The organism is Methylobacterium nodulans ORS 2060, assembly GCF_000022085.1.
Taxonomy (GTDB): Bacteria; Pseudomonadota; Alphaproteobacteria; order Rhizobiales; family Beijerinckiaceae; genus Methylobacterium; species Methylobacterium nodulans.
Genome location: NC_011894.1, coordinates 6,805,001 through 6,858,499, shown reverse-complemented (window position 1 = coordinate 6,858,499; position 53,499 = coordinate 6,805,001). Strand labels below are relative to the sequence as shown.

The window sequence follows — 53,499 nt, the reverse complement described above, 5'->3', positions numbered from 1 at the left end:
GGCGAGGCTCGCCGAGGCGAAGGCGACCTTCAGCGTCGTCAGCGTCGCCTCGATGAGCGGCCCGTCCGCCGCGAGGTTGGCGTACCAGCGGGTCGAGAACCCGCCCCAGACCGTGACCAGCCGCGAATCGTTGAAGGAATAGACGATGAGCAGCAGGATCGGCCCGTACAGGAAGGCGAAGCCGAGGAGCAGCGCCGCCAGCGCCAGCGGGTGCAGGCGCGGGCTCACCGGGGCCGCTCCATCTGGCGGGCCTCCGCCTCGCGGAAGAGCACGACCGGCCCGGCGACGATCAGCAGCATCAGCACCGCTACCGCGGAGGCGAGCGGCCAGTCGCGGTTCGAGAAGAACTCGCTCCACAGGACGCGGCCGAGCATCAGGGTGTCGGGGCCGCCGAGGAGGTCGGGCACGATGAACTCGCCGATGATCGGGATGAAGCAGAGCAGCGCCCCCGCGACGATGCCGGGCGCGGAGAGCGGCAGGGTGACGGTGAGGAAGGCGCGCAGGCGCGTGGCGCCGAGGTCGCGGGCGGCCTCGATCAGGCCGCGGTCGAGCCGCTCCAGCACCGCGTAGAGCGGCAGCACCATGAAGGGCAGGTAGGCATAGACGATGCCGATCAGGATCGCCGCCGGGGTGTTCAGGATCGCGAGCGGCTGCGCGATCAGGCCGAGCCCCAGGAGTACGCTGTTGAGGAGGCCATCCCCCTTCAGGATCGCGATCCAGGCATAGACCCGGATCAGGAAGCTCGTCCAGAACGGGATCACCATCAGGGCGACGAGGAGCGGCTGCAGCCGCTTGGGCGCCCGCGCCATCCCGTAGGCGATCGGATAGCCGACGAGGGCGAGGAGCAGCGTGGCGGCGAGCGCGATGCCGAGCGAGGTGAGCGCCGCATCGAGGTAGAGTGGGTCGGCGGCGAGCGTGCGGTAGTTCTCGAAATCGAGGGCCGCCAGGAAATCGGACCAGCCGGCGACGCCCGCATCCCAGTTCAGCACCGGCGTGTAGGGCGGCAGCGCGGTCGCGGGATCCGACAGGCTGATCTTGAGGACGATCAGGAACGGCAGCCCGAAGAACAGCAGGAGCCAGCCGAAGGGCAGGGCCGGCAGGGCGAGCCGGCGCAGGCGCTCGGCGACGCGCATGCGGGCAGCCCCCATCACGCGGGCACCAGGGCGGCGGCCTCGGGCGGAAAGCCGAGCCGCACGGCGGCGCCGGGCGCGAGCGGGGCGGCGCCGGCCGGCACCGAGGCCCGCCATTCCCGCCCGTCCGCCGTCCGGGCCCGATAGAGGATCTTCTCGCCCAGATAGGCCGCATCGACGACGGTGGCGGAGAGCCCCTCCCCGTCCGTCCGCACGATCACGCGCTCGGGCCGCAGCGCGAGCACGGCCGCATCGCCCTCGGCTCCGGCGCCGTGATGGTCGGTCCCGGCGAGCGGCCCCAGCGGCGTGTCGAGGCGGCGCGCCTCCCCGGCCCCGCCGGGGCCGAGGCGGCCCTCGATCAGGTTCACGTCGCCGAGGAGGCCGGCCACGTAGCGGGTCGCCGGGCGCTCGTAGAGCGTCGGTGCGGGCCCGACCTGGATCAGGCGTCCCCGATCCATCACGCCGATCCGGTCGGCCAGCACCATCGCCTCGGCCGGGTCGTGGGTGACCACCACGAAGGTGGTGCCGAGCTGGCGCTGGATCCCCCGCAGCTCGCCCTGGGTCGCCTCCCGCAAGGTGCGGTCGAGGGCGCCGAGCGGCTCGTCGAGGAGGAGCACCCGGGGCCGCTTGGCGAGGGCCCGGGCGAGCGCCACCCGCTGGCGCTGCCCGCCCGAGAGCCGGTCGGGCCGGCGCGCCGCGAAGCCCTCGAGTTGCACGAGACGCAGCATCGCGGCGACCCGCGCGGCGATCTCCTGTTTCGGCAGCCCCTCCCGGCGCAGCCCATACGCGATGTTGTCCGCGACGCTCATGTGCGGGAAGAGCGCGTAGGACTGGAACATCATGTTCACGGGCCGGCGGTGCGGCGGCACCCCGGCGAGATCCCGTCCGTCGAGGAAGATGCGCCCGCGCGTCGGCTCCTCGAAGCCGGCCAGCATCCGCAGCAGCGTGGACTTGCCGCAGCCCGACGGGCCGAGCAGGCAGAAGAACTCCCCGGCCGCGAGATCGAGGGTCACGTCGTCGACGGCCGGAGCTGCACCGAATAGCTTCGTCACCCCCTCGAAACGCAGATGGTGGGGCGACGGCGAGGAAGCGGCTGAGGCGGGCTGCAAGATCAGAGCGAATCTATCAAAGCCGGAAGCGGGTCGCCCCCTTACAGGCAAGATCCTGCTCGTCCGTCAAGCTGTCCATGCGGACCCTCCTCCGCCGCCTCAGGCCCGCCAGCGCGGGGGCTCCTCGTAGCTGAGGGACTGCACGATCTGCCGGTAGGCGGCCTCCGGGAACGCCTTCAGGGTCTGGGAGCGTAGATTGCCCAGCATGCCGAGCTGCAGGCTGAACCGCGCCGCCACCGCGTCGTCCGGCGCTTCGTAGATCGCGATGAAGTCGTACCGGCCCATCACCAGGAAGAAATGCTGGAAATGTCCGCCCATCTCCGCGAGCATCTTCTTGGCCGCGTCGAGCCGCTGCGGCGAATTCTGGACCGAGCGCGCGCCTTGATCGGTCCAGTTTGCCAGCACGATGTAGGTGGTCATCGCAAGCCTCCGGATCAGAGGGTGACCAAAGCGCAATGGTACATCAGGCGCGCATGAAGTCGAATGCTTTCGTGCCGTCGTCGCCGGAGCTTTAGCCTCCGCTTGCATCATACCAAATACCAACGGCCCAAGATGCGGACGCATCGGGCCGTTGACCCATCTCGAATTTTCGACACCAAGCCAAAGGCTTGGCGACAATTCGAGAGCGGAACCAACGGTCATTCCCAATGATCGTTAGTATCAGTCCGCCGCCCGGCACGTCGTCCCGTTCGTTTCGCGGAGCACTCGCCTGCGGGCTATCTGCCGCCGCAATGCGCAGCGATGATCGAATCGAAGATCCCGATGTGATCGCCCGATACGTCGTAGGGCGAGAAGACGATCTGCTGCTCCGGCACCGCGGAGAAGGTCCTGAACTCCGTCCTCACGCCGAGGGCGCTTCCGACACTGATTTCGCCGCACAGGATGACCGGCGGGCCTTCGATGCGCCGCAGGTTCCGGATGCGGATGGCGGAGGGCTCGTTCGATTCGCTGTTGAGGTTTCGCAGGATCATCGCGAGTTCGTCGCGCGGGATGCGCTCGCCCGAACGGTCCACCACGGACTGGGCCCGCCCCTCTGCGGCGCCCAGGACGAGCGCAGCGCTCAGCACGAGCAGCGTAAAGGCCGGCAGGGTCCTGCGCATGGGCTTCGCCCCTTCCGCATCGCGTCTCTGTGCCGCCACGCGCAACCCCGGAGACGCCAAGTCTCGGACCAAGGTGGGGGGCGGCTCTATCTTGTCCAGTCAACCTGGACGAGCGTATTCGATGGGTGACACGCGACGATTCCGCGCCGGTTATCCTCGATCACCGCGGAGTCCGCACTCTCCTCCCGAGACGTGTCGCGACTTGGCGTCTCTCTCCCGCGCTCCCGCGCGGAGAGAGACGCCCTTCCCGACTTTGAGAGCATGTCTCCGACGACTGGAATGCCGGTTCGTCGCAGATGATGCGGCAGAACCAGAGGTCTAGTGCCCGCCGCCCCCGGCGCCCGGCCGCGGCCGGCGGATCAGCGGCGTCGCGCAGGCCATCGCCAGGAACAGCGCGGTGAGCATCAGGAAAACGTCGGAGAAGCTCATCAGCAGGCCCTGGATGCGCACCGTGCCCATCATGGCCTTGAGCGCCATCCGGTCGGGATCGCCCGCGAGCCCCGCGAAGCCGCGGGCCATGGCGTCGAGGCGCTCCAGCACCATCGGGTTCGTCCAGGTGAAGCGCTCGTGCAGACGGGCGAGATGCAGGTCCCAGCGGTCGTTCAGCGCCGTGTTGATGAGCGCGAGGCCGACCGCGCCGCCGAGATTGCGGGTCAGGTTGTACAGGCCCGAGGCGTTCTTCATCCGGGCCGGCGGCAGCGTGCCGAGGGCGATGTTGTTGATCGGGATCATGCACAGCATGAGCGAGCAGCCGCGCAGCACCTGCGGCCAGAGCAGCTCCCAGAAGTCCCAGTCCTTGGTGAGCCCGGTGACGATGAAGGTGCCGGCCGCGAAGCCCGTGAATCCGACGGCCATCAGGATGCGCGGGTCGACCCGTCCCGAGAGCCGGCCGGCGATCGGAGCGGTGGCGAACATGCAGAGGCCCGAGACGAACATCGTCTCGCCGATCTGCAGCGCCGAGTAGCCGCGCACGCGCCCGAGATAGACCGGGTAGAGGTAGGTCAGCCCGTAGAGGCCGATGCCGAGCACGAAGCTGAAGACGCAGCCGCCCGCGAAGTTGCGGTCCGCGAAGGCGCGCAGGTCCACGATCGGCTGCTCGGCCGTGAAGGCCCGCCAGAAGAAGGCGACCCCCGATACCGCGCAGACGATCGCCGCCACGAACACCGCCTCCTCCTGGAACCAGTCGTGCAGCGGTCCCTCCTCCAGCACGTATTCGAGGCAGCCCAGGAATCCCGCCATGAGGACGAGGCCGGCCCAGTCGAATCGCTTGAGCAGGGCGAGGTTCGGCTGGTCGAAATCGACCAGGGCCCAGGTCGAGACCGTGACGAACAGGCCCGGCACGATGTTGACGAGGAAGAGCCAGTGCCAGTCGAAGAGGTCGGTGAGATAGCCGCCGACGGTCGGGCCGATCGTGGGCGCGAGCGTCGCCACGAGGCCGATCATCGGCGACACGATGGTGCGCTTCGAGGGCGGGAAGATCGTGAAGGCCGAGGCGAAGACGGTCGGGATCATGCCGCCGCCGATGAAGCCCTGGAGGGCGCGCCACAGGATCATCTCGCCGATCGACGAGGAGGTGGCGCACATCAGGCTCATCAGCGTGAAGCCGCCCGCCGAGGCCACGAACATCCAGCGAGTCGAGAGCACCCGCGAGAGCATCCCCGAGAGCGGGATCGAGATCACCTCGGCGATGAGGTAGCTCGTCTGCACCCAGGGGATCTCGTCGGCGGAGGCCGAGAGGCCGGCCTGGATCTCGGCGAGCGAGGCCGAGACGATCTGGATGTCCAGGATCGCCATGAACATCCCGAACACCATGCAGACGAACGCCACCATGCGGCGGCGATCCAGGGGCGGCTCGGCGGCGGCCGGGACCGCGAGGGCGGCGGCCACGGCCCCTACTCCGCGACGCCTGCGGTCCGCACCGGGGCCGCGCCCGAGATCAGGCGCCGGTCCGGCGTCGCGTCCCCGGGTAGGCCGCGGGTGTCGACCCGCGCCACCACCGAAAGGCCGGGGCGCAGCAGGCCCTCGCGGGCGACCTCCGCGGGCACCCGCACCCGCACGGGCAGGCGCTGAACGATCTTGGTGAAGTTGCCCGTGGCATTGTCGGGCGGCAGCAGGCTGAAGACGGAGCCCGAAGCCGGCGACAGGCTCTCGACCGTGCCCAGGATGTCGCGGTCGGGCCAGGCATCGACCCGGATATGCACCGGCTGGCCGACCCGCATGCGGGCGAGCTGGGTCTCCTTGAAATTCGCATCGACCCGCACGCTCTCCAGCGGCACCAGGGCGGCGATGCGCGAGCCCGGGGCGACGTAGGCGCCCGCCTCCACGGCCTTGTTGCCGATCACCCCGTCGAAGGGCGCCCGCAGCACCGTGAAGGAGAGGTCGCGCGCGGCGCGGTCCGCGGCCGTCCCGAGCTCGGCCGCGAGGCTCTCGGCCTCCTTTGCCTGCGCCTCCAGCACCGCCACATTGGCCTTGGCGGCGAGGAGCTGGGCTTCCGCGGCCTTGACGTTGGCCTCCGAGCGGTCCCGGTCGGCCCGGGCCTGCTCCAGCCGCGCGCGGGCGGCGAATTCGGACTGGGCGAGCTGCATCTGGCGCTGGTAATCGGCCGCCGCGCGCACGCTGTCGGCGCGGGCCGCGTCGATCTGGGCCTCGCCCTGCGCCACCTGGGCCCGCGCCGCCTCGACCTGCCGGGCGATGCGGGCGATCGTGCTCCGCTGGGTGGCGAGCTTGTCCTCGGCGGCCTTGAGCGCGAGGCGATAATCCCCGTCGTCGATGCGCGCGATCACCTCGCCCGCCTTGACCGCCTGCCCGTTCACCACCGGGACGGCGTCGAGATAGCCCGAGACCTTGGCGGCGAGCGTCGCGATGTCGGCCTGCACGTAGGCGTCGTCCGTCGAGACGAAGAAGCGGCCGGTCGTGTACCAGTCGTACCCCGCATAGCCGCCTGCGCCAAGGCTCGCGAGGAGCACCAGCGGCAGCACGACCCGGCGCACCCGGCGGCGCGGCCGGGTGGGCGCGGCCTCTGCCTCGTCCGGCGCGGTGGCCCGTCCCTGCGCGTATTCGTCCCGAAAGGCCATGGCTGGAAGTCCCGTCGTCCGGGCGCGGTTGACCCGCGCCGACGGCCCCCGATATAGATTGACCGAACGGTTCGGTCAATGCAGAGCGGCGAGGGGCCCGCTTGACCGGCCCGTCGATCGACGGGATGGTTTTCGGCATGGCAAGCGGTTCCACCACCCTCGACGCGTCCGAGAGCGACAAGCGCCGGCAGATCCTCGACGGCGCCCGCGAGGTCTTCCTCGCCTGCGGCTTCGACGGGGCGAGCATGGGCGGCATCGCCAAGGCGGCCGGGGTCTCGAAGGGCACGCTCTACGTCTACTTCGACAGCAAGGAGGCGCTGTTCGAGGCGCTGACCCTGGAGGAGAAGCGGACGCTCGCCGAGAATCTCTTCCGGCTCGACCACGACGACCCGGACGTCCCGGCGGTGCTGCGGCGCCTCGGCCTCACCTTCGTCGACGAGATGTGCCGGCCGGACCACGTTGCGGCGGTGCGCATGGTGATCGGCGCGTCCGAGAAATTCCCGCGCTTCGGTCGGGCCTTCTACGAGGCCGGCCCGGTGCAGGGGGCCGAGCGGCTGCGGGTCTATCTCGACGCCCAGGTGGCGGCGGGGCGCCTGCGCCCGGCCGACACGGCGCTTGCCGCGCGCCACTTCCTCGACCTCTGCGCGGGCGGCACCCTGCGCCGCCTGCTCTTCGCGGTGGGCGATCCGCCGACCGCGGCCGAGAAGTCCTATCTGGTGGGCGAGGCGGTGCGGGTGTTCTTCGCGGCCTACGGGCCGGAAACCTGAGCGCCTGCAGCCCCGAGCCTCAGCCGTCCTCCCGCAGCGCCTCCGCGACGCGCGCCTCCAGCAGGTCCGGCCGGCGCAGGATCAGCGCGCCGCGGGTGCGATCGACGAGGCCCTCCTGGGCCATCACGGTGAATTCCCGCGTCACCTGCTCGCGGCGGCAGCCGATGCGGGCGGCGAGCACGTGGTGGTAGGGCGGCGGGGTGACGACGCGCTCGCCATCCGACCCCGCCCGCGGCGAGGAGAGGCGCAGCAGTTCCGCGTAGAGGCGGTGGCGCAGATCGAGCACCGCGTGCTCCATCAGGCGGCCGTTGAGGGCGCGGACGCGCTTGGCGAGGAGCCGCAGCAAGCGGTCGGCGATGGGCGGGGCCGCGAAGACGATCTGGCGGAAGACGGGGGCCGGCACGACGCAGAGCTCGCCGCGGGTGAGCGCCGTGACATTGGCCGAGCGGCTGACCCCGTCGATCGCCGCGAGCTCGCCGAAGAACTCGCCGCCGCGCATCTCCCCCAGGATCACCTCCTTGCCCGACTGCGTCCGGTTGAGGATGCGCACCTCGCCCGCAGCCAGGAAGTAGACGTCGGTCGAGGCGTCGTCGAAATCGACCAGCACCTCGTTCGGCTCGAAACGTCTCCAGATGCAGCGGGTCTCGTAGGGGGCGAGATCAATCCCCGCCTCCTTGAAGAACGGAAAAACCCCCAGACGACCCATGGCGACGCCCCCGCCCGCACGCGACGATCGTTCTTGCCACGATGCGGCCGGTCTTGCCAGGGTTGGGGATAACTTTGAGGGCAGGCCGGCGGGCCGCTCAGGGGGATGCGACAGTCGTGCCGGGCGCCTTCCGCAAGGGCGTGGTCCGCGATAAGAGCCGCCGGCCTTCTCGACGATGGGATGATCGGCATGGCGGCTTTTCAGGCCTTCCAGCCCGGGGCCTTCCTCGATTCCGCCCTCAGCCTGCTGGTCGCCTTCCTGCCCGGCACCTTGATCGGGGCCGAGCGGCAGTACCGGCAGCGCACGGCGGGCCTGCGCACCACGGTCCTGGTCGCCGTCGGCGCCGCCGCCTTCGTGGATCTCGGCATGCGCCTCAGCGGCCAGGATGGCGGCGTTCGCGTCACCGCCTACGTGGTCTCGGGGGTCGGCTTCCTCGGCGCCGGCGTGATCATGAAGGAGGGCATGAACGTGCGCGGCCTCAACACGGCGGCGACGCTGTGGGGCTCGGCGGCGGTCGGCGCCTTCGCGGGGGCGGATCTTGTCGGGGAGGCAGCGTTGGTGGCCCTGGCCGTGCTGGCCGGCAACACGCTGCTGCGCCCCCTGGTGAATGCGATCAACCGCATCCCGATCGACGAGCGGGCGACCGAGGCGACCTACGAGGTGCGCCTGACCACCGCCGGCGAGCAGCTCGGCCGCACGCGCGACCTGCTCACGGAGCAGCTCGAGGCCGCCAACTACCCGGTGAGCGACATCGCCGTGGAGGAGCCCGCCGAGGGCGAGATCGAGCTCGTGGCGACGCTGGTGAGCACGGCGGTCGAACCCGGCGAGCTCGACGCGGTGGTCACGGGCCTGGAGCGCGCCCCGGGCGTGCGCCACGCCACCTGGGCGGCGCGGACGGTGGATTAGAGCCGGGCGCGCTCCATCGCCGGAGGGGCTTCGCTGCGGTCCGATGTCCTCATACGGCTTCCGATCGCGATGGATGGCTTCGCCATGTGGCTGTCGGCTTCGCTCAGGCGGACGGTTCTCCGCCCCTTTCCGCTCCCTCTTTCTTTCCCGGACGAGTGCAGCGCCAGCGGAAGGAGATCCGGGAACCAGCACGGTGAGCTGCCGCGAAGCGACCGCTCTCCGCAACGGTGCTGAAAGGCGGAGCCGCTGCGCGGCAAGGTCTCGTGCTGGATCCCGGGTCGCATTCCGCTGGCGCTGCATGCGCCCGGGAAAGGGAGAGCGGGCGACAGCAGGCCGGGCGAGCCGATGGTCTGCGAACGGATCCTTCGCAGACCGGATCATCCGTCGTGCTCGCGGGCGATCCCGCCCGGTGCGGGCGCGTGCGGGGACCGGAAGCGGCCGAGGAGGCGCCCGTCGATGCAGGCGAGGCCGGCCCCGATCAGCGCCATGCCCGCAAAGTGCCGCGGTGCAAGACGCTCACCCAGGACCAGCACCCCGAGGGCGATCGCCGAGACCGGGATCAGGAAGGTGACGAGGACGAGATTCGTCGCCCCGGCACTCGCCAGGAGACGGAAGTAGAGCACGTAGGCGAGCGCGGTCGAGAGCGCCGCGATGCCGAGCACGGCCCCTGAGGCCGCCAGCCCCGGCGCCGGCAGCGTCCAGGGGTGGTCGACAACGAGCGCGAGCGGCCCGAGCATGAGCGTGGAGGCCGTCACCTGGCCCGCCGCGGTGACGAGGGGCGGCACGCCCATGTGCCCGAAGCGGCGGCCATAGATGCTCGCGAAGGCGTAGGACAAGGCCGCGGCCAGCACGGCGGCCTGCGCGAGCGCGTCGGCCCCGAGCCCGCCGAGCACCGCGGGGCCGACCATCACGGCGACGCCGGCAAGGCCGAGCAGGACCCCGGCGAGCCTGCGGCCGGTCATGGCCTCGTCGGGGGTCAGGAGATGCGCGACGACGACGGTCCAGAGCGGCGTCGTGGCGTTCAGGATCGCGGCCAGGCCGGAGGCGATCTGCGTCTGCCCCCAGACGATGAGGCAGAACGGGATGGCGTTGTTGAGGAGCCCCATGCCGAGGAAAGCGCGCCAGATCCGCCGGTCGCGGGGCATGCGCCAGCCGAGCGCGACCACGACGATGTTCAGGATGATCGCGGCGAGCCCGACCCGCAGCACCACGAGCGTGAGGGGCGGCAGCGCCTGGAGTGCGACGCCGGTGAAGAAGAAGGAGCCGCCCCAGAGCAGCGAGAGGCAGAGCAGCAGGCCCCATTCGGAGGCGGTCATGGGGCGGTTCACGGCGGGCGGCATGGCGGGGCTCCTTCGCGGCCCTCCCTCATGCGATCCACCCGGGGATCGCGCGACCCGTTTCTTGCGCCGCAATCCGAGGGACCCGCGAGCCGGAGCCCCCTACGCCTTCAGGATCCCGGGCCCGCCGAGCCCGTGCCGCGCCATGACGTTGCGGGTGTCGACGACGAGGCGCGCATGCGCGGCCACGAGCGCGTAATCGACGCCGTCGTGGTCCGTGGCGATCAGCACCGCGTCCACCCCGGCGAGCGTCTCCGCCGTCAGCGGCTCCGAGCCGCGCCCGGCGAGTTCCGGATGCTCGCGGGTCGGCGGCAGCACGGGCACCAGGGGGTCGTGGTAGAGGGCTCTGGCGCCCCGCGCCTCGATGAGCCGCATCAGGCGCAGCGACGGGCTCTCCCGGGTATCGTCGATGTTGCGCTTGTAGGCGAGGCCGAGCACGAGGATGCGGGAGCCCGAGAAGGGCCGTCCGGTCCGGTCGACGGAAGCGGCGAGCCGCTCGACCACATGGTAGGGCATGCGGGTGTTCACCTCGCCCGCGAGTTCGATGAAGCGGGCCGGCACGTCGAATTCCCGCGCCTTCCAGGCCAGGTAGAACGGGTCGATCGGGATGCAGTGCCCCCCGAGCCCCGGCCCCGGATAGAACGGCATGAAGCCGAAGGGCTTGGTGGAGGCGGCCTGGATCACCTCCCAGACGTCGATGCCCATGGCGTCGTAGACGAGCTTCAGCTCGTTCACGAGCGCGATGTTGACCGACCGAAAAATGTTCTCGGTGAGCTTGACCGCCTCCGCGGTCGCCGCGGTGGAGACCGGCACGGTGGCGATGGTCAGGGCGCCGTAGAGGGCGCTCGCGAGGCGCCGCGAGGCGGGATCGTCCGCCCCCACCACCTTCGGGATCTCAGCCGTGGAGAAGGCGGCGTTGCCCGGATCCTCGCGCTCGGGCGAGTAGGCCAGGAAGACGTCGGCGCCGACTGCGAGGCCGCCGGCCTCCAGGATCGGCCGCATCACCTCCGCAGTGGTGCCCGGATAGGTGGTGGATTCGAGCACGACGAGCTGGCCGGGCCGCAGCGCCGCCGCGATGGCCCGCGCGGTCGCCTCGACATAGGAGAGGTCGGGCTCGCGGTGGCGGGTGAGCGGCGTCGGCACGCAGATCAGCACCGCGTCGGGCTCGGCGAGGCGCGCCATGTCGCCGGTCGCCGCGAAGGTGCCCGTGCGCAGGGCCTCGGCCAGCGCCTCGCCCGGGATGTGGTGGAACGTCCCCGCCCCGCGGTTGAGCGCCGCGACCCGCTCCGGGTTGGTGTCGAAGCCGAGCACCGGAAACCCCGCCCGCAGGGCGGCGAGCGCCAGGGGAAGCCCCACATAGCCGAGGCCGACGATGCCGATCCGCGCCCGGCGCGCGGCGAGTTTTTCCGCAAGCCCGGCCTCGCAAGACTCGATCGGTGGGGTTTCGGTCCCCTGCCCCATGCCCTGCCCCATGCCGCAAGCGCTCCGCTTCCGCCGCGGTCTTGAGCGGGCACGGGGGCGGCTGTCAAACGTGAAGGCCGCCCCGCTGATCGCGACGGAGCGGCTGCGCCGCGCGCTGCGCCTCTTGCCTCCCGGGATCCGGCCCCCCACAAGACCGGCCATGCTCCGCGTCAACGACCTCACCTACCGGATCGGCGACCGCCTGATCCTCGACCGCGCCGGCTTTGCCATTCCCGACCGCGCGCGGGTCGGGCTGGTCGGGCGCAACGGGGCGGGCAAGACCACCCTGTTCCGGCTGATCCAGGGCGAGATCGCCACCGAGGGCGGCACGGTCTTCCTGCCGAAGGGCGCCCGCATCGGCGGCGTGGCCCAGGAGGCGCCGGCCGGCCCCGAGACCCTGCACGAGGTGGTGCTCGCCGCCGATACCGAGCGTAGCCGCCTGCTGAAGGAGGCCGAGACCGCCGACGGCCTGCGCCGGGCCGAGATCGAGACCCGGCTCATCGACATCGATGCCCATTCGGCCCCGGCGCGCGCCGCCGCGATCCTGCACGGCCTCGGCTTCGACGCGGCGGCGCAGGCCCGGCCCTGCTCGGCCTTCTCGGGCGGCTGGCGCATGCGCGTCGCGCTCGCGGCGGTGCTGTTCTCGCAGCCCGACCTGCTCCTCCTCGACGAGCCGACCAACTACCTCGACATCGAGGGCACCCTCTGGCTGTACGACTACCTGGAGCGCTATCCGCGCACCGCGATCATCATCAGCCACGACCGCGACCTGCTCGACACGAGCGTGGACCACATCCTCCACCTCGACCGCGGCCAGCTCACCCTCTACCGGGGCGGCTACACCTCCTTCGCGCGCCAGCTCGCCGAGAAGCGCATGCTCCAGGCCAAGGCCCGGGCCAAGCAGGAGGCGGAGCGCGCCCACCTGCAGAGCTTCATCGACCGCTTCAAGGCCAAGGCCACCAAGGCGCGGCAGGCCCAGTCGCGCATGAAGCGCCTCGCCAAGATGGAGCCGATCGCCGCCCTCATCGAGGACGAGGCGCCGGTCATCCACCTGCCGAGCCCGCCCCGGCCGCTCTCCCCGCCCCTCGTCGCCATGGAGCGCGTGACGGCGGGCTACGGCGACCGCACGATTCTGTCGGGCCTCAATCTCACCCTCGCCCCCGACGACCGCGTGGCGCTGCTCGGCGCCAACGGCAACGGCAAGTCGACCTTCTGCAAGCTGATCGGCGGGCGCCTGCCACCCCTCTCGGGCGAGCTGCGCCGCTCCACCAAGCTGGAGGTGGCCTATTTCGCCCAGCATCAGCTCGACGAGCTGCGCCCGGCCGAGAGCGCCTATGCGCATGTGCGCGACCTGATGCCGGACGCCCCCGAATCCCGGGTGCGGGCCGCCGCCGCCCGGCTCGGCTTCCCGGGGCAGAAGGCCGATACGCCGGTGGCGCAGCTCTCGGGCGGCGAGAAGGCCCGGCTGCTGATGGGGCTTTCGGCCTTCTCGGGGCCTCACCTCCTCATCCTCGACGAGCCGACCAACCACCTCGACATCGAGAGCCGGCAGGCCCTGGTGGAGGCGATCAACGACTACGAGGGCGCGGTGATCCTGGTGAGCCACGACCGCTTCCTGGTCGAAGCCTGCGCCGACCGGCTCTGGCTGGTGTCGAACGGCAGCGTGAAGCCCTTCGACGGCGACATGGACGATTACCGCCGAATCGTGCTCGCCGGTCCGGAGCCCGAGACGCCGCGAACCAGCGAGGCCACGGGTGGGGCCAAGGCGGTCGAGCGGCGCAGCAATGCCGAGCGGCGCGCCGCGCTGGCGCCGCTGCGCAAGCGGCTGGATGCGATCGAGGCGCGGATGGCCAAGCTCTCGGACGCCATCGCCAAGATCGACGCGGCGCTCGAGGACGGCACCGCCTTCCGCACCGATCCGGCCAAGGCCGGCGACCTTGCCCGGATGCGCGCCGAGGCCGCGACCGCGCTCGGCGCCGCCGAGGAGGACTGGCTCGCCCTCAGCAGCGAGATGGAGGCGGCCGAGGCGTAACAGGTCTTTCGCGCGTCGCTCGTCGGAACGCCGTTCCGACCCCGTGCGCCTGCCGGAACGGGCCGGGCGGACGGGCTTGCGCAAACGGGCGCGCCGCGGGACATCTCGGATCCCACATTCCGGTGACCGCCCGATGATCCTGCCCCGCGCCACCCTCCTGTTCCTCCTCGGGCTGACGGCCGCGCGGGCCGAGGATTGCGAGGCGCTCGCCGCCCGGATTGCAGCGACGACCGGCCTGCGCATCGCCCACCGGGAGGGGCCGGGCATCGACTTCCGGGGGCCGGGCGGCCTCTCGCTCGACGTCACCTGCCGGGCCGACCCGATCGTGGCGGCGCGCTCGGGCGAGCCCAGCCCCTCGCCGGCCTATTTCGAGGCGATCAGCCGGGCCGCGGCGCTCGCCATCGGCGAGAGCCCCGAGACGCTGAACGCCGCCTTCCGCAGCGCCTTCGCGCAGGCGCAGAATCGTCCGAACGGCGGCGTCGTCCGCCAGAACGGCTGGCAGGCGAGCTGCTACCGCGACCCGCGCGGCGCGGTCCGCACCTTGTGCTCGGCGGGACGCATCCCGCGCGGGTAGCAAGAGCCCGCCCTCACGGGCGGGAGCGCGGCGCCACTGCGGGCGACCGCTGCCCCCCGAGGCGGCGACGGCCGATCTCGACAGCGAGCGTCGACGGGCTCGCCGGATCGCCCGGCTCCGCTACTTCCGGTTGCTCAACCGGAGGAGACGCATCATGGCGACGAAGGCCCGGCAACGGCCGTCCTGGAAGAAGCCGAAATCCCGCAAGCCGAAGCCGGAGGGCAAGCCGGTCACCAAGACCCTGTCCGAGATGGCCGCCAAGGCCGCCGACACGGCCCGCGAGGCGGTCGGCAGCGTGGTCGGAAAGGTGACCGGCTGACTCCTCTCCGGCGCCCTGGGCGGGCGCCGCCCGGGTCAGAACCGGTAGGTGACCCCGGTCAGCTCCTCGGAGACGCGCCAGAGCCGGTCGGCGGCGGCCGGGTCGAGGGCCTGCGGGGCGATCCGGGCGGGGGCTGGAAAGCCCCGCGCCTCCCAAATGCCGTCCGGCCCGTAATAGGCGCCGCCCTCCGCCTCCGGCGCCGTCGCCCCGAACAGCAGGGGCAGCGCGCCCTGCGCTGCGCTCTGGCCGATCAGGGCGAAGATGGCGCGCCCGGCGAACAGCTCGATGGCGCCTGCCCGATCGCCGCGGCGGAAGATGTCCGTCCGGGCGATGCCGGGATGGACCGGGATCGCCCGGGCCGGCGAGCCGGCCGCGCGCAGGCGGCGGTCGAGGGCGAGCCCGAACATCAGCATGGCGAGCTTCGACTGCCGGTAGGCTTCTTGCGCGCCGTAGGATCCGCGCAGCTGCAGATCCTCGAAATGCAGGCGGGCCTGCCGGTGAGAGAGGCTCGCCACCGCGACGATCCGCGCGGCGGGCGCCGCCTGCAGGGACGGCAGGAGCAGCCCGGCCAGGGCGAAATGGCCGAGATAGTTGGTGGCGAGCTGCCGCTCGAACCCGTCCTCGGTCTCCTCCCGCCGCGGCACGGAGGCGATCCCGGCATTCAGGAGGAGGATGTCGATGGCGCGCCCCTCCTCCTGCCAGAGCTGGCCGAAGGCGCGGACGGAGGTGAGTCGGGCGGTGTCGAGCGGGCGGATCTCGAGGTCTGCGGCGGCATGCGCCTGCCGGATCGACGCCGCTGCGCGGCGGGCCTTGGCCTCGTCGCGCACGGCCAGCACGACCCGGGCCCCGGCCCGGGCGAGGGCGCGGGCCGCCTCGTACCCGATCCCGCTCGTGGCTCCGGTGACGATGGCGAGCCGGCCGGTCTGAGGCGGGATGTCGGATTCTGTCCAGGGAGAGCGGGGCATGACCGACCAATCATCTCGGGCGGACGGACGTTCCCGGGCGGGCTCAGGCGGACGATGTGATGAGACGCTTCGCGGCCGGTGCGCGTTGCCTGCCCGACCGCTTCGCCGACGAGGACGCCATGCCGGAGATTCCGGACGACAACATCGATCACTACGCGCTCGGCTACTACGCGCCGGGAAAGGGATTGAGCCGCGACGCCTGCCCCTACGCGCACGGCACCGCCGCCTGCGCCCAGTGGCTCGCCGGATACGATGCCGCCCAGTCGGGAACGGCGCCCGAGCCGAGCCCGCCGCACGTCCTGCGCGAGGGCCCGCCGGACGCCCCCGGGAAGGCCTGACGGGCTCCCCGTCAGGCCGCTGGCGGCTCTGGCGAGGACTTGCTTCACTGGCTCCGGGTGGCCTTGCCCTTCCGTCCGCCCATGGCGGCCCGGCATGCGGCGCTCAGGCTCTTGCGGTTCTTCCGCAGGCAGGCTTCGACGCGCTGCGGGTCGGAACCCGCCGCGCTGCACAACCGCGCGGCGTCCGGCTGGCAGGCCTGCTGCGAATCCGCCCCTTGCGCGTAGCTCCGGGTCGCCGCAAGGGTCACCAGGATTGCGAAACAGGCGACGATGATCACTCTGCCCACGGAGATCCTCCCTGTTCTTGCCGAGTCTTCGGCGCGGCAAGGATACGCGGCACGACCGGTAAATCCAGGGGTGTCCGACCCGCGGCGGCCGGCGGGGAACGGCCGACGCTCCCGCGCTTTGCCTGATCCGATGTCGGACAATCGGAAGGAGGCCGGGATGGAGGCGAAGCTCGTCAGCCTGATCCGGAGGGCGGCGGCATCCGCCCGGAGCCGGGCGCACGCCCATCCGGGCGTGCTGCAGCCCGACGAGTTGCCCTGGGCGGTGATCCGGGCCTGGGACGAGGATGTGCGCGGGCACGTGGAGCGGGATCCGCGAATCGAGGATGCGCGCGACCGGGTCCTGATCACCGCCGTGGATTTCGCCGAGACCCCGCCCGAGACCGAGCCGGAGCGGGTCGGGCCGGCCCGGGACCGCCTGCTCGACGCCATCGACGGCCTCGAACGCACGACCCTCCGGTGCGGGATCGTGAACCGCAAGGCCGCCGCGCTGGGCTACGGCGAGGCCGGACAGCGCCTCGAGGCGAGCTGACATCCGCAGTGTCCCACGGTTCGGCCGCGCCGGTTCCGTCGCATGAGACCGCCGCGCTATCCTGATTTCCGACCGCCGCAACAGGATCCCCCATGGCAACAGGCCTGATCGCCCTCATCGACGACATTGCCGGCTTGGCCAAGATGGCGGCGGCCTCCCTGGACGATGCGGCCTCGCAGGCCGCGCGCGCCAGCGCCAAGGCGGCCGGGGTGGTCATCGACGACACGGCGGTGACGCCCCGCTACGTCGTCGGGCTCTCCGCCTCCCGCGAGTTGCCGATCATCGGCAAGATCGCGCTCGGCTCCCTGAAGAACAAGCTGCTGTTCCTGCTGCCCGGAGCGCTGGCGCTCAGCTTCCTGGCGCCCTGGCTCCTCACGCCGCTCCTGATGATCGGCGGGGCCTATCTGTGCTTCGAGGGCGCCGAGAAGGTGCACGAGGCCCTGTGGCCGCATGCGGCGCATGCGGAGGAGGCCGAAGACCCCGTGCCGCGCGACCCGAAGGCCCTCGAAGACGAAAAGGTACGCAGCACCATCAAGACCGACTTCATCCTGTCCGCGGAGATCATGGCGCTCACGCTCGCGACGGTCTCGGAGGCGCGCCTCGGCACTCAGATCTTCGTCCTCGCGGCGGTCGGCATCGGGATCACCGCGCTCGTCTACGGGGTGGTCGCCCTGATCGTGAAGGCGGATGACGTCGGGCTCGCCCTGGCGCGCGAGAGCCGCCCGGCCTCCTCGCTGCTGGGCCTGCGCGTTCCGCCCAGGCCCTCCGCCACGCCGGCCGACCGGGCCCTCGCGCTCCTGACCCGGGGCCTCGGGCGCGGGATGGTGCGCGGCATGCCAGTGCTCCTGCGCGGCCTCGGGATCGTCGGGACGGCGGCGATGATCTGGGTCGGCGGGGGGATCATCGTGCACGGGCTGGAGAGCTTCGGCCTGGCGGCGATCGGCCACGCGATCGAGCATGCGGCGCAGGGAGCGGCGGACGCGGTTCCGGCCGGCAGGGCTGCGGCGGAGTGGACCGTGACGGCAGCCCTGTCGGGCCTGCTCGGGCTTCTCGTCGGCGCTCTGGTGATCCCGCTCGCGCGCCACGTGGTGACGCCGGCGCTCGCGAGCCTGCGGGCGATCTCAACCTGAAGGGTCAGCGTCCCCCGTCTCCCGGGCGGGCGCCGCCGGCTGCGACCGGGATCCTCGAAGGCGGCCTCAATGGGTGACCACGGCGACCACGAGGAGCGCCAGGATCAGCGCCGCGAGGCCCGCGAGCATCACCGCCCGATGGGCCCCGGTCGCCCAGGGGGGCGATCCGGGTGCGGCCGGTGGGGCGGGCCGTGCGGCCGCCGCGGCAGCGGGCGGTGCGGCGGCGGGCGGCTCGGCGGCCGCCCTGTTCCGCTGCGGCAGCTCGGCGGGCGGGAGCGCCGAGGGGGCGGCACGCCCCGGCGCCAGCAGGCTCTCCTCCAGCTCCACCGGGATGCCGGCCTCCTCGAGTTCGATCAGCACGAGCGCGATCGTGTCCGGGCTCATGCCGTCGATCGGCAGCTCGCGGCGCAGGTCCGCCGTGGTCAGCTGGCCCTGCGCGCGGCCCCGCGCGATCAGGCGGTCGAGGGTCGCGCGGTCGAAGGCGGGCGGCATGGCGGATCTCCCGGGCGCCCCGGCGGCGCGGAGCATCAACGCCCCGGGCGGGCCATGCGTTTCTCGGGGACGGCCACGCTGCTGCCCAGGTCCGCCGCGATCCTGCGCCCACGCTCGGGGCCGCGCGTCTTGATGCCGGCCGGTGACGTCCCGACCTTGAGGGGCGCGCCGCCGGGCGCGGAAGGACAGGCGAGAGGCATGAACGCGCATCCGACGCTCCCGCTGGAGCGACCGCCGACGGCTCGCCTGGTGCCGCCGGAGGCTCCCCTGAGCCCGCTGCGCTTCTTCCGCACCGTGCTGCGCAACCCCTTCGAGACCTGGCCTCGGGCGGTCTACCGCGACCCGGTCTACCGCTCCTCCTTCCTCGGCCGCCCCACCCTGTACGTGATGGATCCGGCCCTGGTGCGCGCGGTGCTGGTCGATCAGGCCGAATCCTTCGAGAAGTCCGAGGTGCTGCGGCGCTCGCTCTCGCCGGCGCTCGGCGACGCGATCCTGACCGCGGACGGGGCGCGCTGGCGCTGGCAGCGGCGCGCCGCCGCGCCGATCTTCCGCAACGAGCGCATCGTGAGCTTCCTGCCGGCGATGATCGCGGCGGCGGAGCGCACCCGCGATGCCCTCGCCGCCGGGCCGCCGGAAGCCGAGACCGACCTCGCGCAGATGATGATGCGCACGACCTTCGACATCATCGTCGCCACGATGCTGTCGGGCGACGGACAGATCGACGTGGCGCGGGTCGAGCAGGGCATCACCGACTATCTCGAATCCACGAGCTGGATCTTCGCGATGACGCTCCTGCGGGCGCCCGCCTGGATGCCCTATCCGGGCCGGACGCGGTCCGAGCGGGCGCGCGGCTACCTGCGCGATGAGCTCCTGCGTCTCGTGGCCGACATGCGCCGGACCGGGGTGGAGGGCCGCAACGACCTCATGAGCCTCCTCGTCGCCGCCCGCGACCCGGAGACGGGCCGGGCCATGGACGACCGCGACGTCGCGGACAACCTCCTGACCTTCGTGACGGCGGGCCACGAGACCACCGCGCTCGCCCTCGCCTGGACCCTCTACCTGCTCGCGCTCCACCCCGGAATCGAGGCCCGGGTGGTCGCCGAGATCGAGGCGGTCACCGGGGGCGGCTCCGTAGAGCCGGGCCATGTCGAGGCGCTGGCCTTCACCCGCCAGACCATCCTGGAGGCGATGCGGCTCTATCCCCCGGCCCCGGTCATCGTGCGGGCCGCCCTGGCGGATGTCGAGATCGGCGGCCACCGCGTGCCGCGCGGCACGCCCGTGACGGTGCCGATCTACGCCATCCACCGCCACGCGCGGCTGTGGGACGATCCCGACCGCTTCGACCCGGACCGCTTCGCCCCCGAGGCGGCGAAGGCCCGCGACCGCTACGCCTACCTGCCCTTCGGTGCGGGGCCGCGCATCTGCATCGGCATGAGCTTCGCGATGCTGGAGGCCGTGGCGGTCCTGGCGGTGCTGATCCGCTCACTGCACTTCCGCCTCGCCCCGGGCTTCGTGCCGACCCTCAAGCAGCGCATCACGCTGCGGCCCGCCGAGGGCATGCCGATGCGGGTGGCGAGGCGGGACGGCTGAACGCCACCTGGTGACTTAAAGGAAGACACCCGGGCCCGTGGTTTCATCCGCCTGTCATCAAACCCCGTGATGAGGGCGCCGTCGATGAATTCGGCGGAGTCCCGTGTCACACGCTCTCGAACAGATCCCGACGCTTGCCCCGCAGGCGGCCCGCCCGGCTCAGGGCAGGCTGCCCGCCCGCGCGCTGCTGCCCTTCGGGCTGCTGCTGCCGTCGCTCATCTTCCTTGCCCTCTTCACCTACTGGCCGGTGGCCGAGGTCCTGTGGGATGCCACGCACGCGGTCTCGCGGCAGGGCAGCCGGTTCGTGGGCCTCGAGAATTTCGCCGCGCTCGCCGCCGATCCGAGCTTCCGCGCCTCGCTCGTCCATACGGGCCTCTACGCGCTCATGACGGTCGGCCCGAGCCTCGTTCTGGCGCTCGGCTTCGCGCTGGCCCTCGACGGCGGGGGGCGCCTCACCACGCTCCTGCGCGCCGTCTTCTTCCTGCCGGTGCTGATCCCGCTCGTCGCCGCGGCCTCGCTGTTCCTGTTCCTGTTCCTGCCCGGGCTCGGGCTCATCGACTATCACCTCGCCAAGCTCGGGCTCGCGGGCGCGAACTGGCTCGGTGATCCGGACCTCGCGCTGATCTCGATCAGCGTGCTCACGGTCTGGAAGAATGCCGGCTACTACATGCTGTTCTTCCTGGCGGGGCTGCAGGCGATCCCCGCCGAGCTGCGCGAGGCCGCCCTCCTCGACGGGGCCGGGCCCTGGCAGCGCCTGCGCTTCATCACCCTGCCCGCCCTGCGCCCGACCCTGGCCTTCGTGCTCGTCATCGCGCTCCTCAACGTGGTGACGCAGGTCGACCACGTCTTCGTGCTCACCAAGGGCGGGCCGTCCGACGCGACGAAGCTCCTCCTGTTCTACATCTACGAACAGGCGGTGGAGCGCTACGACGCCGGCAAGGCCGCCGCCGCCACCGTGGTGACGCTGACGATGCTCATCGCGCTCACCGCCACCTCCCTGCGGCGGGTCGAGCATCGGCTGGAGGATGCCCGGTGACCCGCGAACTCTCTCCCCGGCTCGGGCGCGCGGCGACCGTGCTCCTCGGGCTGATCTGGGCCGTGCCCTTCGTCTGGATGCTCGTCGCGGCGTCGCGTCCGCCCGGCCTGCCGGTCGGCAGCATGGCCTCGCTGATCCCGAGCACGGCCCCGAGCCTCGCCAACCTGGCGGAGGCCTGGGCCTCGGCGGAGTTCCCGCTCTACGCCCTCAACACGATCCTGATCTGCGCCGGCATCCTGGCGGTGCAGCTCGTCACCGCGTCGCTTGCGGCCTATGCCTTCGCGCGGCTCGATTTCCCCGGCCGCACCCTCCTGTTCTACGCCTTCCTGATCCAGCTCATGCTGGTGCCGGTGGTGCTGCTGGTGCCGAACCTGAAGACGGTGGCGGCGCTCGGCCTCTACGACACGCTGCCGGGCGTGATGGCGCCCTATTGCGCCACCGCCTTCGGCACCTTCCTCCTGCGCCAGAGTTTTCGCGAAGTGCCGCGCGAATTGGAGGAGGCGGCGCTGATCGACGGGGCGCGCTGGTGGGAGATCATCCGCCACGTCTACCTGCCGCTGACCAAGCCTACGGTCATCGCCTTCTCGATCGTCTCGGTCACGGCGCACTGGAACGAGTTCGTCTGGCCCCTGATCGTCATCAACTCGCCCGACCGCCGTCCCCTGACCCTCGGGCTCGCCACCTTCACGCTCAGCGCCGAGGGCACCCAGGCCTGGGGCGTGATCGCGGCCGGCACGCTCATCGTGAGCACGCCGCTCCTCGTCGCCTTCCTGCTGTTCCAGCGCCGCTTCGTGAACAGCTTCCTCGCCTCCGGCCTCAAGTGAGGGGGCCGGGCCTTACCAACGGTCATTTTCATGTGACCGCTGGTTCCGCTCTCGGAGAGTCGCCAAGCCAAAGGCTTGTGTCGACCATTCGAGATGGGTCAACGACCCGATGCGCCAGCATCTCGGGTCGTTGGTATTCCATAACGAAAAGGACCTTAAGCCCATGTCCCTGTGGCGGAAGGCTGCGCGCATCGCAGCCGTCTTCCTCGCCGGCAGCCTGGCGACCAATGCCCGCGCCGCCGATCTCGACCTGTTCTTCCCGGTTCCGGTGGACGGGGCGCTCGCCCGCAGCATGACGAGCCTGATCAAGGAGTTCAACGACTCCCATCCGGGCACCAAGGTCACGCCGGTCTTCACCGGCTCCTATGACGACACGCTCCTCAAGACCCGCGCGGCCATCAAGGCCGGCAAGCCCCCGGGCGTCGTCATCATGTCGGCGAACTTCCTCACCGACCTCGCTATCGAGCGCGAGATCGCGCCGCTCGACGACCTCATCGCTGCCGAGGGCCGCACGCCCGAGGCCTTCATGAACCAGTTCTTCCCGGCGCTCCACGCCAACGCCACCGTCGACCGCAAGATCTACGGGGTGCCGTTCCACAACTCGACCCCCCTCCTCTACTACAATGCCGACCACTTCCGGGAGGCCGGCCTCGACCCGGACAAGCCGCCGCGGACCTGGGACGAGCTGGCGGCGGCCGCCCGCAAGCTGACCAGGCGCGAGGGCGAGCGCACCACGCGCTGGGGCCTGACGATGCCGTCGAACTACGATTACGGGGGCTGGATCCTCGAAGCCCTCACCCTGTCGAATGGCGGGCGCTGGTACAACGAGGAATATGGCGGCGAGGTCTATTACGACACGCCGAGCATGCTCGGCGCCCTCACCTTCTGGTCGGATCTGGTGCACAAGGCCAAGGTGCATCCGGCCGGCGAGCAGAAGGGGCCGGCGGTCACGGGCTCGTTCCTGGCCGGCCAGTCCTCGATGATGATTCTTTCCACGGGCTCGCTCACCTTCATCCGCGACAGCGTCAAGTTCCCGTTCCGGGTCGCCTTCGTGCCGATGAACGTGCGCCAGGCGGTGCCGATCGGCGGCGCCTCGCTGGTCCAGCCCACGGGCCTCGACCCGGAGGTCCGCAAGGACAGCTGGACGCTGATCAAGTGGCTGACCTCGCCCGAGATCTCGGGCCGCTGGAGCCGGATCACGGGCTATTTCGCGCCCAACCGCGCCGCCTATGACCTGCCCGACATGAAGGCCTTCCTGGAGAAGAACCCCGACGCGAAGATCGCCGTCGACCAGCTCGCCAACGCCAAGCCCTGGTTCGCCACCTACCGCACGGTGCCGGTGCGCAAGGCGATCGAGGACGAGCTGCAGGCGGTGCTGTCCGGCAAGCGCCAGCCCAAGGAGGCACTCGCCACCGCCCAGAAGGCTGCCGACGCGATCATGCGTCCCTATGTCGAGAGCACGGCGCTGCGTCTGCCGGGCGCGGAGTGAGCGCGATGCTGATCGCCCAGATCACGGACCTGCACGTGCGCCCTCGCGGGCGCCCGGCCTACCGTGTGGCCGAGACCAACATGCTGGTGGAGCGCGCGATCGACGCGCTCATCGCCCTTCAACCCCGCCCCGACGTGGTGCTGGTCACGGGCGACCTCACGGATTGCGGGCTGCCCGAGGAATATGCGCTCCTGCGCAGCCTGCTCGGGCGCCTGCCGATCCCGATCTTCGTCGTGCCCGGCAACCACGACCGGCGGGAGGCGCTGCGGGCGGGACTTCCCGCGGCCTGGCTGCCCGACGCGACGCAGGATTTCGTCCAGTACGTGGTCGATGACTGGCCGATGCGCCTGATCGGCCTCGACACCCTGGTGCCGGGGTCGAGCCACGGGGAGCTCTGCGAGCGGCGCCTCGCCTTCCTGGAGGACGCGCTGGCGGCGGGCCGCGACCGGCCGACGCTCCTGTTCATGCACCATCCGCCCTTCGCCTGCGGGATGGAGGACATGGACCGGATCCGCCTCATCGACGGCGAGGCGCGCTTCCGCGCCCTGGTCGGCGCGCATGCCAATATCGAGCGCATCGTCTGCGGCCACCATCACCGGCCGATCCAGGCGCGCTATGCGGGCACGCTCGCCCTCGTGGCGCCGAGCGTCGCCCATCAGGTCGCCCTCGACCTGATGCCGTCGCGCGACAGCGGCCTCGTGCTGGAGCCGCCGGCCTTCCAGCTCCACCGCTACACCCCCGAGACCGGCCTCGTCTCGCACATGGCCTATGTGGAGCGCTATCCGGGCCCCTTCCCCTTCGTGCTCGACCCGGACTATCCGGGCCAGGCGTGAGGCGGGAGACCGGTCTCGCGGGCTCCACACTCCGGTCTCCGTCCGGCCTTTTGAAAGGCGCTCGAGAACGAATTCCGGTCAGGTTGGAGCGGATTCCGCTCTCGATCTTTGCGTGTGACACCGTCTCCGAACGGAGCGTTCGGAGACGGTGTCATCGCGCCCGCGCGGCGCGGAGTTCCGCGGCGCATTAAGCGCAGCCGGCAAGCGGATGTCGGATGACGCACTCGGCGAATCGGCTGCCCGGAACCGGTCGAATGCTCTCATCACGCGCGGCCGGGTGCTCTGTACCTCAGGAGCAGGGTGCGCTGGCCGGGCGTATCGCGCCGGGCCCGCGTCGCAGCGCGGCCACGATGAGGCCGACGCCGATCATCGCCATCGGCAGGGAGTAGCTCTGCCCAAGCGTCAGAAGGCCGCCAAACGCCACTCCGTCCGGCTCGCGATAGAGTTCGCAGAAGGACCGTGCGCCGGCATAGCCGAAGGCACCCGCGACGAGCCCGGGCCTCCTCAAGGCACCCGCACGCACCAGGACGTCCAGCACGATGAACAATGCCGCCCCCTCCAGGGCAGCCTCGTAGAGCTGGCTGGGATGTCGCGGCAGGTCGCCGCCTGTCGGAAAGACGATCCCCCAGGGCACATCAGTGGTGCGCCCCCACAACTCGCCATTCACGAAGTTCGCCAGCCGCCCGAGAAACAATCCGATGGGCGCCGTGGCACTGGCGAGGTCGAGTGTGGGCAGGATCGGAAGGCGATTGCACCGACAGAACAGGATCAGGGCCAGCGCCGCTCCGGTCAGCCCGCCATGGAACGACATGCCGCCACGCCAGACCTGCGGAATCTCCCACACATGGGCGAGATAGTAGCCCGGTTCGTAGAGCAGAACCTGGCCGAGCCGGCCGCCCGCGACGACGCCGATGGCAGTCCAGACGAGAAGATCATCGCGTTGAGCGGGCGTGCAGGGGCGCTCCCTCCAGAGCCGCGCATCGGCGATCATCCACCGGGCCCGCCACCATGCGCCGGCCAGGCCGGCGATATAGGCCAGGGCATACCAGCGAATCGAGACGGGGCCGATCTGGACCAGCACGGGGTCGATGGTGGGGAAGTGCAAGAGCGGACCGGATATGCAATCGGGCTCCCCCATCCAGGCCCTGACCGATCAGGCGGATCGATTGACCCCCGATGTCGAGCACGGCCGACTTCTCGAACGCAATCATCCCGCAGGCGCACCGGCCTCGGCATGAGGATTGTCCGGGGCATCCAAGAGCATGTTCGGGACAGGAACGGGCGGCCATAGCACCACCCGCCGCACGACAAGCCGTTTCGATTCAGGAGCACCGCACAGGCCGGCGAGCCGTCGGCGCGCCGGTCAGTTGCTCTTCTGCTTCGCGCTGCCGGACTTGGCGGCCACGGTCTTGGCGGCCACGGTCTTGGGCTTGTCGGCCTTCGGCTTCTCGTCCTTGACGTGCTTGGCGGCGGGCTTCGCCGCGGCCTTGGCGGCACCCTTGCCCTCCGCGATCACCGGCGTGGTGCGCGGCGCCGGGGCGAAGGCCGTGGCCGAGGCCGGGGCGGCGGCGCGGCCGCGGGCGAGGAGCTTCGGCTGGGGCACGGTCGCGCCGGTCGCCGCGATGGCGCGGCTCGGGGCGGGTGCAGGCTTGGCGGGCTTGGCCCGGGCGGCCTTCACGCGCGGAGCGGGCGCGGGCTTCTCCGCGGGCTCGTCCGCCGCGGCGATCGCGCTCTCGGCCGGGTCGCGGCCGACCCAGACCAGGACGGGCTGCAGGGGCGCCCGCGGCGGCAGCGTGCGCCCTTTGAGCGCCGCGCTGCTCATGGTCGCGAAGGCGAGCGCGGCAGAAGGCGGCGCGCTTCCCCCCATCAGCTGCGCGGCGGTGGTGTCGTTATTGGAACTCGCCGTCACGGCCGAGGAATCGGAATCCGTCGGCATCGGTCGGCGCTTGTCGCAGATATAGGGCCGCATGTCGGGCGGAGCCGCCGCCGGCGAGGTTGGCAGATCGGCGAGCGAGGTCCCGCCCCAGCTGCTCTGGCCGAAGCCGTAATCGAACAGGTCGGCGGCCTTCAGGTCGCGCTCGCGGGCGGTGGGCTGGCCCATCACCACGGTGATGATCCGCCGCCCGTTGCGGGTCGCGCTCGCCACCACGTTGAAGCCGCCCGCGCAGATGAAGCCGGTCTTCATCCCGTCGACGCCCGCGTAGCGCCCGAGCAGGCCGTTGTGGTTCGGCATCACCGCCCGGCCGAACTGGATCGCCGAGATCGAGAACAGGTCGCGGTTGTCGGGAAAGTCGCGCAGGAGCGCGCGGCCGAGGATCGCCATGTCCCGGGCCGAGGTCCATTGCCGGGGATCCGGCAGGCCGTTCGGGTTGACCCAGCGGCTGTCGCGCATGCCGAGCCGCTGGGCGGTCTCGTTCATCAGCACGGCGAAGTTGTCGACGGAGCCCGCGAGCCCCTCGGCGATCGCCCAGGCGACGTCGTTGGCCGACTTCACCATGATGATCTTGAGGGCGTTGTCGAGGGTGATCTGCGTGCCGGGCTTGAAGCCCATCTTGGAGGGCGGCTCGGACGCGGCCTCGGGCGAGATGGTGAGGAGCTGGTCCATCGAGGCCCGGCCCTGGCGGACCAGGTCGAGGGCCACGTAGGTGGTCATCAGCTTGGTGATCGAGGCCGGGTACCAGGGATCCGTCGCGGCCTGGCTGTAGAGCACCTTGCCGGAATCCACGTCGACCACCAGCATCGGCTGGGTGACGGCGCCGGCGGCGCCCGCCGCCAGGAGGGCGGCGAGGCCCGCGAAACGCCCGAGCAGCCGCGCGAGCGGCGCAGGTTTGGTCATCAGTCGCATCCCCGTCGGGCCGATCCCGCCCCGTGACGCCCGCGCGGCCCCGTCGGAACCGCACCGCCCTTCAGGCACCCCATGGACGACGGACCCTCAGTGTAGGGCAAGGGCGACGCTTTTGACAGCGCCGCTCGGCTTCGCATCAACGCGTGCACCGTGGCGGCAGCATGGCAGCCTGCTGCCCAGGCGGCGTGTTCCACTCCCACTCCACAGAAAGCGGCGCGGAGGCGCGGTGCGGCCCCGCACCGCGCCTCCGCGCAGGGATGCGGTTGCACCGAACCATCCCCATCTGGCAGGGCGAGGCATGCCCGGATTTCGGCCGGGTCCGGAGTCCCGATGAGCTACGCCGTCAAGGAGATCTTCCACACCCTGCAGGGCGAGGGTGCCCAGGCCGGCCGCGCCGCCGTGTTCTGCCGCTTTGCCGGCTGCAACCTGTGGAGCGGGCGCGAGGCCGACCGGGCCGACGCGATCTGCCGCTTCTGCGACACGGATTTCGTCGGCACCGACGGCGAGGGCGGCGGCCGCTTCGCCGATGCCGAGGCGCTCGCCGCCGCGATCGCGGCCGCCTGGGGCGGCGGGCGCGACGGGCGCTACGTCGTCTTCACGGGCGGCGAGCCCCTGCTCCAGCTCGACGCGCCCCTGCTCGCGGCCGTGCACGCCCGCGGCTTCGCCACCGCGGTCGAGACCAACGGCACGCAGGATGCGCCGGAGGGGCTCGACTGGATCTGCGTCAGCCCCAAGGCCGGTGCGCCCCTGCGCATCACCCGCGGCGACGAGCTGAAGCTCGTCTATCCACAGGCGGGCCTGCGGCCCGAGGACCTGGTCGGCCTCGACTTCCGGCATTTCTGGCTCCAGCCGATGGACGGGCCGGACCGGCTCGCCAATACCGAAGCCGCGGTCGCCTATTGCCTGCGCGATGCCCGCTGGCGCCTCAGCCTCCAGACCCACAAGCTGATCGGCATTCCCTGACTCCTCGCCCCGATCCGCCCGGCGGCTCTTCCACCAAAGCGGTTCTGCCCGCCCTCGCCCGGTGCTATGGGGGCCTGACCGCGCGCAACACCCGCAATCGCATGTGCCATCGATGAAGATCACCCAGGCTTTCACGTTCGAGGCCGCCCACTGGCTGCCGAACGTACCCGAAACCCACCGTTGCCGCCGGATGCACGGGCATTCCTACCGGGTCGAGCTGACGCTCGACGGGCCGGTCGACCCGCATACCGGCTGGGTGGTGGATTTCTACGACGTGGAGCACGCCTTCGCGCCGCTCCTCGCCGAACTCGACCATCATTGCCTCAACGATTTGCCCGGCCTGGAGAATCCGACGGCCGAGCACATCGCCATCTGGATCTGGAACCGCGCCCGTCCGGCCCTGCCTGCCCTGTCGTCGGTCAAGGTGTTCGAGACGCCGCTCTCCTGGGCCGAGTATACGGGCGACTGACCGCAAGGAGGCGCCCCCGGGCGCAGCGGGCGGCTCAATCGGAACTGACCTGCGTGGCAGCCGCCCCGCTCCTCATGCTGAGGTGGCCGGCGAAAGCCGGCCAGAGACCTGATGGGTGGCGGCATCCGGCTTGCGTGAGGGCGGTCCGCGGTCCACCTGAGACCCATCGCCGGGAGACGAGACGATGGAGACGAGCGAGGGCGCGCTGGTGCTGTTCTCCGGCGGGCAGGATTCCACCACCTGCCTCGCCTGGGCGCTCGAGCGCTTCGGGCGGGTCGAGACCCTCGGCTTCGACTACGGCCAGCGCCATCGGGTCGAGCTCGACTGCCGCGACCGGCTGCGGGCGGGCCTCGCGGCGCTCGATCCCGCCTGGGCGGCGCGGCTCGGCCCGGACCACACCCTGCCGCTCGGGGTGCTGGGCGAGATCTCCGAGACGGCGCTCACCCGCGACAGCGCCATCGCCCTGGCCGAGACCGGGCTGCCCAACACCTTCGTGCCCGGCCGCAACCTCGTCTTCCTGACCTTCGCGGCGGCGCTCGCCTACCGGCGGGGCCTGCGCCACATCGTCGGCGGCATGTGCGAGACCGATTATTCGGGCTATCCGGATTGCCGCGACGACACCATCAAGGCGCTCCAGGTCGCGCTCAATCTCGGCATGGAGCGGCGCTTCGTGCTCCACACGCCGCTCATGTGGATCGACAAGGCCGCGACCTGGCGGCTCGCCGAGGCGCTCGGCGGCGAGGCGCTGGTGGATCTCATCGTCGAGGACAGCCATACCTGCTATCGCGGCGAGCGCGGCGAGCGCCACGCCTGGGGCTATGGCTGCGGCACCTGCCCGGCCTGCGAATTGCGGGCCGCGGGCTACGCGCGGTTCAGGGCAGCCTGACGCGCGCTTGTGCCGGCACGCCCGCTCGCGCACAACAGGCCTAACGGGCCGGCCCGACCGGCCACGGCCCCGGGAGGAGACCAGGACATGACCGCCTGCATCGTCGGCTGGAGCCATACGCCGTTCGGCAAGCACGACGCCGAAACCGTCGAGAGCCTCGTGGTGCGGGCGGCCGATGAGGCCCTGGCCCATGCGGGCATCGGCGCCTCGGACGTGGACGAGATCGTGCTCGGCCATTTCAACGCCGGCTTCTCGCCCCAGGACTTCACCGCCTCGCTGGTGCTGCAGGCGAATGACGGCTTCCGCTTCAAGCCCGCGACGCGGGTCGAGAATGCCTGCGCCACCGGGTCGGCGGCGGTGCACCAGGGCATCAAGAGCATCGCGGCGCGGCAGGCCCGCGTGGTGCTGGTGGTCGGCGTCGAGCAGATGACCCGCACGCCCCCCCGCGAGATCGGCGTCAACCTGCTCAAGGCCTCCTATCTGCCGGAGGAGGGCGACACCCCGGCGGGCTTCGCGGGCGTGTTCGGCGGCATCGCGGCCCGCTACTTCCAGCGCCACGGCGATCAGTCCGACGCGCTCGCGATGATCGCCGCCAAGAACCACCAGAACGGCGTCGCCAACCCCTACGCGCAGATGCGCAAGGATCTCGGCTACGAGTTCTGCCGCACCGAATCCGAGAGGAACCCGATCGTCGCCGGCCCCCTCAAGCGCACCGATTGCTCGCTCGTCTCCGACGGCGCCGCCGCGCTCGTGCTCGCCGACACCGAGACGGCTCTGCGCATGCGCCGGGCGGTGGCCTTCCGCTCGACCGCCCATGCCCAGGACTTCCTGCCGATGTCGAAGCGCGACGTGCTGCGCTTCGAGGGCTGCGCGGTGGCTTGGTCCCAGGCGCTCGCGAAGGCCGGCATCACCCTCGACGACCTCTCCTTCGTCGAGACGCACGACTGCTTCACGGTCGCCGAACTCATCGAGTACGAGGCGATGGGGCTGACCCCGGAAGGGCGCGGCGCCGAGGCGATCCGCGAGGGCTGGACCCGCAAGGACGGCCGCCTGCCCGTCAACCCGTCGGGCGGCCTCAAGGCCAAGGGCCATCCGATCGGCGCCACCGGCGTCTCGATGCACGCCCTCTCGGCCATGCAGCTCTGCGGCGAGGCCGGCGGCATGCAGATCCCGGGCGCCACGCTCGCGGGCGTGTTCAACATGGGCGGTGTCGCAGTCGCGAACTACGTGAGCGTGCTGGAGCGGATCAAGTAATCGCCGGGCCGCCTCCTGCGGCGCGAGGAACCCCTCTCCCGTTCGGGAGAGGGCTAGGGGCGAGGGTGCTACGGTTCAGCAGGAAGCTGGGACCGTCCCGCTGCCAGCTCACCGCTCTGCGCTTGATCCTGAAGCCCTGCCACCCTCACGCGCGATCTTTGATCGCCTGCCCCTCTCCCACTCGGGAGAGGGGTTCCTCGCACCCTCTTCTGTGACCGACGCGATCGTGGCGCCTCGGCTGCGATGGCGCGACCGCACGGAGCCGCCGTGACGGCCTTCCTGGTCCTCCTCCTCGCCTATACGATCAGCCAGTTCGACCGCGGCTTCCTCGCCATGGTGGCGCCGGACCTCGGACGCGACCTCGGCCTGCATGCCTCCGATCTCGCGCTCTTGTCCTCCGCCTGGTTCGCGGCCTTCGCGGCGGGCCAGGTGCCGACCGGGCTGAGCCTCGACCGGTTCGGCCCGCGCCGCACGGTCGCGGGATTCCTGCTCGCCGCTTCCCTCGGCACGGGGGCGCTCGCGGCCGCCACGGGCTTTGCCGGGGCGCTTGCCGGCATGGCCCTGATCGGCCTCGGCTGCGCGCCCGCCCTGATGGGCAGCCTCTACCTGTTCGGCCGCCTCTATCCGCCCGAGCGCTTCGCCATGCTCTCCTCGCTGATGATCGGGTTCGGCACCGCGGGCGACCTCCTCGGCTCCACGCCGCTCGCCCTCGCCGCGCAGGCGTTCGGCTGGCGGCCGATCCTGTTCGGGCTCGCCGCCGTCACGGCGGCATGCGCCCTCCTGATCCTCGCCCTCATCCGCGATCCGCCCCGCCTCGCGGATCCGGCCCGGGGCGGTCTCCTGCGGGGCTTCGCCACGGTGGCGGCGATGCGCCCGCTCTGGCTGATCTACCCCGTGGCGTTCGTGAGCTACGCGGTGGTGATCGCCACCCGGTCGCTCTGGATCGGCTCCTATCTCGGCAGCGTGCACGGCTTCGACGCGCTCGCCCGCGGCAACGGCGCGCTCGCCATGAGCGTCGCCATGGCGATCGGCGCCATCGGCTACGGGCCGCTGGAGCGGCTGCTGCGCGATCCCAAGCGCACGGCGCTCGGCGGCTGCCTCGTCACCGGGCTCGCCTTCGCGGCGCTCGGCCTCCTCGGCGGCCGCTCGGCCGGGCTGGCCGTGGCCCTGCTCGCGATCATCGGCGGGGCGGGCCTGAGCTACGCCATCCTGATGGCGCATGCCCGCCGCTTCTTCCCGGCCCACCTGCTCGGCCGGGGCGTGTCCTTCATGAACATCCTGTTCATGGGCGGGGCGAGCGCCGCGCAGGGGCTCTCGGCCACTGCGCTCTCCGCGGAGGGGGCCGATCCGGCGACGCTCTACGGCCGCCTGTTCGTCGCCTTCGGGGCCGCGCTGCTCGGCGCCACCGCGCTCTACGCCTTCGCGCCGCGGGCCCCTTCGCTCACGGCTGCGATGCCGCCTCCGCCGGGGTCCGCGCCCGCAGGGCGAGCGCGTGAAGGCCGCGCCTGAAGGCCTCGTCGAGGAGTGCGTTCACCATGCGGTGGCGCTCGACCCGGCTCTTCCCCTCGAAGGCCTCCGACACCACATCGAGGCGGAAATGGGTCTCCCCGCCTTCCCGCCATCCGGCATGGCCCTCATGCTGGTGCGACTCGTCGATGACGGTGAGCGCCGTCGGCCTTAGCCGCTCCTCCAGCGTTGTCCTGATCCACTCGCCCAAGCTCATCGGGTGCCATCCTGCGTTCGGGGTAATTCCCGGGGGCAGGGCCGTACCGCCCGTGTCAATCCGTCCCGGCGCACCTGCGGCATCAGGCCCGCAGCCCTTGTGCCCTGCCGGGGCCTCCTCATAATCGCCCTGCCATGGATCTCAACTCGCCCCTGTTCGACCGCATCCGCATCAAGCCCACCTGCGACGACGCCGCGGCGGAGGGGCCGGTCTGCGAGCGGCCGGGCTGCACCCAGCCGGGGCTCCACCGCGCCCCGAAGGGCCGCCGCCAGGAGGGCCAGTACTGGCGCTTCTGCATGGAGCACGTCCGCGAGTACAACGCCTCCTACAACTACTTCGCGGGCATGAACGACGCGGCCGTGCAGGCCTTCCAGAAGGACGCGGTGATCGGCCACCGGCCGACCTGGTCGATGGGCGTCAACCGCGCCGGCCGCGGGGCCGGGAAGCCCTCGGCGGCGACCCGCGACTGGGACTACGTCGATCCGCTCGGCATCCTGCGGGCGGGCGGCATCGGGCCCGACCGCGGCCGCGCCAAGGCGGAGCCGCAGCGCCCGCGCTTCTCCGCCCCCGTGCGCAAGGCCCTCGACGTGATGGGTCTCGACGAGGGCGCGGATGCCGCCGCCATCAAGGCGCAGTACAAGGTGCTGGTGAAGCGCTTCCATCCGGACGCGAATGGCGGCGACCGCTCCTTCGAGGACCGCCTGCGCGACATCATCCGGGCCCACGACACCCTGCGGGCCGCCGGGCTCTGCTGAGGAAGCGGGCACGGATCTCGCATCCGGCCCGCCGACGGGTCTCGCAACCGGGGGACGGCCCGCCTATATCAGGGTCGTTGGTACGTTTGCGCCGGCTCCCCCAGAACGATAAGGAAAGGCGGCGCCTGCCGGCACCCCCGCGCCGTCGCGACATCCGCAGGGCCGCCCCGAGAGGCACCCCTGCCCCGACGAGGCCCTTAATGCTCGCTGAAGACACGCTACCCGCTCTCCCGGACATGAATGTGTCCGTGCGCCAGGTGTTCGGGATCGACTCGAACCTTGAGGTGCCGGCCTTCTCCAAGACCGACGAGCACGTCCCCGATCTCGACCCGGACTACATCTTCGACCGCGAGACCACGCTCGCCATCCTGGCGGGCTTCGCGAAGAACCGCCGGGTGATGATCACGGGCTATCACGGCACCGGCAAGTCCACCCATGTCGAGCAGGTCGCCGCGCGCCTCAACTGGCCCTGCGTGCGCATCAACCTCGACAGCCACGTCTCGCGCATCGATCTCGTCGGCAAGGACGCGATCGTGCTCAAGGACGGCAAGCAGGTCACCGCCTTCCAGGACGGCATCCTGCCCTGGGCGCTGCAGAACAACGTTGCGCTCGTCTTCGACGAGTACGATGCCGGCCGCCCCGACGTGATGTTCGTGATCCAGCGCGTGCTGGAGGTCTCGGGCCGCCTGACGCTGCTCGATCAGAAGCGCGTGATCCGCCCCCACCCCGCCTTCCGGCTCTTCGCCACGGCGAACACCGTCGGGCTCGGCGACACCTCCGGCCTCTATCACGGCACGCAGCAGATCAACCAGGGCCAGATGGACCGCTGGTCGATCGTCACCACGCTGAACTACCTGCCGCACGACCGCGAGGTCGACATCGTCCTGTCGAAGGCGCCGCATTACCGCGGCGAGGGCGGGCGCGACATCGTCAACAAGATGGTCCGCGTCGCCGACCTCACCCGCAACGCCTTCATCAACGGCGACCTTTCGACCGTGATGAGCCCCCGCACGGTGATCACCTGGGCGGAGAACGCCGACATCTTCAACGACATCGGCTTCGCCTTCCGGGTCACCTTCCTCAACAAGTGCGACGAGCTGGAGCGCTCGCTGGTGGCGGAGTTCTACCAGCGCTCCTTCGGCAAGGAGCTGCCCGAGAGCGCGGTCAACGTCGCGCTGAGCTGATACTGACGGTCATTGAAAATGACCGTTGGTTCCGTTCTCGGATTTTCGCCAAGCCTCTGGCTTGATGTCGAAAATTCGAGACAGTCAACGGCCCGATGCGGCAGCACCCGCCGCCTCAGCAGCCTGGGCCGTTGGTATGATACGGAGGTGTCCCGCATGGCGGATCGGGTCCTGAGCGAGCAGCTTTCCGGCGAGACGCGGCCGGCTCAGGTCCGGACGCGCTACGCGGACGACGCTTACGCCTGGGACGACCTCCGGGGGCGCCCCTTCGACCTCGACTCCGTGAAGAAGTAGCCGGATGTCCCTCTCCAACCGCAAGCCCGGCGAGAAGCGCGAGCCGGTGGCCGAGCCGCTCAAGCGCTCGCTCGCCGGGACGCTCCGCGCCATCGCCCGCAAGCCCGAGATCGAGGTCACCTTCGCCTCGGACCGGCCGGCCCTGACCGCCGACAAGGCGCGCCTGCCCGAGCCGCCCCGCAAGCTCGCGGCGGCCGATGTGGCGATCCTGCGCGGCCATGCGGATTCGATGGCCCTGCGCCTCGCCTGCCACGACGCCGCCGTGCACCGCCGGATGGCACCCGAGGGCGCGCCCGCCCGCGCGGTGTTCGACGCCGTCGAGCAGGCCCGGGTCGAGGCGATCGGTTCGCGCCGCATGACCGGCGTCGCCGCGAACCTGACCGCCATGCTGGAGGACCGCTATCACCGCGGCGGCAAGTACGAGGAGATCACCGACCGGGCCGACGCCCCCCTGGAGGATGCCGTCGCCCTGATGGTGCGCGAGCGCTTGACCGGACAGAAGCCGCCGGAGGCCGCCGGCCGCATCGTGGAGCTCTGGCGCGACTTCATCGAGGCGCGCGCCGGGCGGAGTCTCGACGGGCTCCTCGGCAGCATCGAGAACCAGCGCGCCTTCGCGCGCTCGGTGCGCGACCTCCTCACCTCCCTCGACATGGCCGACGAGGCGCCCCTCGACCCCGAGGACGAGGAGAGCGAGGACGAGACCGAGGCGAAGGAGAACGAGCAGCAGGCCGGCGAGGGCGAGGCCGAGCAGCAGAGCCAGGGCGACCGGGCCGAGGTCGAGGTCTCGGACGAGGCGTCGGACGATCTCGACGAGGGAGCCACCGAGGCCGCCGACGCCCCGTCCGGCGAGTTGCCGGACGACGCCGAGGAGGCGGATTCCGAGGAGGCGTCCGAATCCTGGCGCCCGCCGAATCCCCGCGCGCACGAGCCCCGCGGTCCGGATTACCGGGTCTACACGGCGAAGTTCGACGAGGTGATCCACGCCGAGGAACTCTGTGATGCGGACGAGCTCGCGCGTCTGCGCTCCTACCTCGACAAGCAGCTCGCCCACCTGCAGGGCGTCGTCGGACGGCTCGCCAACCGCCTGCAGCGGCGGCTGCTCGCCCAGCAGAACCGGGCCTGGGACTTCGACCTGGAGGAGGGCCAGCTCGACCCGGCCCGCCTGCCCCGCGTCGTCATCGACCCGTTCCAGCCCCTCTCCTTCAAGCAGGAGAAGGACACCAATTTCCGCGATACGGTGGTCACGCTCCTCCTCGACAATTCGGGCTCGATGCGCGGGCGGCCGATCACCGTGGCGGCGACCTGCGCGGACATTCTCGCCCGGACCCTGGAGCGCTGCGGCGTCAAGGTCGAGATCTTGGGCTTCACCACCCGGGCCTGGAAGGGCGGCCAGTCCCGCGAGGCGTGGCTGCAATCCGGCAAGCCGCCCTCCCCTGGGCGCCTCAACGACCTGCGCCACATCGTCTACAAGGCCGCGGACGCCCCCTGGCGGCGGGCGCGCAAGAATCTCGGCCTGATGATGCGCGAGGGCCTGCTGAAGGAGAATATCGACGGCGAGGCGCTCGACTGGGCGCACAAGCGCCTGCTCGCGCGCCCCGAGCAGCGCCGCATCCTGATGGTGATCTCGGACGGCGCCCCGGTCGACGATTCGACACTCTCGGTCAATCCGGGCAATTACCTGGAGCGCCACCTGCGCTACGTCATCGAGGAGATCGAGACCCGCTCGCCGGTGGAGATTCTGGCCATCGGCATCGGCCACGACGTCACCCGCTATTACCGCCGCGCCGTCACCATCATCGACGCGGAAGAACTCGGCGGCGTGATGACCGAGAAGCTGGCCGAGCTGTTCGACGAGAGCGCCGCAGCACCGCCGCGCCGCGCCGCCGCTGGCGGACGCCGCTGAAGCGACCATCTGCGCCGTTGCCCTTCGGGCGGCGGCGCGCGAAATTGGGTTAGGCTTAAGAGAACCGGCCTCTGGGATCCTGGCGGACCGGCGGCATTTGTGCTGCGTTCAGCTTCGCTGTGCATGATCAGGACGATCGACGGCGCCGCGGCGAGGCCATTCCTCTGGGAGAGGGCTCATACTGCACTGCATGACGCGCCGGATTGCAGTGCCGGACGGGACACGGGACCGATGACGTCGCAGACCATTGACCGCAAGCCTAAATCCCGCGCCGGCTGGGCCATGGGCGGCTTCGACCCGGTCTATTACCTCGCCACTTATCCGGATGTGGCGGAGCACGGCTGCGACCCGCTGGAGCATTACCTGAAATTCGGCTGGAAGGAGGGCCGCGATCCCTCCGCGCAGTTCAGCACCTCCGGCTATCTCTCCGCCAATCCGGACGTGGCGGAGGCAGGCATCAATCCGCTGGTCCATTACCGCCTGCACGGCCTCGCGGAGGGGCGCAGCGGCTGGCAGAAGACGGTGGATCCCGCCGGCATGGCGACGATGGCCCGGCGCGCCGCCCGCAAGCCGGACTGATCTCCCGCCCACCACCGCTCCGGTGCGCGAAGCACCCGGGAGCCAGACCGAGGCTGTGATACCAACGGCCCAGGCTGCTGGCGCAGCCAGGACAATCTCGCCGACAAAGCCCGCAAGCTCGGCATCCCGGTCTATCGCTTCGGCTCGGGCGGCGCCTGAGCGCCGCCACACACCAACGCCATCCTTGATCAGTGCACGGGGCCGAGGGGCACGTTTCGCAGCTTGTCGGGATTGCGCGTCACGTAGATGGCGACGACCTTCTCGTCCTCGATCTGCAAGGCTGTCGTCTGCATGATGTTGCCGCCTTCGATGGTGACGAAGCCCGGCAATCCGTCGATCACGGCATAACGCACGAGCCGCGACGGGCTCAGTGCGAAGTCGCGAGCCATTCCGGCATGACGCGCGAGGACGGCTTCGAGACCGACCAACGGCTGCAACGTCGCGGGAACCTTGCCGCCGCCGTCAGCATGGGCAACGACATCTTCCGCCAGCAACGCCCGCAACGCGGCCATGTCGCCACTTCTTGATGCCGTGAAAAAGGCCGCCGCGAGCTTCAATCCTCGCTCCTTCGGGACGGCAAATCGCGGGCGGGCGTCGTAAATATGAGCACGCGCCCGGCTGGCGAGCTTGCGGCAGGTGGCGGGCTCCCGCCCGATCGCTTCGCCGACCGCATCGAACTCCATGCCGAAGACATCGTGAAGCAGGAACGCCGCCCGCTCCAGTGGCGACAGGCGTTCCAACGCGATCATCAGCGGCAGCGTGATGTCGTCGGGTGTGTCAGTGTCTTCAGGATCGAAGATTGGCTCGGGCAGCCACGGACCGATATAGGTCTCGCGTCGACGCCCGGTGATCTGCCGGGCAAGCCCGGGACAAGCCTCGCCGCTTACGCCTCCTTCAAGCGACACTCCTTAAGGTCAGCCGCGGAACGACCATGCGACCGTCGAGGCCATCCGGGCGGCAGGCGCCCTACGCCCGACGCAGGAGACCACGCCGTGACCTCGACCTTCGCGAGCTACCAGCTCATCACCCGCGACCCGACCACGGCCCTCAAGCGCAAGGCCGCCAATCCGACCATCGCCCGCGACACCGCCTACTACAACGCCAATATCGGCAAGGTGAAGTCGATCGACGACCTGCTCGGCGACCAGCGCCTCTACGCCTACGCCATGAAGGCCCACAGCCTGGAGGACATGACCTACGCCAAGGCGTTCATGCGCAAGGTGCTAACGGAGGGCGTGGATTCCCCGACGAGCTTCGCCAGCCGGCTCACCGACCCGCGCTAGGTCGCCTTCGCCCGCGCCTTCGACTTCGCCACCGGTGCGAGCGCGACCGGCACCGATGCCACGGTCTCGGGCACGATCCTGGCGAATTCGACGATCATCCCGGCCCGGCCCGCAGAGCTCAGCGGCTCGGTCGTCCTGCCCGACACGATGGATTTCTCCGGCACCAACGAGGCGAGCTTCTCGATCAGCTCGCAGTTCGACGCCGCCACCACCAAGTCCGCCGCCATCGTCCTCAACAGATCGACCCTGGCCTCCTCCGTCGCGAACCTCTCGCGCGTCACGCCGACCGAGCTCGTGGCGGCGATCAACGCCCAGATCGCCGCTTCGGGCGAGGCCAACCTCAAGGGCAAGGTCCGGGTCGGCCGCGGCGTGGACGGCAGCCTGTATGTCGAGACGACCGCCTTCACCTCGCTCGGGGCCGACGGGGCCGCAGGCGGGACGGGCGCCTATGCCGATACGTCCTACCCGGCGGGAGGCAGGGACCGGACGGTCGCCATCCGGAACCTGTCGCTCTCAGGCCCCGGCCAGACGGCGGTCAATGTCGGCTTCGGCACCGACCTGCCGCCCGACATGAAGGCCAAGACCGTCACGGACGCCTATCTGCGCCAATCCCTGGAAACCGATGCGTCTACGGCAAGGGCATGGCGGGCGGCTCCTGGAAGTCGATGCTCGCCGAGCAGATCGGCGGCCAGATCGCCAAGGCCGGCGGAATCGGCATCGCCCGCATGCTCGCGACTGCCCGTCCGGCCCAGACCGGCGAGGCGAAGAAGACCGAACTCTAGAGCATTGCCCGACGAGGCGGATCCATGCTGATCGCATCCCTGACCCGGCTCGAAGCCACCATCGACGCGGAGACGGAGGCGCAGCTCACGCGCGCCCCCATCGACCAGGACGAGTTCAACCGGCGCAAGAGCCAGAGCCTGCTCGAACTCACCCGCCTGTCCCGCCACCGCGAGGACGCAGGCCCGGACCCGGACCTCGCCGCCTGCCTCGCGCGGCTGCGCGACAAGCTCGCCCGCAACCAGGAGGTCGTCGCCCTGCACCTGCGGGCCGTCGAGGAGGTCTCCGAGGTGATCGCCACGGCTCTGCGCGCGGCCGAATCGGACGGCACCTACACGGCCGCCCATCGCTGAGGCCGCCATGCGCGTCGTCGTCACCGGGATCTGGATCTGCATCGTCACGCTGCTATCGTGCTACGGCGTGTTGACGTGGGGCGCCGGGCTCTTCGCCCAGAAGACCGAGCCCTATTTCGAAGGGCTCCAGTACCAGAAGCTGCGCGCCATCAACGTGCCGATCATCGCGGACGGCGCCCTCCAGGGCTACATCGTCACCACCCTGGTGTTCACGGCGGACGCCAAGCTCATGCACACGCTCGCCGTGCCGCCCAACGCCTTCGTCATCGATGAGGCCTTCCGGCAGATCTACGGCGATCCGAGCCTCGATTTCCGCCGCCTCGCCAAATACAACATCAACAAGCGCCTCACCGAAATCCGCGCCAAGGTCAACGAGCGCCTGGGCGCCGAGGTGGTCAAGGACGTGCTGGTGGAGGATTTCAACTTCGTGCCGCGCAAGGACGTGCGGTCGTGAGGATCGGCCGGCCCCCACGGGACCTGGCCGAAGGCCGGCTCAAAGCGGGTCGTATCCCGGCTTCTTGTACAGCTTGTCCGATTGGCCAAGGATGTCGGGCCTGTAGACCTTCTCGGCCCAGTCCTTCGGCTCGACATCCTCGATGACCACCGAGACGGACGACTCTGAGCAATTCGCGCTCGCCATCACGGCCCTGGTGATCTCTTCTGCGATCTTCGATTTCTGCTGCTCGGACCTTCCGGCATGGAGCTTGACGATGACGTGCGGCACTCCCCGTCTCCTTGTTCGGTCGAAAAACTACCGGTGGTACTGATCGTCGGTGACATGCTCCAGCCAGTCCACGGGGCTGCCGTCGAGCTTCTCCTGGATGGCGATGTGGCTCATGGCCGTGGTCGCGGTGGCGCCGTGCCAATGCTTCTCGCCCGGTGGAAACCAGACCACGTCCCCCGGCCGGATCTCTTCGATCGGACCGCCCTCGCGCTGGGCCCAGCCGCATCCGGCCGTGACGATCAGGGTCTGACCCAGCGGATGCGTATGCCAGGCCGTGCGCGCGCCGGGCTCGAAGGTGACGAGGGCACCGGCGACCCGGGCCGGCTCCGGCGGGCTGAACAGCGGATCGATCCGGACCGATCCGGTGAAATACTCCGCCGGCCCCGTGGCCGAAGGCCGCGATCCGCTTCTCGTGATCTCCATCGCTGCACTCCCCGGCAGTTTCGCGCTTCCGGCACGGACCTGACGGCTGCCCATGTCCGGCGTCTCATCTAGGGCGGAATCCGGTCCACCGTGAACGGATTCTACCCTAGACCTGGCGCAGCAGCCGCCCCACCGCCTCGCCCCCGAGATGCGCCGCAAGCGCCGCGGCCCTCGTCGAGGGCGATCCCGACGCCGCCGCAGACCGCGCCCTGGCCGTGGAACACATAGCGCAGGGTGCTCGACGGCTGGAGCACGCCGGCCTTCAGCGACACGTAGCCCTGCAGGCCCCCGGGCGGTCGTTGCGCCCGCTGACCAGGGCGAGGCCGCCCCGCTGCCCGGTCACGATCCGAGGCACCACCCGCAGGCGGTTGAGCTCGCGGCTCGCGAGCACGAGGCGGGGCCCCGCCAGCGCCACCAGCACGTCCGGCGGGAAATGCAACAGCCCCTCGACGGAGATGAGCCGGTCGTCGGTCTCTCGACGCCGACGAGCGCGAAGTCGACGGCGGTGGCGGCGGTCTCCGCCGCGTCCCAGGCGAGCTGGAAGGCGAGCTCGAACCCAGGTCTCGGGCGGCGCGAGATCCGCGAAGGACAGGACGACCCGCGCGAAGCGGTTGTTGGCCGTGACCGCGTGCTCGTCGGCGCGCGCGCCGGCCGCGGCGCCGCCGGCATAGCTCACCGAGACGGGCAGGAAACGTGTCGCGCCGGGCATGCTCGCGGGCGGGTGGAGGGCGGGGCATCGTGGGCGACGGAGCCCCGCACCTGCCGGCTGCCCCCGCGGCCTGTCAAGCCGTGGCGCCCGTCCCCTCCCGCCTCGCCAGCGCCGCCTCGCGGATCTGCGTCAGGGTCTGGCCCGGGGTGATCGCGTCGGTCGCGATCTTCAGGTGGATGATCGAGGGCCGGCCGGACTCGTGCGCCGCCGCGAAGGCCGCCGGAAAGTCCTCGGTCCGCTCGACGGTCCAGCCGAGGCCGCCGAAGGCCCGGGCATAGGCGGCGAAATCCGGATTATGCAGGTCGGTCGCGATCGGACGGTCGGGGAATTCGCGCTCCTGGTGCATCCGGATCGTGCCGTAGCTCGCATTGTCGCAGACGATCACCACGATCGGCAGCCGGTACTGCACGGCGGTCGCGAATTCCTGGCCGTTCATCAGGAAGTCGCCGTCGCCGTTGAGCGAGATCACGCTGCGCGCGGGCCACAGGCGCTTCATCGCCACCGCGGCCGGCAGGCCGTAGCCCATCGAGGCCGAGGTCGGGGCGATGTGGCCGGCAAAGCTGCGGAAGCGGAAGAAGCGGTGGATCCAGGCCGCGTAGTTGCCCGCCCCGTTGCACAGGATCGCGTCGCCGGGAAGAGTCTCGCGCAGGTGGATGATCACCGCGCCGAGATTGACCCCGCCCGGCTGCGGCGTCGCGGCCTCGCCCCAGGCGAGAAAGTCTTCGTGCGCGGTGCGGGTCTCGGCCCGCCACGGGATGCGGGCGGGGGCTGAGAGGCGCGCGAGCGCCGCGGCAGTGCGCGCCGGCGCCGCGTTGATGGCGAGGAAGGGCCGGTAGACGCGGCCGAGCTCCTCGGGGCCCGCATGGATGTGCACGAGCCGCGTCTGCGGCCCCGGGATGGCGAGGAGGCTGTAGCCCTGCGAGGGGATCTCGCCGAGGCGCCCGCCGAGCAGCACGACGAGGTCGGCGGCCTTCACCCGCGCGACCAGCCGGGGATTGGCGGCAAGGCCGAGATCGCCCGCATAGCAGGGGTGGAGCGCATCGAAGAGCGGGCTGCGCCGGTAGCTCGTGGCGACGGGCAGGTCGAAGGTTTTCGCGAAGCGCGCGATGTCGGCGCAGGCGGCCTCGCTCCAGCGGCTGCCGCCCAGCACCAGGATCGGGCGCTCGGCCGAGGCGATGAGGTCGGCGAGGAGCGCGACGTCGTCGGCGCCGGGCGCCGCCTCCACGGGCACGAAGGGCGGCGCGAGCGGCGCCTCGGTCGTCTCCGTCAGCATGTCCTTGGGCAGCGCCACCACCACGGGGCCGGGCCGGCCGGCGGTCGCGGTCGCGAAGGCGCGCGAGACGAGTTCCGGCACCCGGTCGGGATCGTCGATCTCCGTCGCCCACTTGGCCATCGGCCCGAACACCGCCCGGTAGTCGAGTTCCTGGAAGGCCTCGCGCTCGCGGAAGCGCCGCTCGATCTGCCCGACGAACAGGATCATCGGGGTCGAATCCTGCTGCGCCACGTGCAGCCCCGCCGAGGCGTTGGTGGCGCCCGGCCCCCGCGTGACGAAGCAGATGCCGGGCTCTCCGGTCGCCTTGCCGTGCGCCTCCGCCATCATGGCGGCGGCGCCCTCCTGACGGCAGGTCGTGACCGCGATGCCGGAATCGCGCAGGGCGTCGAGGACCGGCAGGAAGCTCTCGCCCGGCACCGTGAAGACGTGGCGCACGCCGTTCGCCACCAGCTGGTCCACCAGCACGCGGGCGGCGCTGCGCCCCGATCCGTTCGCCCTCATCGCCCTCACCTGCTCCGCTCGACCGGTTCCAAAGAAGATCACGCCGTCGGTGTTAAGAGATCTCCCTCAAGCCAGGACGGGTTCGGGCTGCGGTAATCCGTTCACCCTACGGAGGCGAATGCCTTGCCATGTCTTGATCGCTGCTGATATAGCTGATGCCGATCATAGGAGACATTCTGGAATGTCTACACGGTTAATAATTCTTGCACAGATGAAGCAGATCGCCGAGGAACAGCAGCGCAAGCTGGCACCCCTCGACGATCAGACAGCTTTGACCGAGACCGGGCTCGACTCGCTCTGCTTCGCGATCCTGGTGGCGCGACTGGAAGCGGAGTTGAACATCGATCCGTTCACGATGGCGGAGGAGATCACCTTCCCGGTCACGGTCGGCGAGTTCATCGCGCTCTACGAGAGCGCCGCCGTCGATGTCGCGGCCTGAGCCCCTGTCGCTCCGCACGGCCCTGGCGGCCGTGCCGGCCGCATCAGCCGCACCGGCCGCGGGCCGGCTCCTCGGCCGCGACGCCGCGGCGGCCTTCGCGGATCTCCCCCGGCAGAGCGCCCTCGGCGGCGCCCGCGATGCCCTCGCCGGGCGGGCCGTGCTGGTCGCGACGGCGGACCCCTTCGCCGCCGCCCTCGCCCTCATCGACCTCGACGGCCTCGCGCGGCGCCTGCTCCTCTGCCCGCCCGACCTCGACCCGGCCCATCTGCCCGTCCTCGCCGAGCGGGCCGGCATCGAGGCCGTCGTGACGGATCTCGCCCCCTCCGCACGGCCGGATTGCGGCGGGCGCCCCGTCTTCCCCCTTGTCCCCCTGGCGGAGATGCCCGCTCCGCGGGCGGAGCCCCTTGCCACCGAGTGGGTGCTGCTGACCTCCGGCACGACGGGCGTGCCGAAAATGGTCGTGCACGACCTTGAGGGCCTCACCGGGGCGATCCGCCCGCTTCCGGAGGGCGGCGCCCCGCCGGTCTGGTCCACCTTCTACGACATCCGCCGCTATGGCGGCCTGCAGATCTTCCTGCGCGGCATCCTCGGCGGGGGCTCGCTGGTGCTCTCCGCACAAGACGAGCCGGTGGCGGATTTCCTGCGCCGCCTCGGACGGCACGGCGTCACCCACCTCTCGGGCACCCCCTCCCACTGGCGCCGGGCGCTGATGAGCCCCGCCCTCGGCGCGATCCGGCCCTCCTATCTGCGGCTCTCGGGGGAGATCGCCGACCAGGCTTTGCTCGATGCCCTCAGGGCCGCCTTCCCGGAGGCCGCGATCGGCCACGCCTACGCCTCCACCGAGGCGGGCGTCGGCTTCGAGGTGACGGACGGGCGCGAGGGCTTCCCGGAGAGCTTCCTCGGCCCCCGCGACACCGGGGTGGAGTTGCGCGTCGCCGAGGGCGCGCTGCGGATCCGCTCGGGCCGCGCCGCCCGCCGCTATCTCGGCGAGGAGGCGCCGGCCCTGATGGATGCGGAGGGCTTCGTCGATACCGGCGACATGGTCGAGATCCGCGACGGCCGCTGCCGCTTCGTCGGCCGGCGCGGCGGCATCATCAATGTCGGCGGCCTCAAGGTGCATCCGGAGGAGATCGAGGCGGTGATCAACCGGCACCCGCGCGTGCTCATGGCGCTGGTCGAGGGCCGCCGCAACCCGATCACCGGGGCGCTCGTCACCGCGACCGTGGTGCTCGATCCGGGCGAGGCGGCGCCCGAAGCCGTGACGGCCGAGATTCTGGCCGCCTGCCGGGCGGCCCTGCCCGCCCACAAGGTGCCGGCCCTGGTGCGCATCGCGAAAACGCTCGCGGTGACGCAGGCCGGCAAGCTCGCCCGGAATGCCGCGCCCCGCCCGGGGATTCGTCATGCGTAACGTCCTCGTCACCGGCGGCAGCCGGGGCCTCGGGCTCGCCATCGCGGGCAAGCTCGCCGGGTCGGGCTTCCGGGTGATCGCGGTAGCGCGCCGGCCGAGCGAGGCGCTGGAGGCGGCGATGCGCGAGACCGGGCCGGGCGAGATCCGCTTCGCGCCCGCCGACCTCGCCGAGGTGGGCGCCCTGCCCGACCTCGTGCGGCGCCTGCGCGAGGCGCACGGGCCGCTCTATGGCCTCGTCAACAACGCGGGCCTCGGCACCGAGGGCCTGCTCGCGATGATGCCGCTCAACGATATCGAGGCGCTGGTGCGGCTCAACACCCTGGCGCCGATCGTGCTGACCAAGCACGCGGTGCGCGCGATGATGGCGGAGGGCGCGGGGCGGATCGTCAATGTCAGCTCGATCATCGCCGCGACGGGCTACAACGCGCTCTCGGTCTATGCCGCCACCAAGGCCGCGATGATCGGCTTCACGCGCTCGCTCGCCCGCGAGGTCGGCCCGCTCGGGATCACCGTCAACGCGGTGGCGCCGGGCTTCATCGAAACCGAGATGACGCGCGGCCTCGGCGAGGCGGAGCGCCGCAAGATCGCCGGCCGCAGCGCCCTGCGCCGCCTCGCCGAGGCGAGCGACGTGGCGAACGCAGTCGACTTCCTGATGGGCGAGACCGGCCGCAATATCACCGGCACCGTGATGACCATCGACGCGGGCAGCACCGCCTGAAGGCAACCCCGACCGCGCCGCTGGGTTAACGCGACGTGATCGGCCGCACGGCGGGAGGGGAAGTCATGGGTCTGCTCGATCAGGTGATCGGCTCGGTGCTCGGCAACGTGCTGGGCGGGGGACAGGGCCGCCAGGGCGGCGGTTCCGCGGCGATGTCGCCCCTCGTCAAGGCGCTGCTGATGCTGCTTGCCGCCAAGGCCCTCCAGGGCGGGTTCGGCGACATCTTCGGGAGCGGCAGCCGGCCCGCCCCGCATCCGCGCGGCGACGAGGGATTCGAGCCCGAGCCCGGCGCCGGACCGCGCGGCGCCGATCCGGACAACCCCTTCTCCGAATTCTCCGGCATGCTCGACGGACCGGGCGGCGCGCCGCAGCCCGGCCCCCGCGGCAGCGCGCCGAATCCCTTCGACCAGCGGGCCGACCAGTATTCGGGCCTCGACCGCGAGATCCCCGACAATGCCGGCCCGGAGGGGCTCGACGGGCTCATCGACCGCTTCCGTCGCGGCGGCCTCGGCGATGTGATCGAGTCCTGGATCGGCCCGGGCCCGAACCGGCACATCCAGCCCCAGCAGCTCGCGCAGGCGCTCGGTCCGGACACGGTCGAGACGCTGAGCCGCACGACCGGGCTGTCTCGCGACGACCTCCTGGCGCAGCTCGCGCAGGTGCTGCCGGGCGTGATCGACGGCCTCACGCCCCAGGGACGGCGGCCGACCCCGGGCGAGATGCGGGGCTGGTAGGGGAATGGCCTACGACCTCTACTACTGGCCGGGGATCCAGGGGCGCGGCGAGTTCGTCCGCCTCGCCCTGGAGGAGGCGGGCGCGGATTATGTCGACGTGGCCCGCCGGCCGGACCGGGGCGGCATCGGGGCGCTGTCCGGCCTCCTCGCCGAGGGCGGGCCCCGCCCCTCCTTCGCCTGCCCGGTCCTCAAGGACGGCGACCTTCTGATCGGTCAGACCGCCGCGATCCTGCTCTATCTCGGCCCGCGGCTCGGGCTCGTGGGCGAGAGCGAGGCCGAGCGGATCCGCACGCATCAGCTCCAGCTCACGGTGGCGGACGCGGTGAGCGAGGCGCACGACACCCACCACCCGATCGCCAGCAGCCTCTACTACGAGGACCAGAAGCCGGAGGCGGCCCGCGCCGCAAAGATCTTCCGCGAGGAGCGTCTGCCGGCCTTCCTCGGCTGGTTCGAGCACGTCCTCGCGACCAACCCGGCCGGCCCCGCCTGCCTCGTCGGCGCGCGGCTGAGCTACGCCGACCTCTCGCTGTTCCAGCTGGTCGAGGGGCTGCGCTACGCCTTCCCGCGGGCGACGGCGCGGGTGCTGGCCGCCACGCCGAAGCTCGCGGCCCTGCATGCGGCGGTGGCGCGGCGCCCGCGGATCGCCGCCTATCTGGCGAGCGACCGGCGGGAGAGGTTCAACGAGGACGGGATTTTCCGGCGCTATCCGGAGCTCGATGGGTGATGCGGCTGCCGTCGGAACCTGCCCCTCTCAGCCCATAAGCGCCGCCCGCTCCGCCTCGTAGGCCTCCCGCACCGTGTCCTTGCCGTAGCGCCGCTCCAGGCGCCGGATGGCGAAATGCGCGCGGGCGATGGTCTGGAAGTGATCCATGAAGGCCGTGTTGACGGCTGCCCCGCCGACCGCGCCGATCACCGGCACCGCCTGGGCGGCCAGCTTCTGCGAGACGACGAAGCCGAAACGGGAGGCGATCTGGGCGACGAAGCGCATCAGGACAGGCGCGCTCTCGTCGAGCAGGCCGCGGCCCGCCGCATAGCGCGTCACCTCCGACAGCGTCTTGGCGAGCGCGCCGCGCACCGCGAAATAGCCGCTGTCGGTCGGGCTCGGCTCGGGGCCGCCGCGACCGCCGAGGGCGAAGACCTGCAGGCAGGCGAGCGCCGCCTCGGGCTTGCTCAGGTCCTCGCCCTCGCGCCGGGCGATCTCGGCGATGGAGCGCAGCATCAGGGTGGTGGAGACCGGCAGCTCGACCACGAGGGTCGCGATGCCGAAGGCGCCTCCCACCGCGCCCGACATGGCCGCGAGCGCCTTGTGGCCGAAATCCCCCGGCGGATGGCGTTCCAGGAAGTCGAGGGCGCGGGCGCGCAGGCCGGGCCGCTCGGCATCCGCAGCCGCCATCACCGCGGTGCCCGCGGGATCTTTCGGCAGGGTCGCGAGTGCCACGTGCAGGGCGCCGCGCAGCGCCGTCTCGGCCGCATGCGTGACGGCCTCGGTGACGGCGGCCGGCAGGGCGCGGCCCAGGAGGTCGAGGGGCGCCCCGGCGATGGCCGAGAGGCGCGCCGCGAAGCTGGGGCGCTCCAGCACCGCCACCGCTTGGCGCAGGATCTCGCGATCGGCCTCGCTCAGGGGCTCGGGCCCGGGGACGGCGGCGGGGAGCGGCGCGGTCTCGACGGGGACGATGTCGGTCACGGCTGAACCTCGGGATGGCGGACGGAACGGACGCAGGAAAGCTGGCGATGCCGGGGCGGGCTCCGCAAGGGCGTCCGCCCTCAAGACCGGTAGCCCCGATTCGGTGAAGGTGACTATGGTGGCGCATCCGCCCCAAGCAGGTTTCGGAAAAGTGCCTTGCGGTTTTCCGTGAAAACCTGCGACACATCAAAAGCCTAAGCGGACGAAGCGGTGGCACGCCCCGCCAAGTCAGCTTAGCCGCCCGCGCGAGGTCCCTCCCCCATGTCCAGCGAACCGCCCGCCGCCGTGCCCGACTGGGGCGCCCCGGTCATCCGCACCATCGCCATGCCGGCCGACACCAACCCGGCCGGCGACATCTTCGGCGGCTGGCTGATGGCGCAGATGGACCTTGCCGCCGGCAACGTCGCGGCGCGGCGCGCGCGCGGGCGCTGCGCCACCATCGCGGTGGAGGGCATGACCTTCCTGCACCCGGTCTCGGTGGGCGACGAGGTCAGCCTCTATGCCCGCATCGTGGCGGTCGGGCGCTCCTCGATCCGCATCCAGATCGAGGCGTGGCGCCGCGCCCGCGAGAGCGAGGAGACCATCAAGGTCACGCAGGCGCTCTTCACCTTCGTCGCCATCGACAAGGACCGCCGCCCGCGCCCCGTGCCGCCCGAGCCCGCGCCGCCCACGGCGGGGGATAACGGCGGCTTCGGCGCCTGGTCCGTCTAAATACCAACGGCCCCGGCTGCTGACGCAGCGGGTGCTGACGCGCATGCTCACGCATCGGGCCGTTGACCCATCTCGAACTGTCGACACCAAGCCACAGGCTTGGCGACAATGCGAGAACGGAACCACCGGTCCTTTTCAAGGTCCGTTGGTATAAGCAGACGACACGTCGGCTCGCGAACGCCGCGTCTGCCGAGGGAGCCTGCGCGGGGATGGCGGCATCCGGGTGATCGGGCCCGGTCTGGGGATTTCGGGAGTCGAACCGCCTTGAGAGGCTCACGGATTCGGGGCCCGCGAGCATCTCCTCTTCGGAGCGGTAAGGTGATCGCGAGAGCAGAATCCGTTCATGGTGGAACAGCTTCTGCTCCAGACTTTTGAGTTTGCCGCATTGTCTGCGACGAACCGGCATCCTCGTCGTTGGACAATGCTCTAGCCCAGGATGAACCGGGCCGTGCGGATCGCCGCCCACCCGAGGCACGCCGTCCAGACCGCGCTGCAACCTTCCCTGAACAGCGTCGTCTCTCGAGCAGCTGCGTCCCTGATACGCACCACCATGGTGGCAACCCCCGTCTTTTCTTCGTCGTTCATCGTCTGATCTTTAATGAATTCGATCGGTAAAATGATATTAACAGTTCGAGCTCAGGCCCGAAATGGCGCGAGCCTGGTTGCTCTTCATTAAGACTAACGAATAGTTAACAATCTGGATGCGGATCGCGCCCGCAGCCGCCGGAGGCCGGATCGGTCAGCGCAGGAAGCCCGCACTCCGCAAGGCGTCCTCGATGGCTTTGAGGAGCGGCTCCTGCGGATCGTCGTTCTGTGCGTCCGGGGGCGACAGCGGCGGCATGGGCGGGAAATGCAGGTCCGGTTCGCGGACGGCACCGGCTTCGATCGCCGGGGGGTCCTCAGGGCGGGTCTTCTTGCGCAGGGCGGACGAGATGACCTTGCCGATCATGGGCGAATCCCGGGCAGGCCCGAGAATCCGTCAGGCGCTGATCGAAGCGCCTGACGGATTCCCAGCTGTTGATGGCCGGCTGTCCGATCGGAGAACCGGATTTTTCGCCTCCTGAACAGCCTCTGGGCAGAACGCGCGGATGACTGAAGCGTTCGCATGCGGACCGGTCAGATCAATTCCTGGCCATCGATCCAGACCGGATCGATGAGGGGCTCCCCCCCCGCGACCGGCTGGCGCGGCTCCTCGCCTCGGACGAGAAAGGCGGCCTCGTCGTGATCGATGTCGCGCAACTGCTCCGAGAGGAGCTGCAGGTAGCTGGCGGCGGCCGACGCACCGAACAGCTCGGCGAAGCGCTCATGGGCCACCGACGCCATGGTCTCGACGACGGCCTGGGGCGGGCTGCCGCGCTCGACGGCGTTGTCGAACACCGCTCGCCATGCACCAGCGAGCCGCTCGCGCAACTCCAGCGTGTCCTCAATCGGGGGCGGCACTTGTGTGGTCACAACGTCGTCCTGCGGACCGATCGATCGGCACTCAAGTATGAATCTTCGCGCAAGGACGCCCGGACTGTCAAATCGGTATATTCCGCGAGTAACACATCCAAGCAGGGTGGCAGGGTTCCGCCCCGCCACCCTGCTCAGGTTGTGGCCGTTTCGTCCGACGGGATATCGATAACCACTCGCGCGCCCGGCCCTGGCTCGGCCGTCAGCCGCCCTCCGAACTGATGGACGATCGAGCGGATCAGGCGCATGCCCAGACCGCTACTGGCCCGGTCGAGCAGATCGACCGGCAAACCGACCCCCTCGTCGCTCACCCTCAGCCGCGCCGTCGGGCCCATGGATGCCAGCTCGACCTTGATGCCGCCCCGGCGCCCCGTGGGATAGGCGTGCTTGAATCCGTTGATCACGAGCTCGGCAACAAGAAGCCCGGTCTTCATCGCCCGCTTCGAGCCGAACTCAATCGGTTCCGCCCGAATCTCGATTCCTTCGACGTTGCTCGGCCGGGTCGCGGCGAGCGCCTCGCAGATCCCTCGGAGGAACACCGACATATCGACCCTGTCGCTCGCAGTCGCGCGATAGAGCTGTTCATGCGCGGCCGCGACGCTGGCAACGCGCCTGCATGCCTCATCAAGGGCCTTCGCAGCGTCGCCGGTCGGCAGCTGGCGGGCCTGAAGCGTCAGCATGCTGGACACCAGCTGCAGAGAATTCTTCACCCGGTGATCGACCTCGCGGAGCAAGATCTCGTTCTGCACCAACAGCCGATCCTTCTCCTCGAGAAGCTGTTCTGCGTCACGACGCGCTAGGCGTTCCGCATCGAGCGATCGCCTCAGCTCCAGTTCCGTAATGACGCGGCGGGCCAGGGCCTTCAGCAACGATCGCTGTCGATCCGTCAGATCGCGCGGCTTCCGGTCGAGCACGCACAGGGTTCCAACATGGCCACCATCGGGCGCCACAAGCGGCACGGCCGCGTAGAAGCGCACCGAAAGCTCCCGATGCACCCGCACATAGTCTTCGAATTGACCATCGGCCGCGAGATCGCGAACGACGACGAGGTCGTCCGCACGCACGGCATGAGTGCAGATCGAGCCCGCATCGACGGCGCAACCGTCCGGCAAGCCCGCAACCGCCTGGACCCACTGATGATCCTCGTCAACAAAGCTTATGGCGGCGATGGGCGCGTCGACTATGGCGGTAGCCAGCGCGACGATCTCGTCGAACACCGGCGCGGGCGCAATGCCGGCCACGTCATACCGGTGGGACAAGCTAGGCCGTTTTGTTTCAGGTACTTCGATTTGACGCACGGGGGCTCCCTCCCCTGAGCGAGCATAGCTGAAGGGTCGAGGAGCCAAGTCCTGCACGCCTTTCCTTACGTATGTTCGCGGACCGTTCCTTACGGTCCCGTCACGCCATTCCCTAGAGCCGAACGGATCATGCGAGCTAGTACGGTCGCATCATTCAGCGCTGCCGCGGCCGCTCGGATGGTCCCGTTGGGCTCCCGGTGAATCCGCGTTCGCGTGCCCAGACCACGGCGCCGGCCCTGTCATGTACGTCGATCTTGGCATAGATCCGGGCGATGTGGTTGCGCACGGTATTGTGGGTCACGCCGAGCTTTTTGACGATCTCTGCGTTGCTGAGCCCCCGACACATCAAGCCGAGCACCTCGAGCTCCCGCGGCGTCAAATCGGAAAGACCGGCCTCCGGCTTGTCCGGCCGGTTCGGACGACGCAGATGGGCGAGTTTCTCAATGACCGTGCGGCTGAACCAGGAGGTATCCTGCATCACCGCCTCGATCGCCGCGATCAGCTCTTCCTCCGACCGCTTGCGCTCGGTGATGTCCTGGATCACCGTCAGGACGCACTCTTCTCCCTGAATTGTGACCGTTTCGGCCGAGACGAGACAGTCGAGCACTTCATCATGCTTGGTGCGCAACGGGATTTCGAGCTTTCGGAAGCTGCCCGATTTGCCGATCTCCTGCTCGATGCGCTTGCGTGCGCCGCTCTCGACCCAGATGGGAAGCTCAGAACCCGTCCGGCCTATCACCTCGTCAGGCTCATAGCCGAGGACGGCTCCGAACGCATCGTTGACGTCCAGGAGACGCAGTTTCTCGCGGGTGGACAGCATCATCGGAATAGGTGCCAACCGGAATGACCTGGCAAAGCGCTCCTCACTTTGACGCAACGCATCTTCCGCTTGTCTGCGAGGCTCCATGTCGATGAAGGTGAAGAGCATGCATTTCTCTTCGCCGATCTGGATCGGCTGGCCTGCGATGATGACGGCTTTGCTCTTCCCATCGGGAAGACGAACGGTCGATTCCATCTGCGGAATAGTTCGGCCCTCTCGCAGGCTGGCAATCGCCGCTTCCTTCTTTTCTGCGTTCTCCAACACGTCGAACTCGTAGGTCGAACGGCCGATGATGTCGTCCCGACTGTAGCCCGTCATCAGCAGGAAGCCGGGATTGGCCCTGACATAGCGCAGATCGTACAGCCGGCAGATGATTGCCGGTGCCGGGTTGGCGGCAAATGTACGCTCGAAGCGTTCTTCTGCGGAAATATGTTCGGTGACATTTTCGACGACCAGAACATAGGATTCGGCATTGCCCTTCACGTCCGTGAGTGCGAAGCCGCGAAATTTCAGGACACGTCGCCGATCCTCGTCGTTGCCGGAGCATGTCCGGCCGAGCTCGACGATCACGTCCTGGAACTCCTCGCCCGCCAACGCCCGGTCGACCGGGTACTGCCCCTCTCCGAGCACATGATTGTTCCGGTACTTCAATTCGAAGCGCTCGCGGTACTTGGCGACGGATCCGCCGAGCTCCGAAAGATGGGATACGTTGTGAAGAGCAAGAGCGCTCTCATTGGCCCATACGATGCCCTCGACCGGGTCGATCAGAAGGATACCCTCGCCAAGACCTGCGATGATCATCTGCAGCTGGCGCCTGTCGACTTGCCTTCGCAACGCAGCCTGGTCCGGCACTACCTGGCTCATCGAGCCCCCTTCCCCGCAGCAAGGCAATGCCGCAACGCTAGCACTCAGCAGATGCAGAAATACTAGTTCCGGCAACACCGGAAGCCCTTTTATGTCATGCAGTTCTGCTACGCGAGTGTGCGGCCATGAGGCTTTCGCCTCCGCGGTGATTGCAGCCCTCGGCCGAACACGTCGGGTGAACCGCCCCGGGCTTTTCGGAGGCTTCCACTGATGGAGCCATGACGCCCGCCTCTTCTCCCCTGAGGTGCGCGAGCGCGCGGTGCCCGCATGATGGGGTTCGAGTTCCGGGAAGAGGCCCGATCACGACAAGAGCCCCGGTGCCGTGCGGGCCGGGGCTTTTGCGTGTCTGGGGATGTGGTTGCGGGGACAGGATTTGAACCTGTGACCTTCAGGTTATGAGCCTGACGAGCTACCGGGCTGCTCCACCCCGCGGCGGGCGCCG

Annotated in this window: 61 protein-coding genes and 1 tRNA gene (1 of these 62 running past the window's edge); 33 read left to right on the top strand and 29 right to left on the bottom strand. The window is 70.4% G+C overall.

The features are described 5' to 3' along the window. From MNOD_RS32020 to MNOD_RS31990, 7 genes are all read right to left on the bottom strand, one after another. A protein-coding gene (locus tag MNOD_RS32020; RefSeq protein WP_015933102.1) for an ABC transporter permease crosses the window boundary here: on the bottom strand, positions 1-228 show its start. It extends 555 nt beyond the left edge of the window; 228 of the gene's 783 nt are visible here — the first part of the coding sequence; the start codon lies at positions 226-228; the stop codon falls past the left edge of the window. Continuing rightward, on the bottom strand, positions 225-1,148 hold the full coding sequence (locus tag MNOD_RS32015; protein WP_015933101.1) for an ABC transporter permease subunit: 924 nt from the start codon (positions 1,146-1,148) through the stop codon (positions 225-227). Before MNOD_RS32015 ends, MNOD_RS32020 begins: the two co-directional genes overlap by 4 nt. Next, positions 1,148-2,239: an ABC transporter ATP-binding protein gene (locus MNOD_RS32010; RefSeq protein ID WP_015933100.1), complete on the bottom strand. Its 1,092-nt coding sequence runs from the start codon at positions 2,237-2,239 to the stop codon at positions 1,148-1,150. Before MNOD_RS32010 ends, MNOD_RS32015 begins: the two co-directional genes overlap by 1 nt. Before the next feature lie 99 nt (positions 2,240-2,338). Next, positions 2,339-2,659 (bottom strand): GYD domain-containing protein, encoded by a 321-nt coding sequence (locus tag MNOD_RS32005; protein ID WP_015933099.1) that lies wholly within the window; start codon positions 2,657-2,659, stop codon positions 2,339-2,341. A gap of 296 nt (positions 2,660-2,955) precedes the next feature. Continuing rightward, the gene (locus tag MNOD_RS32000; protein ID WP_015933098.1) at positions 2,956-3,339 is read right to left on the bottom strand and encodes a hypothetical protein; all 384 of its coding nucleotides are present in this window, start codon (positions 3,337-3,339) and stop codon (positions 2,956-2,958) included. Between the two features lie 318 nt (positions 3,340-3,657). After that, a complete protein-coding gene (locus tag MNOD_RS31995) occupies positions 3,658-5,169 on the bottom strand; it encodes a DHA2 family efflux MFS transporter permease subunit (RefSeq protein ID WP_244424828.1) in 1,512 nt (503 codons plus the stop codon). 62 nt (positions 5,170-5,231) lie between these two features. Further along, the gene (locus MNOD_RS31990; RefSeq protein ID WP_015933096.1) at positions 5,232-6,413 is read right to left on the bottom strand and encodes an HlyD family secretion protein; all 1,182 of its coding nucleotides are present in this window, start codon (positions 6,411-6,413) and stop codon (positions 5,232-5,234) included. 137 nt (positions 6,414-6,550) lie between these two features. On the opposite strand from MNOD_RS31990, the gene MNOD_RS31985 reads away from it, so the two are divergent. Continuing rightward, on the top strand, positions 6,551-7,180 hold the full coding sequence (locus MNOD_RS31985; protein WP_083786703.1) for a TetR/AcrR family transcriptional regulator: 630 nt from the start codon (positions 6,551-6,553) through the stop codon (positions 7,178-7,180). Between the two features lie 19 nt (positions 7,181-7,199). Here the strand turns inward: MNOD_RS31985 and MNOD_RS31980 are convergent, their stop codons facing one another. After that, the gene (locus MNOD_RS31980) at positions 7,200-7,886 is read right to left on the bottom strand and encodes a Crp/Fnr family transcriptional regulator (protein WP_015933094.1); all 687 of its coding nucleotides are present in this window, start codon (positions 7,884-7,886) and stop codon (positions 7,200-7,202) included. 189 nt (positions 7,887-8,075) lie between these two features. On the opposite strand from MNOD_RS31980, the gene MNOD_RS31975 reads away from it, so the two are divergent. Further along, positions 8,076-8,792 carry an MgtC/SapB family protein gene (locus tag MNOD_RS31975; RefSeq protein ID WP_015933093.1) on the top strand — a complete coding sequence of 239 codons (717 nt, stop codon included), beginning with the start codon at positions 8,076-8,078 and terminating at the stop codon, positions 8,790-8,792. A 377-nt stretch (positions 8,793-9,169) separates the two neighbouring features. Here the strand turns inward: MNOD_RS31975 and MNOD_RS31970 are convergent, their stop codons facing one another. Continuing rightward, positions 9,170-10,132 carry a DMT family transporter gene (locus tag MNOD_RS31970; RefSeq protein ID WP_015933092.1) on the bottom strand — a complete coding sequence of 321 codons (963 nt, stop codon included), beginning with the start codon at positions 10,130-10,132 and terminating at the stop codon, positions 9,170-9,172. Between the two features lie 99 nt (positions 10,133-10,231). Next, positions 10,232-11,602 (bottom strand): nucleotide sugar dehydrogenase, encoded by a 1,371-nt coding sequence (locus MNOD_RS31965; protein WP_015933091.1) that lies wholly within the window; start codon positions 11,600-11,602, stop codon positions 10,232-10,234. Between the two features lie 148 nt (positions 11,603-11,750). On the opposite strand from MNOD_RS31965, the gene MNOD_RS31960 reads away from it, so the two are divergent. The 3 genes from MNOD_RS31960 (at position 11,751) to MNOD_RS48410 (ending at position 14,515) form a co-directional block, all read left to right on the top strand. Further along, positions 11,751-13,622 carry an ABC-F family ATP-binding cassette domain-containing protein gene (locus MNOD_RS31960; RefSeq protein ID WP_015933090.1) on the top strand — a complete coding sequence of 624 codons (1,872 nt, stop codon included), beginning with the start codon at positions 11,751-11,753 and terminating at the stop codon, positions 13,620-13,622. 133 nt (positions 13,623-13,755) lie between these two features. Further along, the gene (locus tag MNOD_RS31955) at positions 13,756-14,196 is read left to right on the top strand and encodes a protein-tyrosine phosphatase family protein (RefSeq protein ID WP_015933089.1); all 441 of its coding nucleotides are present in this window, start codon (positions 13,756-13,758) and stop codon (positions 14,194-14,196) included. A gap of 154 nt (positions 14,197-14,350) precedes the next feature. After that, a complete protein-coding gene (locus MNOD_RS48410) occupies positions 14,351-14,515 on the top strand; it encodes a hypothetical protein (RefSeq protein ID WP_015933088.1) in 165 nt (54 codons plus the stop codon). 35 nt (positions 14,516-14,550) lie between these two features. Here MNOD_RS48410 and MNOD_RS31950 read toward each other — a convergent pair whose 3' ends face one another. After that, positions 14,551-15,480, bottom strand: a complete 930-nt coding sequence (locus MNOD_RS31950) for an oxidoreductase (protein WP_015933087.1) — start codon at positions 15,478-15,480, stop codon at positions 14,551-14,553. Between the two features lie 59 nt (positions 15,481-15,539). On the opposite strand from MNOD_RS31950, the gene MNOD_RS41925 reads away from it, so the two are divergent. Further along, complete coding sequence (locus MNOD_RS41925; RefSeq protein WP_015933086.1) at positions 15,540-15,818, top strand: ribosome modulation factor; 279 nt, start codon at positions 15,540-15,542, stop codon at positions 15,816-15,818. A gap of 44 nt (positions 15,819-15,862) precedes the next feature. Here MNOD_RS41925 and MNOD_RS31940 read toward each other — a convergent pair whose 3' ends face one another. After that, positions 15,863-16,105, bottom strand: coding sequence for a cysteine rich repeat-containing protein (locus MNOD_RS31940; RefSeq protein ID WP_015933085.1), 243 nt, complete (start codon positions 16,103-16,105; stop codon positions 15,863-15,865). A gap of 157 nt (positions 16,106-16,262) precedes the next feature. On the opposite strand from MNOD_RS31940, the gene MNOD_RS31935 reads away from it, so the two are divergent. Both MNOD_RS31935 and MNOD_RS31930 read left to right on the top strand, forming a co-directional pair. Continuing rightward, a complete protein-coding gene (locus tag MNOD_RS31935; RefSeq protein WP_015933084.1) occupies positions 16,263-16,634 on the top strand; it encodes a hypothetical protein in 372 nt (123 codons plus the stop codon). A gap of 92 nt (positions 16,635-16,726) precedes the next feature. Next, positions 16,727-17,764, top strand: coding sequence for a DUF808 domain-containing protein (locus tag MNOD_RS31930; RefSeq protein WP_015933083.1), 1,038 nt, complete (start codon positions 16,727-16,729; stop codon positions 17,762-17,764). A gap of 66 nt (positions 17,765-17,830) precedes the next feature. On the opposite strand, the gene MNOD_RS31925 is transcribed toward MNOD_RS31930, so the two are convergent. Beyond that, the gene (locus MNOD_RS31925; protein ID WP_015933082.1) at positions 17,831-18,256 is read right to left on the bottom strand and encodes an RNA polymerase sigma factor region1.1 domain-containing protein; all 426 of its coding nucleotides are present in this window, start codon (positions 18,254-18,256) and stop codon (positions 17,831-17,833) included. 198 nt (positions 18,257-18,454) lie between these two features. On the opposite strand from MNOD_RS31925, the gene MNOD_RS31920 reads away from it, so the two are divergent. From MNOD_RS31920 to MNOD_RS31900, 5 genes are all read left to right on the top strand, one after another. Next, positions 18,455-19,846, top strand: coding sequence for a cytochrome P450 (locus MNOD_RS31920; protein ID WP_015933081.1), 1,392 nt, complete (start codon positions 18,455-18,457; stop codon positions 19,844-19,846). Positions 19,847-19,949: 103 nt separating this feature from the next. Then, positions 19,950-20,882 carry a carbohydrate ABC transporter permease gene (locus MNOD_RS31915; protein ID WP_015933080.1) on the top strand — a complete coding sequence of 311 codons (933 nt, stop codon included), beginning with the start codon at positions 19,950-19,952 and terminating at the stop codon, positions 20,880-20,882. Continuing rightward, positions 20,879-21,706 carry a carbohydrate ABC transporter permease gene (locus MNOD_RS31910; RefSeq protein ID WP_015933079.1) on the top strand — a complete coding sequence of 276 codons (828 nt, stop codon included), beginning with the start codon at positions 20,879-20,881 and terminating at the stop codon, positions 21,704-21,706. The genes MNOD_RS31915 and MNOD_RS31910 overlap by 4 nt, the downstream gene beginning before the upstream one ends. Before the next feature lie 163 nt (positions 21,707-21,869). Beyond that, the gene (locus MNOD_RS31905; protein ID WP_015933078.1) at positions 21,870-23,195 is read left to right on the top strand and encodes an ABC transporter substrate-binding protein; all 1,326 of its coding nucleotides are present in this window, start codon (positions 21,870-21,872) and stop codon (positions 23,193-23,195) included. A gap of 5 nt (positions 23,196-23,200) precedes the next feature. Beyond that, the gene (locus tag MNOD_RS31900) at positions 23,201-24,028 is read left to right on the top strand and encodes a phosphodiesterase (RefSeq protein ID WP_015933077.1); all 828 of its coding nucleotides are present in this window, start codon (positions 23,201-23,203) and stop codon (positions 24,026-24,028) included. Between the two features lie 289 nt (positions 24,029-24,317). On the opposite strand, the gene lgt is transcribed toward MNOD_RS31900, so the two are convergent. Next, positions 24,318-25,166 carry a prolipoprotein diacylglyceryl transferase gene (gene lgt, locus MNOD_RS31895; protein WP_015933076.1) on the bottom strand — a complete coding sequence of 283 codons (849 nt, stop codon included), beginning with the start codon at positions 25,164-25,166 and terminating at the stop codon, positions 24,318-24,320. A gap of 225 nt (positions 25,167-25,391) precedes the next feature. After that, positions 25,392-26,864 (bottom strand): D-alanyl-D-alanine carboxypeptidase family protein, encoded by a 1,473-nt coding sequence (locus tag MNOD_RS31890; RefSeq protein WP_015933075.1) that lies wholly within the window; start codon positions 26,862-26,864, stop codon positions 25,392-25,394. A 339-nt stretch (positions 26,865-27,203) separates the two neighbouring features. Between MNOD_RS31890 and queE the strand changes: the two genes are divergently transcribed. The 5 genes from queE (at position 27,204) to MNOD_RS31865 (ending at position 31,954) form a co-directional block, all read left to right on the top strand. Further along, positions 27,204-27,836 carry a 7-carboxy-7-deazaguanine synthase gene (gene queE / locus MNOD_RS31885; RefSeq protein WP_015933074.1) on the top strand — a complete coding sequence of 211 codons (633 nt, stop codon included), beginning with the start codon at positions 27,204-27,206 and terminating at the stop codon, positions 27,834-27,836. A gap of 112 nt (positions 27,837-27,948) precedes the next feature. After that, on the top strand, positions 27,949-28,305 hold the full coding sequence (gene queD, locus MNOD_RS31880; protein WP_015933073.1) for a 6-carboxytetrahydropterin synthase QueD: 357 nt from the start codon (positions 27,949-27,951) through the stop codon (positions 28,303-28,305). Positions 28,306-28,489: 184 nt separating this feature from the next. Continuing rightward, positions 28,490-29,191 (top strand): 7-cyano-7-deazaguanine synthase QueC, encoded by a 702-nt coding sequence (gene queC, locus MNOD_RS31875; protein WP_015933072.1) that lies wholly within the window; start codon positions 28,490-28,492, stop codon positions 29,189-29,191. A gap of 87 nt (positions 29,192-29,278) precedes the next feature. Further along, complete coding sequence (locus tag MNOD_RS31870) at positions 29,279-30,445, top strand: acetyl-CoA acetyltransferase (RefSeq protein WP_015933071.1); 1,167 nt, start codon at positions 29,279-29,281, stop codon at positions 30,443-30,445. Between the two features lie 267 nt (positions 30,446-30,712). Next, a complete protein-coding gene (locus tag MNOD_RS31865; RefSeq protein WP_015933070.1) occupies positions 30,713-31,954 on the top strand; it encodes an MFS transporter in 1,242 nt (413 codons plus the stop codon). On the opposite strand, the gene MNOD_RS31860 is transcribed toward MNOD_RS31865, so the two are convergent. Beyond that, entirely contained in the window at positions 31,887-32,168 is a 282-nt protein-coding gene (locus MNOD_RS31860) for a BolA family protein (RefSeq protein ID WP_015933069.1), read from the bottom strand. The two genes, MNOD_RS31865 and MNOD_RS31860, sit on opposite strands and share 68 nt — an antisense overlap. Before the next feature lie 134 nt (positions 32,169-32,302). Between MNOD_RS31860 and MNOD_RS31855 the strand changes: the two genes are divergently transcribed. The 5 genes from MNOD_RS31855 (at position 32,303) to MNOD_RS31840 (ending at position 36,883) form a co-directional block, all read left to right on the top strand. Continuing rightward, a complete protein-coding gene (locus MNOD_RS31855; RefSeq protein WP_015933068.1) occupies positions 32,303-32,923 on the top strand; it encodes a J domain-containing protein in 621 nt (206 codons plus the stop codon). A gap of 200 nt (positions 32,924-33,123) precedes the next feature. Further along, positions 33,124-34,107, top strand: coding sequence for a cobaltochelatase subunit CobS (cobS, locus tag MNOD_RS31850; RefSeq protein WP_015933067.1), 984 nt, complete (start codon positions 33,124-33,126; stop codon positions 34,105-34,107). A gap of 156 nt (positions 34,108-34,263) precedes the next feature. Next, positions 34,264-34,401, top strand: coding sequence for a hypothetical protein (locus MNOD_RS47325; RefSeq protein WP_015933066.1), 138 nt, complete (start codon positions 34,264-34,266; stop codon positions 34,399-34,401). A 4-nt stretch (positions 34,402-34,405) separates the two neighbouring features. Next, complete coding sequence (cobT, locus tag MNOD_RS31845) at positions 34,406-36,304, top strand: cobaltochelatase subunit CobT (protein ID WP_015933065.1); 1,899 nt, start codon at positions 34,406-34,408, stop codon at positions 36,302-36,304. 231 nt (positions 36,305-36,535) lie between these two features. Then, positions 36,536-36,883: a hypothetical protein gene (locus MNOD_RS31840; RefSeq protein WP_015933064.1), complete on the top strand. Its 348-nt coding sequence runs from the start codon at positions 36,536-36,538 to the stop codon at positions 36,881-36,883. Positions 36,884-37,071: 188 nt separating this feature from the next. Here the strand turns inward: MNOD_RS31840 and MNOD_RS31835 are convergent, their stop codons facing one another. Beyond that, complete coding sequence (locus MNOD_RS31835) at positions 37,072-37,734, bottom strand: sigma factor-like helix-turn-helix DNA-binding protein (protein WP_244424827.1); 663 nt, start codon at positions 37,732-37,734, stop codon at positions 37,072-37,074. Between the two features lie 141 nt (positions 37,735-37,875). On the opposite strand from MNOD_RS31835, the gene MNOD_RS48405 reads away from it, so the two are divergent. Next, positions 37,876-38,166, top strand: coding sequence for a DUF1217 domain-containing protein (locus MNOD_RS48405; protein WP_050783445.1), 291 nt, complete (start codon positions 37,876-37,878; stop codon positions 38,164-38,166). Here MNOD_RS48405 and MNOD_RS50760 read toward each other — a convergent pair. After that, on the bottom strand, positions 38,163-38,510 hold the full coding sequence (locus MNOD_RS50760) for a hypothetical protein (RefSeq protein ID WP_425277488.1): 348 nt from the start codon (positions 38,508-38,510) through the stop codon (positions 38,163-38,165). The genes MNOD_RS48405 and MNOD_RS50760 overlap by 4 nt on opposite strands. A 297-nt stretch (positions 38,511-38,807) precedes the next feature. Between MNOD_RS50760 and MNOD_RS44435 the strand changes: the two genes are divergently transcribed. From MNOD_RS44435 to MNOD_RS31815, 3 genes are read left to right on the top strand one after another with little or no spacing between them, the layout of a single operon-like run. Next, entirely contained in the window at positions 38,808-38,948 is a 141-nt protein-coding gene (locus MNOD_RS44435; RefSeq protein ID WP_425277487.1) for a rod-binding protein, read from the top strand. Between the two features lie 24 nt (positions 38,949-38,972). After that, a complete protein-coding gene (locus tag MNOD_RS31820; protein WP_015933062.1) occupies positions 38,973-39,299 on the top strand; it encodes a hypothetical protein in 327 nt (108 codons plus the stop codon). 7 nt (positions 39,300-39,306) lie between these two features. Continuing rightward, positions 39,307-39,753: a hypothetical protein gene (locus tag MNOD_RS31815; RefSeq protein ID WP_015933061.1), complete on the top strand. Its 447-nt coding sequence runs from the start codon at positions 39,307-39,309 to the stop codon at positions 39,751-39,753. Positions 39,754-39,792: 39 nt separating this feature from the next. Here MNOD_RS31815 and MNOD_RS31810 read toward each other — a convergent pair whose 3' ends face one another. The 4 genes from MNOD_RS31810 to MNOD_RS31795 all read right to left on the bottom strand — a co-directional run bounded on the left by MNOD_RS31810 (position 39,793) and on the right by MNOD_RS31795 (position 42,929). Beyond that, positions 39,793-40,023 (bottom strand): tautomerase family protein, encoded by a 231-nt coding sequence (locus MNOD_RS31810; RefSeq protein ID WP_015933060.1) that lies wholly within the window; start codon positions 40,021-40,023, stop codon positions 39,793-39,795. A 27-nt stretch (positions 40,024-40,050) separates the two neighbouring features. Beyond that, on the bottom strand, positions 40,051-40,446 hold the full coding sequence (locus MNOD_RS31805; RefSeq protein ID WP_015933059.1) for a (R)-mandelonitrile lyase: 396 nt from the start codon (positions 40,444-40,446) through the stop codon (positions 40,051-40,053). 262 nt (positions 40,447-40,708) lie between these two features. Next, positions 40,709-41,155: a hypothetical protein gene (locus tag MNOD_RS49505; RefSeq protein ID WP_043749804.1), complete on the bottom strand. Its 447-nt coding sequence runs from the start codon at positions 41,153-41,155 to the stop codon at positions 40,709-40,711. A gap of 73 nt (positions 41,156-41,228) precedes the next feature. Next, positions 41,229-42,929 carry a thiamine pyrophosphate-binding protein gene (locus MNOD_RS31795; protein WP_015933058.1) on the bottom strand — a complete coding sequence of 567 codons (1,701 nt, stop codon included), beginning with the start codon at positions 42,927-42,929 and terminating at the stop codon, positions 41,229-41,231. Positions 42,930-43,110: 181 nt separating this feature from the next. On the opposite strand from MNOD_RS31795, the gene MNOD_RS31790 reads away from it, so the two are divergent. From MNOD_RS31790 to MNOD_RS31770, 5 genes are all read left to right on the top strand, one after another. Next, positions 43,111-43,368: a phosphopantetheine-binding protein gene (locus MNOD_RS31790; RefSeq protein ID WP_015933057.1), complete on the top strand. Its 258-nt coding sequence runs from the start codon at positions 43,111-43,113 to the stop codon at positions 43,366-43,368. Further along, positions 43,355-44,776: a long-chain fatty acid--CoA ligase gene (locus MNOD_RS31785; RefSeq protein WP_015933056.1), complete on the top strand. Its 1,422-nt coding sequence runs from the start codon at positions 43,355-43,357 to the stop codon at positions 44,774-44,776. The genes MNOD_RS31790 and MNOD_RS31785 overlap by 14 nt, the downstream gene beginning before the upstream one ends. Further along, positions 44,769-45,494, top strand: a complete 726-nt coding sequence (locus MNOD_RS31780; RefSeq protein ID WP_015933055.1) for an SDR family NAD(P)-dependent oxidoreductase — start codon at positions 44,769-44,771, stop codon at positions 45,492-45,494. Before MNOD_RS31785 ends, MNOD_RS31780 begins: the two co-directional genes overlap by 8 nt. Before the next feature lie 65 nt (positions 45,495-45,559). Then, a complete protein-coding gene (locus tag MNOD_RS31775) occupies positions 45,560-46,228 on the top strand; it encodes a YidB family protein (RefSeq protein ID WP_015933054.1) in 669 nt (222 codons plus the stop codon). 4 nt (positions 46,229-46,232) lie between these two features. Then, complete coding sequence (locus MNOD_RS31770; protein WP_015933053.1) at positions 46,233-46,952, top strand: glutathione S-transferase; 720 nt, start codon at positions 46,233-46,235, stop codon at positions 46,950-46,952. A gap of 27 nt (positions 46,953-46,979) precedes the next feature. On the opposite strand, the gene MNOD_RS31765 is transcribed toward MNOD_RS31770, so the two are convergent. Continuing rightward, positions 46,980-47,912 (bottom strand): EcsC family protein, encoded by a 933-nt coding sequence (locus tag MNOD_RS31765; protein WP_015933052.1) that lies wholly within the window; start codon positions 47,910-47,912, stop codon positions 46,980-46,982. Between the two features lie 261 nt (positions 47,913-48,173). Between MNOD_RS31765 and MNOD_RS31760 the strand changes: the two genes are divergently transcribed. Continuing rightward, positions 48,174-48,623, top strand: a complete 450-nt coding sequence (locus MNOD_RS31760; RefSeq protein WP_015933051.1) for an acyl-CoA thioesterase — start codon at positions 48,174-48,176, stop codon at positions 48,621-48,623. Positions 48,624-49,049: 426 nt separating this feature from the next. On the opposite strand, the gene MNOD_RS48395 is transcribed toward MNOD_RS31760, so the two are convergent. From MNOD_RS48395 to MNOD_RS31735, 6 genes are all read right to left on the bottom strand, one after another. Further along, the gene (locus MNOD_RS48395) at positions 49,050-49,208 is read right to left on the bottom strand and encodes a hypothetical protein (protein ID WP_198157682.1); all 159 of its coding nucleotides are present in this window, start codon (positions 49,206-49,208) and stop codon (positions 49,050-49,052) included. 154 nt (positions 49,209-49,362) lie between these two features. Further along, positions 49,363-49,572 (bottom strand): hypothetical protein, encoded by a 210-nt coding sequence (locus MNOD_RS31755; RefSeq protein ID WP_015933050.1) that lies wholly within the window; start codon positions 49,570-49,572, stop codon positions 49,363-49,365. A 167-nt stretch (positions 49,573-49,739) separates the two neighbouring features. Continuing rightward, complete coding sequence (locus MNOD_RS49500; RefSeq protein WP_015933049.1) at positions 49,740-50,075, bottom strand: hypothetical protein; 336 nt, start codon at positions 50,073-50,075, stop codon at positions 49,740-49,742. Positions 50,076-50,209: 134 nt separating this feature from the next. Further along, positions 50,210-51,373, bottom strand: coding sequence for a sensor histidine kinase (locus MNOD_RS31745; RefSeq protein ID WP_015933048.1), 1,164 nt, complete (start codon positions 51,371-51,373; stop codon positions 50,210-50,212). Between the two features lie 154 nt (positions 51,374-51,527). Continuing rightward, positions 51,528-53,057, bottom strand: a complete 1,530-nt coding sequence (locus MNOD_RS31740; RefSeq protein ID WP_015933047.1) for a helix-turn-helix transcriptional regulator — start codon at positions 53,055-53,057, stop codon at positions 51,528-51,530. 355 nt (positions 53,058-53,412) lie between these two features. Further along, positions 53,413-53,489, bottom strand: a tRNA-Met gene (locus tag MNOD_RS31735). Positions 53,490-53,499 lie beyond the last annotated feature (10 nt).

Bases quoted from the DNA above. Each gene is read 5' to 3' on its own strand.
- MNOD_RS32015 (WP_015933101.1), bottom strand. From the start codon at position 1,148: ATGGGGGCTGCCCGCATGCGCGTCGCCGAGCGCCTGCGCCGGCTCGCC.
- MNOD_RS32005 (WP_015933099.1), bottom strand. From the start codon at position 2,659: ATGACCACCTACATCGTGCTGGCAAACTGGACCGATCAAGGCGCGCGC.
- MNOD_RS32000 (WP_015933098.1), bottom strand. From the start codon at position 3,339: ATGCGCAGGACCCTGCCGGCCTTTACGCTGCTCGTGCTGAGCGCTGCG.
- MNOD_RS31995 (WP_244424828.1), bottom strand. From the start codon at position 5,169: ATGGTGGCGTTCGTCTGCATGGTGTTCGGGATGTTCATGGCGATCCTG.
- MNOD_RS31990 (WP_015933096.1), bottom strand. From the start codon at position 6,413: ATGGCCTTTCGGGACGAATACGCGCAGGGACGGGCCACCGCGCCGGAC.
- MNOD_RS31985 (WP_083786703.1), top strand. From the start codon at position 6,551: ATGGCAAGCGGTTCCACCACCCTCGACGCGTCCGAGAGCGACAAGCGC.
- MNOD_RS31980 (WP_015933094.1), bottom strand. From the start codon at position 7,886: ATGGGTCGTCTGGGGGTTTTTCCGTTCTTCAAGGAGGCGGGGATTGAT.
- MNOD_RS31975 (WP_015933093.1), top strand. From the start codon at position 8,076: ATGGCGGCTTTTCAGGCCTTCCAGCCCGGGGCCTTCCTCGATTCCGCC.
- MNOD_RS31970 (WP_015933092.1), bottom strand. From the start codon at position 10,132: ATGCCGCCCGCCGTGAACCGCCCCATGACCGCCTCCGAATGGGGCCTG.
- MNOD_RS31965 (WP_015933091.1), bottom strand. From the start codon at position 11,602: ATGGGGCAGGGCATGGGGCAGGGGACCGAAACCCCACCGATCGAGTCT.
- MNOD_RS31960 (WP_015933090.1), top strand. From the start codon at position 11,751: ATGCTCCGCGTCAACGACCTCACCTACCGGATCGGCGACCGCCTGATC.
- MNOD_RS31955 (WP_015933089.1), top strand. From the start codon at position 13,756: ATGATCCTGCCCCGCGCCACCCTCCTGTTCCTCCTCGGGCTGACGGCC.
- MNOD_RS48410 (WP_015933088.1), top strand. From the start codon at position 14,351: ATGGCGACGAAGGCCCGGCAACGGCCGTCCTGGAAGAAGCCGAAATCC.
- MNOD_RS31950 (WP_015933087.1), bottom strand. From the start codon at position 15,480: ATGCCCCGCTCTCCCTGGACAGAATCCGACATCCCGCCTCAGACCGGC.
- MNOD_RS41925 (WP_015933086.1), top strand. From the start codon at position 15,540: ATGAGACGCTTCGCGGCCGGTGCGCGTTGCCTGCCCGACCGCTTCGCC.
- MNOD_RS31935 (WP_015933084.1), top strand. From the start codon at position 16,263: ATGGAGGCGAAGCTCGTCAGCCTGATCCGGAGGGCGGCGGCATCCGCC.
- MNOD_RS31930 (WP_015933083.1), top strand. From the start codon at position 16,727: ATGGCAACAGGCCTGATCGCCCTCATCGACGACATTGCCGGCTTGGCC.
- MNOD_RS31925 (WP_015933082.1), bottom strand. From the start codon at position 18,256: ATGCCGCCCGCCTTCGACCGCGCGACCCTCGACCGCCTGATCGCGCGG.
- MNOD_RS31920 (WP_015933081.1), top strand. From the start codon at position 18,455: ATGAACGCGCATCCGACGCTCCCGCTGGAGCGACCGCCGACGGCTCGC.
- MNOD_RS31905 (WP_015933078.1), top strand. From the start codon at position 21,870: ATGTCCCTGTGGCGGAAGGCTGCGCGCATCGCAGCCGTCTTCCTCGCC.
- MNOD_RS31900 (WP_015933077.1), top strand. From the start codon at position 23,201: ATGCTGATCGCCCAGATCACGGACCTGCACGTGCGCCCTCGCGGGCGC.
- lgt (WP_015933076.1), bottom strand. From the start codon at position 25,166: ATGGGGGAGCCCGATTGCATATCCGGTCCGCTCTTGCACTTCCCCACC.
- MNOD_RS31890 (WP_015933075.1), bottom strand. From the start codon at position 26,864: ATGACCAAACCTGCGCCGCTCGCGCGGCTGCTCGGGCGTTTCGCGGGC.
- queE (WP_015933074.1), top strand. From the start codon at position 27,204: ATGAGCTACGCCGTCAAGGAGATCTTCCACACCCTGCAGGGCGAGGGT.
- queD (WP_015933073.1), top strand. From the start codon at position 27,949: ATGAAGATCACCCAGGCTTTCACGTTCGAGGCCGCCCACTGGCTGCCG.
- queC (WP_015933072.1), top strand. From the start codon at position 28,490: ATGGAGACGAGCGAGGGCGCGCTGGTGCTGTTCTCCGGCGGGCAGGAT.
- MNOD_RS31870 (WP_015933071.1), top strand. From the start codon at position 29,279: ATGACCGCCTGCATCGTCGGCTGGAGCCATACGCCGTTCGGCAAGCAC.
- MNOD_RS31860 (WP_015933069.1), bottom strand. From the start codon at position 32,168: ATGAGCTTGGGCGAGTGGATCAGGACAACGCTGGAGGAGCGGCTAAGG.
- MNOD_RS31855 (WP_015933068.1), top strand. From the start codon at position 32,303: ATGGATCTCAACTCGCCCCTGTTCGACCGCATCCGCATCAAGCCCACC.
- cobS (WP_015933067.1), top strand. From the start codon at position 33,124: ATGCTCGCTGAAGACACGCTACCCGCTCTCCCGGACATGAATGTGTCC.
- MNOD_RS47325 (WP_015933066.1), top strand. From the start codon at position 34,264: ATGGCGGATCGGGTCCTGAGCGAGCAGCTTTCCGGCGAGACGCGGCCG.
- cobT (WP_015933065.1), top strand. From the start codon at position 34,406: ATGTCCCTCTCCAACCGCAAGCCCGGCGAGAAGCGCGAGCCGGTGGCC.
- MNOD_RS31840 (WP_015933064.1), top strand. From the start codon at position 36,536: ATGACGTCGCAGACCATTGACCGCAAGCCTAAATCCCGCGCCGGCTGG.
- MNOD_RS44435 (WP_425277487.1), top strand. From the start codon at position 38,808: ATGGCGGGCGGCTCCTGGAAGTCGATGCTCGCCGAGCAGATCGGCGGC.
- MNOD_RS31820 (WP_015933062.1), top strand. From the start codon at position 38,973: ATGCTGATCGCATCCCTGACCCGGCTCGAAGCCACCATCGACGCGGAG.
- MNOD_RS31815 (WP_015933061.1), top strand. From the start codon at position 39,307: ATGCGCGTCGTCGTCACCGGGATCTGGATCTGCATCGTCACGCTGCTA.
- MNOD_RS31805 (WP_015933059.1), bottom strand. From the start codon at position 40,446: ATGGAGATCACGAGAAGCGGATCGCGGCCTTCGGCCACGGGGCCGGCG.
- MNOD_RS49505 (WP_043749804.1), bottom strand. From the start codon at position 41,155: ATGCCCGGCGCGACACGTTTCCTGCCCGTCTCGGTGAGCTATGCCGGC.
- MNOD_RS31795 (WP_015933058.1), bottom strand. From the start codon at position 42,929: ATGAGGGCGAACGGATCGGGGCGCAGCGCCGCCCGCGTGCTGGTGGAC.
- MNOD_RS31790 (WP_015933057.1), top strand. From the start codon at position 43,111: ATGTCTACACGGTTAATAATTCTTGCACAGATGAAGCAGATCGCCGAG.
- MNOD_RS31785 (WP_015933056.1), top strand. From the start codon at position 43,355: ATGTCGCGGCCTGAGCCCCTGTCGCTCCGCACGGCCCTGGCGGCCGTG.
- MNOD_RS31780 (WP_015933055.1), top strand. From the start codon at position 44,769: ATGCGTAACGTCCTCGTCACCGGCGGCAGCCGGGGCCTCGGGCTCGCC.
- MNOD_RS31775 (WP_015933054.1), top strand. From the start codon at position 45,560: ATGGGTCTGCTCGATCAGGTGATCGGCTCGGTGCTCGGCAACGTGCTG.
- MNOD_RS31770 (WP_015933053.1), top strand. From the start codon at position 46,233: ATGGCCTACGACCTCTACTACTGGCCGGGGATCCAGGGGCGCGGCGAG.
- MNOD_RS31760 (WP_015933051.1), top strand. From the start codon at position 48,174: ATGTCCAGCGAACCGCCCGCCGCCGTGCCCGACTGGGGCGCCCCGGTC.
- MNOD_RS48395 (WP_198157682.1), bottom strand. From the start codon at position 49,208: ATGAACGACGAAGAAAAGACGGGGGTTGCCACCATGGTGGTGCGTATC.
- MNOD_RS31755 (WP_015933050.1), bottom strand. From the start codon at position 49,572: ATGATCGGCAAGGTCATCTCGTCCGCCCTGCGCAAGAAGACCCGCCCT.
- MNOD_RS31740 (WP_015933047.1), bottom strand. From the start codon at position 53,057: ATGAGCCAGGTAGTGCCGGACCAGGCTGCGTTGCGAAGGCAAGTCGAC.